This window comes from Rathayibacter sp. Leaf185 (assembly GCF_001423885.1).
Classification (GTDB): Bacteria; Actinomycetota; Actinomycetes; order Actinomycetales; family Microbacteriaceae; genus Rathayibacter.
Genome location: NZ_LMPP01000001.1, coordinates 444,227 through 499,526, shown reverse-complemented (window position 1 = coordinate 499,526; position 55,300 = coordinate 444,227). Strand labels below are relative to the sequence as shown.

The window sequence follows — 55,300 nt, the reverse complement described above, 5'->3', positions numbered from 1 at the left end:
GCGCGCACTCCCGCGCGCCGGACGTCTCCGCCGTGCCCTCGGGCACCCCGTCCACCGATCGCCGGTCGATCGTCCGCGCCGCACTCTGGAGTGCTCCCGTGATCGCGATCGCCTTCGCCACTCCGGCCGCTGCCGCCTCAGCGGCACCGACCTCGCCCGCGACCCGGGCGACGTCGACGATCGTCTTCGACACCTGGCAGAACAACGCCCACTGGGACGGATCGGGCCACCGCACCGGCCTCGACACCCGCATCCAGGTGCAGAACCGCTACTGGACGGGCTCGGACTTCGCGGCGGTGAGCGCGCCGGTGACGACGTTGTCGGTACGCGTGCGCTATCCGGCGTCGGCGCGCGTCGGCGCCCGCCCGGTCGCGCTGGCCGGAGACGGCTGGAGCTGGACCGCGGCGACGGCCGACCTCAAGGGCGCGGTGGAGTACGTCTTCACCTGGTCGGGAGGGGCGCTCGCGGCCTCGCGCTCGACCCCGGAGCTGACCTACACGCTGAACGCCGACGTCCCCGGCCAGGTGCAGCTGTCGGCGTCGGCGTCCGCTCCGAACGCCGACCCGGTCGCCGCGCCCTCCTGGGGCGACACCGCCTACTGATCCGCGTCGCGGGGAACCTCTCCCCGCACTCACGCAGCGCGCGTGCAGCGCTTGTCAGCCGGCTGTGCCGCTAGGCCGGGACGCGCACCGTGAGCCCGCCGGGCTCGATCCAGGTGCGGAACGCCGAGGTAGAGCCGAAGGGGTCGCCGTCGAGCTCGATCTCCTGCGCGCGCTCGAGGCGCACGACGAGGTCGCGGCCCTTCACGTAGCGCAGCGCCGCGACCTCCTTGGTGAGGCCCATCAGCTTCTGGCCGACGACTCCGGTGCGGCGCAGGACGCCGTTCTCCCAGACCACCTTGAAGATGATCTGCACCCAGCCGAAGAACCCCTCGGGGCGCAGCAGCACGATGTCGAACTCTCCGTCGTCGACCGCCGCATCGGGCAGCAGCAGGATGTTCGCCGGCAGCGACCCGCAGTTGCCGACGATGATCGTGTGCGCGCGCACCCTGCGGGTCTTCGCGCCGTCGAGCTTGTAGCGGAACTCGAGCTGGTTCTTGTCGAGCAGCGCCTTCCGCAGCGCGTCGACGTAGGCGAGCCAGCCGGCGCGCTTCTTGAGGTCGTCATCGGTGTTCGCGAGCATCTTCGCGTCGATGCCGAGTCCGGCCATCACGACGTAGGCGCGGCGATCGCGGCCCTTGTCGGTCTCGATGTCGATCATGCCGATGTCGATCGCGCGGTCCGTGCCGCTGAAGGCCACGGTCAGCGCGTTGTCGACGTCGTCGAGCGTGAGGTTGAGATTGCGGGCCAGCAGGTTGCCGGTGCCAGAGGGCAGCAGTGCCAGCGAGGCGTCGGAGCCGCGCAGGGCCTCGGCGACCACGCGGACCGTGCCGTCGCCTCCGGCCGCGATCACCATGTCGGCGCCGGCCTCGAGGGCCTCGCGCGTCTGCCCCGCTCCCGGGTCCTCGACGGAGGTCTCGAACCACAGCGTCTCGTCCCAGCCCGCGGCCTCCTCGGCGCGCGCGACCGCGGCCTTCACGGCCGCGAGGTCGACCTTGACGGGGTTGTAGACCATCGCGGCACGGCGGCGCTCAGACATCCGCGCCGTCCTCGTCCTCGCCGAGGCGGCCCGGGCGCACGGCGGCGTCGTCGCGGATCTCGATGTGCGTGTCGCCCGCATCGGTGGTCGAGACGTCGATGCGGGGAGCGGCATCGGCCTCGGTCGCCTTGGGCGCACTGGTCAACTGGTCTCGGCGATCGTCCGCCGTCTGGTCGCTCATGCCAGGACGGTAGCAGCGCGATCGCGCCGCGCGCTCGGGGTTGCGCCGGGCGCTCAGCGCCCCGTGGAGCGCGCCGCCTCGAGGCCCCAGAGCACCAGCGGGATCTGCAGGGGCAGGCGCAGCAGCGTGATCGCGCGGGTGCGCGGGCGGCGGGCGTCCCGGGCCATCTGCACGTTGGCGGGGAACACGGCGGCCATCAGCGCGGCGGAGGCGAGGCCGCCGGCCACGCGCGTCGGCGGCCAGAGCATCGCGGCCGCGCAGGCGATCTCGGCGACTCCGGAGGCGAGCACCCAGCCCCGCGCAGAACCCGGCATCCCCCTCGGCACGGCCGCGTCGAAGGTGCTCGGGTGCACGAGGTGCACGACGCCCGAGACCGCCATGGCCGAGGCGAGCGCGAGCGGTCCGGCGCCGAGCGGCCCGCGGGTCACCGGTCCTCCGCGCCGCGCTCCAGAGGAGCGACGTGGTCGAGGATCCGCCGCCACTCGCGCACCAGGGCGAGGCGGCCCGTGCCGTCGACGCTCGCGGTCCGCGCGTCGGCGAGCCGTCCGCGGTACCAGCGGCCGTCCTCCGCGCTCGCGACGGGGTCGGCGTCGCCGTGCACGATGAGGGCGGAGGCGGTGACCCGGTCGAGCTCGTCGGCCCACGACCCGTCGCGCAGCGCCGAGAGATCGGTCGCCGCACCGCCCGGACCCTGCCGCCAGCCCTCGCCGAGCATCCGCGTCAGGCGGTTGCGCAGCCCGCCGTGGCTCGTGAGCACGGGATCGTCGGCGTCGACGCCGAGGGCATCGAGGCCGGGGACGCCGTCGGGGAGGCCGCCCGCGATGGCCGCGGCGTCCTCTCCCTCGAGGATCTCGCGGCGCTCCCACGCCTCCGTCGGGCGGACCAGCACACCGGCCTGCGGCGGAGCCGGAGTGCCGACGATCGCGAGCCGGTCGACGAGATCGGGGTGCCGGGCTGCCAGCGAGAGGGCGAAGACGCCTCCCGAGCCCCAGCCCACCACGCCGACGCTGCCGAATCGCGCGCCCTCGACCATCCGCGCGGTGCGCTCCGAGCGGCGCAGGTACTCGGCGAGGTCGTCGGCCCGGTCCTGCACGCTCGCGTGAGCGGTGTCGACCGGATCGGATGCGCCGTAGCCGGGGCGGTCGAGGATCAGCAGGTGCAGACCCCACGGGCCGGTGATCAGCGGATCGGGGTCGAAGCCGCCCGCGCCGGGGGTGGGGTGGCAGAAGACGACGAGCCGGTCCGCGATCGGATCACCGGCCGCCGAGACGCCGATCCCGCGACCGGATCGCAGCTCGAAACGGTGGTTCGCCATGTCGCCTCCCTCGTCGCCGCCGCCGATCGGCGCGACAGCCCCCAGTCAAGCGGAACGCGGCCGCCCCCGAGAGGGCCTTGTGCGCTCGAGTCGCGGTACCCCTCCGACACCCCGGCGTATCGTGACGGCATGACTGATCAACGACCGATCGGATACTGGCTCACTCTCGTCGACCGGCTGATCGAGGAGCGCTTCGCGCGGACACTCGACGAGCACGGCGTCACCCGGATGCAGTGGCAGCTGCTCGAACTGCTCAGGCGCGGCCCCGCCGCGGTGGGCGCGCTCGACCGGGCACTCGCGCCGTTCCTGCCCGCAGCACCCGCGGAGGAGCCGTCGAGCGTCGCCGAGCACCTCGCCGAGCTCGTCGAGAGCGGCTGGGTCGCCGACGAGGGCGACGTCTTCGCCCTCACCGAGCAGGGCGGAGTCGCGACGGCCCGACTCGAAGAAGTGGTCGGCACGGCGCGCACCGCGGTCACCGAGGGCGTGAGCGACGAGGACCACGAGCGGACGGTCGCGACGCTCCGGCGCATCGCCGCGAATCTCGGCTGGGACGACGCGGTCTGACACGCCGCGCTCGCCTCCGCCACCCCCTGCCCCGAGCGGCGACTGCGGAGGAGAGTTGAACGGTCGGCAGGTCGCCGGCCGGAAGGAGAAGGCCACCATGGATCAGAACGAGCGCACCACCGGTGACGACGTCGAGAAGACCGAGGAGCTGCCGGACGGCACCGGGACCGACACCTCCCCGGGTGGCGGCGACACCGACACGGTCTCGGGCGGCGACGCCGACGAGTAGACGCGACGAGCAGACGTGCGGAAGGGCGGGACGCTCTCGTCCCGCCCTTCCGTCGTTCTCAGACCAGCGGTCCGTCGCTCTCGCTCGTGCGGCGCGTGACCTGCTCACCGCTGGCCGGGTCGACGGCCGAGCGGGTGGTCGACACCGCCTGGCGACGCCGGGTCATCAGCACGAGGCCGAGGATCAGGCCGACGACGCCCGCCGCCATCAGGATGTAGCCGATCGTCTTCAGGTCGATCCCGGCGACCTGCACATCGACGGCGAACGCGAGGATCGCGCCGACGACGAGGAGGAAGATTCCTGCTCCGATGCTCATGACGTGCTCCTTCTGCGTGCGCCGGTGTGCGCGCGGGAGGCGAGCATCCGCACCGGCGCTGCCACGGTAGACCCGCGCCCGCACCGCGCGGCAGGCCTTCCGGAGCCGGCCCGCCGCGGTGTAGGGCGGCTCAGCGGTCCGAGATCCGCAGCATCACCCGCGTGCGGTCGCCGCGCGTCACGATCCCCTCGATGAAGAGGAAGACGCGGTACTCGAGCCGGTACTTGCGGGCGAAGATACCGCCGAGGCGCTCGACCGTCTCCTCGTCCGAGACGATGCGGGCCGCGGCCTCGATCACGGGTGCGCCCTCCTTCACCCGGCCGCGGCGGTCGCAGGGCACGAGGGTCACGCGCGGGTCGTTCCTCAGACGCTTGACCTTGCCGCTCCTGCGCGGGGTGGTGACGATCAGCTCGGTGCCGTCGCGGGCGATCCAGACCGGGGTCGACACGCCCGCGCCCGTCCTGCGGAACGTGGTGAGCGAGACGAAGGACTCGTCGCTGAGGGCCTCGAGGGCGGAGGAGAGGGGCATGTCTCGAAGCGTAGGACCGCGCGCGCCCGCCACCGCAAGCCTCCTCGTGACTGGACGGCACCCGTTTAGGGTGGGAGCATGACCGTCCCGACGCCTCTGATCGGCCGGACCGAGGCGCCCGGGCTGCACGTGATGACGTACAACATCCGGCGGAGGATGCCGCGGCTCACCTCGCGCTCGGTCGACCTGTGGGATCGCCGCCGTCCACTGATCCGCCGCCTGCTCGAGGCCGAGCAGCCCTCGATCCTCGCCGTCCAGGAGGCGCTGCCCGACCAGGCCGCGTTCGTGCACGAGTCGCTCGGAGCGTCGTTCGAGGGGATGGGCTTCGGCCGCGACGCCGATCGGGGCGGCGAGCGCGTGATGCTGTACGTCGATCGCCGCCGGTTCGCCGTGCGCGACTGGTCGCAGATCGCCCTGTCCGACACGCCGGATGTCGCCGGCTCGCGCAGCTGGGGCAACCGCATCCCGCGCACGGCCGTGATCGCCGAGCTCACCGACTACGGCACCAACCGCGATCTGACCGTCGTCGCCACCCACTTCGACCACCTCTCGCGGCGCTCGCGGCTGCGCTCGGCCGAGCTGCTCGCCGAGCGGGTGCTCGCACTGGGCCGGCCCGCGATCGTGATGGGTGACGCGAACACCGACGCCGGGACGGCTCCGTACCGCGCGCTCCTCGACCGGGCCGGACTCGCCGACTCGTGGGTCGTCGCGGGCCGCCACCTCACCCCCTCCTGGGGCACCTACTCGAACTACCGCCCGCCGAAGCCGGGACGCCGCATCGACTGGCTCGTCCAGAGCGCGAGTGCGTTCGAGGTCGTCGCCACGGGGATCAACGCGGTCCGCTACGACGGAGCGGCCGCCTCCGATCACGAGCCGGTCCAGGCGCTGCTGCGCTTCACCTCATCGTGAGGGGCGTCGTCCTCGTTGAGACGTTCCTCGCTCCGCCGCGCACGCGGGGCGAGTGGTTCGCCGACGGGGTGCGGATGGCCGGCGTCGCGAGCATGGTGGCGGCCGGGATCGGCTGGGGCTTCGTCGACGTGATGGTCTTCGCCCTCGCGGCGATCGGGCTCGTGATCCCGCGCTTCCTCGGGATCCGCCCCGCGCTCGACGCGGCGTTCGGCGTCGCGCTGCTGGTCGCCTCCTGGAGCAGCGTGCTCGATCTGTACCAGGCGTGGGCGTCATGGGATCTCGTCGTGCACTTCGTGCTGAACGGGCTGGTCGCGGCGGTGGCGTACATCGTCGCGGCGCGCGCCGGGGTCGTGACCGCGGTCGTCGGCGACCGGGGCCCGCTCGCTCCGGCGATCGTGCTCTGCGCCTGCTTCGGGACGACGGCGGGCGTGCTGTGGGAGTGGGGCGAGTGGGCGGGGCACCGCTTCGTCGACGCGTCGATCTTCGTCGGCTACGAGGACACCCTCGGCGACCTCGCCGCGGGCGCAGCGGGCTCGCTGCTGGCCGGCGCGCTGATGCGCTTCTGGTCGGCGAAGTCCCGCGTCGCGGCGCGCGAGCACGCCTCTGCTTGACCCGCCGCCGTCCTATCGCGGCAAAGATATGAGCATTCGGAGACAGGGGCGGCTTTTGCGTGCGCTCGACGGCGATATAGGCTGATACGTAATATGAATCGGCCCGTCGAAGGAGACAGCGTGCGCACCGTCCAGTACAGGAGAGACCGCAGCTTCGCGGTGGCCGAGGAGCCCCGCTATGCTCCGGCGCCCGGATCCGTCGAGATCGAGGTCGGCTTCGTCGGCCTCTGCGGCACCGATCTGCACATCTTCCACGGCTCGATGGACGGCCGCGTCGCCCAGGACGCCGTCATCGGTCATGAGATGAGCGGCACGATCTCGGCCCTCGGCGAGGGCGTCGACGGCTGGGCGGTCGGCGACCGCGTCACCGTGATGCCGCTCGACTGGGACGGCACCTGCCCCGCCTGCCTCGCGGGCAACGAGCACATCTGCCAGAACCTCGACTTCATCGGGATCGACTCGCCCGGCGCGCTGCAGCAGTACTGGAGCGTGCCCGCCCGCACGCTCGTGCGCCTCCCCAAGGGGCTGCGCCTCGACCACGCCGCGCTCGTCGAGCCGGTCGCCGTCTCGGTCCACGATGTGCGCCGCTCGGGTCTCGTGCCCGGCGAGAAGGCCGTCGTCATCGGCGGAGGACCGATCGGCGTCCTCATCGCCACCACCGCCCGCGAGTTCGGCGGCGACGTGGTCGTCATCGAGCTCGACGCCACCCGCCGCGCCGCCGTCGCCGAGCTCGGCTTCGAGGTGCTCGACCCGCGGGCCGTCGACCAGGTCGAGTGGGTCGACAGCTGGACGGGCGGCGCCGGCGCCGACGTGGTGTTCGAGGTCTCGGGAGCGGCGGCCGCCGTCCTCGGCGCCACCTCGCTCGCCCGAGTCCGCGGCCGCGTCGTCGTGGTCGCCATCCACCCCGAGCCGCGCCCGATCGACCTGCAGCGCGTGTTCTGGCGCGAGCTCACCCTGATCGGCGCGCGCGTCTACGAGCGCCCGGACTTCGAGACCGCCGTCGAGCTCGTCGCGCGCGGCGTCGTGCCCGCCGAGCTCCTGATCACCCGCATCGAGCCTCTCGACGCGGTGCAGGAGGCGTTCACCGCCCTCGATGACGGCCAGGCGATGAAGATCCTGATCGACGTCTCCGGAACGAGCGCCTGATGAGCGGCCCGTTCGACCTCACCGGCCGCCTCGCCGTCGTCACCGGGGCGCGGAGGGGGATCGGCCTCGCGATGGCCGAGTCGCTCGCGCGCGCCGGAGCCGACGTCGTCGGGGTCAGCGCCGCGATGACGCCCGACGGGGGAGAGGTCGGCGAGCGGGTGCGCGCCGCGGGGCGGGAGTTCACCGGCCTCGCCTGCGACTTCGCCGACCGCGAGGCGACCCTCGCCCTCGGCGCCGCCCTGAACGGCCTCGACCGGCCGATCGACGTCCTCCTGAACAACGCCGGCACCATCGAGCGCGTGCCCGCCGCCGATCACCCGCTCGAGCTCTGGGACCGTGTGCTCGAGGTCAACCTCTCGGGCCCGTTCGCGCTCACCCAGGCGCTGGCGGGGCCGATGCTCGCCCGCGGCCGGGGCTCGATCGTGTTCACCGCGTCGCTGCTGAGCTTCCAGGGCGGCATCACCGTCCCGGGCTACACGGCCTCGAAGTCGGCGGTCGCGGGGCTGGTCAAGGCGCTCTCGAACGAGTGGTCGGCGCGCGGCGTGCGCGTGAACGCGATCGCTCCCGGGTACATCGCGACCGACAACACCGCGGCGCTGCAGGGCGACGCCGATCGCTCGCGGTCGATCCTCGAGCGCATCCCCGCCGGACGGTGGGGGGCTGCGGAGGATCTCGGCGGCGCGGCCGTGTTCCTCGCGAGCGACGCCTCCGCCTACGTCACGGGCATCACGCTGCCGGTCGACGGAGGGTGGCTCGGCCGGTGAGCGACGCGACGATCGACGCGCTGGCCCGCTCGGGCGTCGTGCCCGTCGTCGTGATCGACGACGCCGAGCGCGCCGACGCGCTGGGTGACGCCCTCGTGGCGGCGGGCGTCGTCGCCGTCGAGGTGACCCTCCGCACCGAGGCGGGGCTGGAGGCGCTGCGGCGCCTCGCCCTCCGCGGTGACCTCGTCGTCGGGGCCGGCACCGTCCTCACGCTCGAGCAGGTCGACCGGGTGGTCGAGGCGGGAGCGCGGTTCGTCGTCAGCCCCGGACTCGACGACGGCCTCGTCGAGCGCTGCCTCGCCCTCGGCGTGCTCCCGCTGCCCGGCATCGCGACGGCGAGCGAGCTCCAGCGCGCGGTGGGCCTCGGGCTCTCGGTGCTCAAGTTCTTCCCGTCCTCGGTGCTGGGCGGCCTGCCCGCACTGGAGGCGCTGGCCGGCCCATTCCCGGGCGTCCGCTTCTTCCCGAGCGGCGGGGTGGGTGTCGAGGAGGCGCGACTGCTGCTCGCGAGTCCGCTCGTGCTCGCGGTCGGCGCCAGCTGGCTCGCGTCGCGGGCCGACATCGCCGCGGGCGACGCCTCCGCGCTCGCGGAGACCGCCCGGGCCGCACTCGAGCGCGTGCGACGTCCCGAGGTCGAGAGCACCGCCGGAACGCCCGTCGAGCCGCGCGTGCCCGCCGGCCCCATCGTCACCCTCGGCGAGACCCTCGCCCTCTTCCACACCCACGGATCGCTCGCGCACGCCGGCAGCGTCGACGTCGGGATCGGCGGCGCGGAGTCGAACGTCGCGATCGCGCTCGTGCGGCTCGGAGCCGAGGCGACCTGGATCGGTGTGCTCGGTGCCGACAGCGCGGGCGAGCGGGTGCTCCGCGAGCTGCGGGGCGAGGGCGTCGACCTGGTCGTCCGCCGCGACGCCGAGGCGCCGACCGCGCTGATGATCAAGGAGCGGCCGACTCCGGCGACCGCCCGCGTCACCTACCACCGGCGCGCCAGCGCGGGCAGCACTCTCCGCCCCGCCGACGTCCCCGCCGATCTCGTCCGCCGCGCCTCCTGCCTGCACGTGACCGGGATCACGCTCGCGCTGTCGGAGTCGGCGCGCGAGGCCGCGCTCGAGGCCGTGCGCCTCGCCGTCGAGGCCGGAGTCCCGGTCTCGTTCGACGTCAACCACCGCCCCACGCTCTGGCGGGGGAGGGACGCCGCCGAGGCCTACCGCGAGGTCGCGCGCGCGGCGACCCTGGTGTTCGCGGGGGAGGACGAGGCGCGGCTGCTGGTCGGCGCCGAGAAGGATGCGCACCGCCTCGACCCGCTCGGTCTCGCCCACGCCCTCGCCGACCTCGGTCCGCGCCACGCCGTCGTGAAGCTCGGCCCGGCCGGCTGCGTCGCGGTGGTCGACGGGGCGGAGCTGCGCCGGGCCGCCCTGCCGATCACGGCGGTCGACACGGTCGGTGCGGGCGACGCCTTCGTCGCCGGGTACCTCGCCGAGTACGTGCAGGGCCTGCCGCCCGAGGACTGCCTCGGGACCGCGGTGACGGTGGGCGCGTTCCAGTGCCTCGCTCCGGGCGACTGGGAGGGCCTGCCGCGGCGCTCCGATCTGGCGCTGCTGACGGCGAGCGAGCCGGTGCAGCGATGACCGCCTCCTTCTGGGGCCGCTCGGGCGACGGCTTCCAGGCGTCGATCCGCGCTCAGGAGGATCTCGGGCTCGACGAGCACTGGATCGGGCTCCCCGAGCTCGAGCACGCCCTCTTCGAGACCGACGTCTGCGTCGACGGCAGCGCCGACCTGGTCCTCGTCCCCGCCGACTGGCTGCCCCGGCTGGCCGAGAGCGGAGCCGTGCGCCCCCTCGACGACCTGCTCGACGACGCACCGATCGACGGCTGGCCCGAGGCGTGGTCGCCCGCGTTCACCGACGTCGTCTCGTTCGACGTGCCGTCGCGCGGCGGCCGCTCGGTCTGGGGGATCCCCTTCCACGACGGCCCTCCGCTGCTGGTCTGGCGCACCGATCTCTACGGGGCGCCCCGCGAGCGCGAGGGCTACCGCTCGGCGACCGGGGACGATCTGGCGCCTCCGCGCAGCTGGGACGAGTTCGACGCCCAGGCGGCCTGGTTCACCCGACCCGACGAGGGGCTCTGGGGCACGGTGCTGGCCGGCGCCCCCGACGGGCACAACAACGTCTACGACTTCGTCACGCAGCTCCGGATACGCGGGGCCGATGTGCTCGACGAGCGCGGATCGGCCGGGTTCGGAGGCGCTCCGGGACTCGCGTCCCTCGCCTGGCTGCGCGATCTCGTGGTCGCCGGCCGCGTGCCTCCGGACGCTCACGGGCTCGACAGCGTCGGCAGCGGCGCGGCCTTCGCCGAGGGGCGGATCGCCGTGATGGTCAACTGGGCGGGCTACGCGCAGCGGGCCCAGGCTCCGGGCAGCGCGGTCGAGGGGAGGGTCGGCGTCGGCATCGCCCCCGCCAGGCCCGACGGCTCACCGCTGCCGGTGGTGAACGCGTTCTGGGCGCTCGCCGTGACGACGGGCGCGCCGGCCCTCGGCGACGCCTGGGCGGCGGTGCGCGAGCTCGCGACGGCCGAGGCCGATGTGCGCACGACGCTGGCGGGCTCCTCCGGAACGCGCCTCGACACCTGGCGCGACCCGCGGGTGCTGGCCGTCTCGGGCACGTCGGCGCTGTTCGAGGAGGCGCACCGCGCCTCCCGCCCGCTGCCGATGGTGCCCGAGCTGCCCGAGCTGGTGCAGGTGCTCAACCGGCTCGTCGACGACGTCGTCTGGAGCGGCGAGGACGCCCCGCCGAGGCTCGCGCGCGCGGTCGAGGAGGCCGATCGCCTCTTGTCTGCTGAATAGGCCTGAACTCGCCACTAGCTTGCGGAAAGTGTCGCTTTGCGTGTTCAATCATCATATCTCTCGCGATCATGGAGGATCCATGCACGGCATCACCACCGTCGGTGACGGCGTTCCCGTCACCGGCCTCGGCCTCGGTACGGCCCAGTTCGGCAACCTGTACCGGCCGACCAGCGACGACGAGGTCGCCGGAGCGTTCGAGGCGAGCTGGGAGGCCGGGGTCCGCTACTTCGACACCGCCCCGCACTACGGACTCGGGCTCAGCGAGCGCCGCCTCGGCGCCCTGCTGCGCGGCCGCCCCCGCAGCGAGTTCACGATCTCGACCAAGGTCGGGCGCCTCCTCGAACCGAACCCCGACCCGCGCGGCGCCGAGCAGCAGGACACCGAGGGCTTCGCCGTCCCCGCCGCGACCGTCCGCCGGCTCGACTACAGCGCCGACGGCGTGAAGCGCTCGCTCGAGGCCAGCCTCGAGCGCCTCGGCCTCGACCGGATCGACATCGTCTACGTCCACGATCCCGACGACTTCGGCGACCAGGTGATCGCGGAGGCGCTCCCCGCGCTGATCGCCCTGCGCGACGAGGGCGTGATCGGCGCGGTCGGCGCCGGCATGAACCAGTCGGCGCTGCCCGCCCGCTTCGTGGCCGAGTGCGACATCGACGTGATCATGCTCGCCGGGCGCTACTCGCTGCTCGAGCAGGACGCGCTCGACGACCTGATGCCCCTCGCCGAGGAGCGCGGGGTCGGGATCGTGATCGCCGGCGTCTACAACTCCGGCCTGCTCTCGCGCGACCGCCCGCCGGCCGACGCGAAGTACGACTACGACTCCGCCCCCGCGGCCCTGATCGCCCGCGCGAACGCGCTGGCCGACATCTGCGAGAGCCACGGGGTCACGCTCCCGGAGGCGGCGCTCGCGTTCCCCTGGCTCCACCCGGCCGTCGTCTCGGTCGTCGTCGGGCAGCGCGACCGCGCCCAGGCCGTCGAGAACGCCCGCCGCGCGTCGGTCGACGTGCCCGAGGCGCTCTGGACCGATCTCGCCCGCGCAGGGCTGCTGCGCCCGGAGGTGCACGGCACCCGGCCGCGCTCCGCGGCCACCACCGCCATCTCGAGAGGACTCACCTCATGACCACGATCACCGCCGTCGACGCCTACGACGTCAGGTTCCCCACCTCGCTCAGCGCCGACGGCAGTGATGCGATGAACAAGGACGGCGACTACTCGGCCGCCTACGTCGTCCTGCGCACCGACGACCCCGAGCTGTCGGGTTTCGGCTTCACCTTCACCATCGGGCGCGGGAACGACCTCTGCGTGGCGGCGGCCCTGCAGCGGGCCGCGCCCCTGATCGGGCGCGACGTCGGCGAGCTCGTCACCGACCTGGGCGGGGTCTACCGCACGCTGCAGAGCGACTCGCAGCTGCGCTGGCTCGGGCCCGACAAGGGCGTCATCCACCTCGCGCTGGCCGCCGTGATGAACGCGGTCTGGGATCTCGCGGCCCGCGTCGCCCGGAAGCCCCTCTGGCGCCTCCTGGTCGAGATGACCCCGGAGGAGCTCGTCGACGCGGCGGATCTGCGCTACCTCTCGGACGCCCTCACGCGCGACGAGGCGCTCGAGCTGCTCCGCGCCAAGGAGCCGACCCGCGCCGTGCGGATCGCCGAGCTCGAGCGCGACGGCTACCCCTGCTACACCACCTCTGCCGGCTGGCTCGGCTACAGCGACGACAAGCTGCGCCGCCTGTGCCAGGAGGCGGTCGACCAGGGCTACCGGCACATCAAGCTCAAGGTCGGCGCCGACCGCGCCGACGACCACCGCCGTCTCGGCATCGCGCGCGAGGTGATCGGCTGGGACGCCGACCTGATGATCGACGCCAACCAGGTCTGGGACGTGCCGGAGGCGATCGAGTGGGTGCAGTCTCTCGCCGAGTTCCGCCCGCTGTGGATCGAGGAGCCGACGAGCCCGGACGACGTGCTCGGGCATGCGGCCGTGCGCCGGGCCGTCGCGCCGATCGGCGTGGCCTCGGGCGAGCACGGGATGAACCGGGTGCTCTTCAAGCAGATGTTCCAGGCCGGCGCGCTCGACTTCTGCCAGCTCGACGCCGCGCGGCTCGGCAGCGTGAACGAGATCGTCGCGGTCTACCTGATGGCGGCGAAGTTCGGGGTCCCCGTCTGCCCGCACGCCGGCGGGGTCGGGCTGTGCGAGCTGGTGCAGCACCTCTCGGTCTTCGACTACGTGGCCGTCTCGGGCAGTCTCGAGGGGCGCGTCACCGAGTTCGTCGACCACCTGCACGAGCACTTCGTCGAGCCGTGCATCGTCGAGGACGGCGCCTACCGCCTGCCCGGAGCGCCGGGCTACAGCGCCGAGATGTTCGAGTCGACCCTCGACGAGTACACGTTCCCCGCCGGCAGCTACTGGGCGGGACGCGCGCATCCGATCGTCACGGCGGCCGTCGAGCCGCTCGAGGAGCACTCGGCCCACGCGACCCGCGTCGGAGTCGCGTGAGCCTCGTCGTCGACGCCCACCAGCACGTCTGGGACAGGACGAAGGCCCGCTACGACTGGCTGGGCCCCGACCTGCCCGAGATCGACCGCTCGATCTTCTTCGACGAGCTCCGCCCGCAGCTGCGGGCCGCGGGAGTCGATGCGACCGTGCTGGTGCAGTCGGCCGACGAGGCCGCCGACACCGACGAGATGCTGCGGGTGGCGGCGGCGAACCCCGAGATCGCGGGCGTCGTGGTGTACGTCCCGCTCGAGCGGCCCCAGGAGGCGCACGACCGCCTCGCCGAGCTGCGGCGCGACCTGCACGTGGTCGGCGTCCGGAACCTGATCCACGACCAGCCCGACCCCGACTGGATCCTCCGGCCCGACGTCGACGAGGGCCTCGGCGTGCTCGAGGCGGCCGGCGTCCCGTTCGACTACGTCGCGGTGCTGCCGCGGCACCTCGCGCACCTGCCGGTCCTGGCGGAGCGCCATCCGCAGCTCTCGATCGTCATCGACCACCTCTCGAAGCCGCCGATCGGGCTCGGCTCCGACGAGCCGTGGCGCTCCCTGATCGCCCGTGCCGCCGAGAATCCGCGCGTCGTCGCGAAGGTCTCCGGCCTCTACTCGGCGACGCGGGACGCCGCCTCGTGGACGACCGGGCAGCTCGTCCCCGTCGTCGAGCACGCCCTCGCGTGCTTCGGCGCCGAGCGGCTGATGTACGGCGGCGACTGGCCCGTGTCGCTCACGGCCGGCGGCTACGCCCGCGTCTGGGCGGCGCTGCACGAGGTGACCGCCGACTGGAGCGAGGCCGACTCGGCCCGCCTCTGGGGCGGCACGGCGCGCGAGTTCTACCGCCTCGACGAGTCGCTCGTCGCGGGGGCCCTCGCCGCCTCGGCGTGAGGCGCTGACGGAGCCGCGCGGGTCGACCCTCGCCGCCGGACGACGACCGCCGTTCCGAGTTGCTCGGAACGGCGGTTCTCGTCCACCGGCGAGGGATCCGCTCTAGTCGCCGAGCCCGAGGAGGTCGATCCGCCGCGGCCGGGTCGCCTCGACCCGCGGAGTCACGCGGAACGAGGCGAGAGTGCCCACGGCGCTCTCGGGCACCTCGATGACGAGGGCGCCCGCCTCCCGCCTCCAGACGACCGGCCCGGCGTGCCCGAGCAGGGCGACGTCGTCGAGCTCGCGGGGGAGCAGGCCGGAGGAGGAGCCGAGCGACGTGATCGACACCGTCGCGCCGACCGGGGCGAGCACCGTCGCGTAGACGTGCCCGCGCGACGCGGTGAAGCGGATGTCCTCCGCCGTGTACGGGGAGCGGTGCGTGTCGGTGAACGCCCCCTCCGTCACCTTCGTCGGGCCCTCGCCCGCGATCAGCCAGGGGCGGGAGCCGTAGATCGCCTCGCCGTTGCGCGACAGCCACGCGCCGATCGTCTCGAGCATCTCGACCTCGGCCGCCGGGATCGTGCCGTCGGCCTTCGGGCCGATGTTGAGCAGCAGGGCGCCGTTCTTGCTGACGATGTCGACCAGGTCGGCGATGAGGTCGTCGGTGCGCTTGTAGTCGTGACCCTCGACGTAGCTCCACGAGTTCTTCGAGACCGAGGTGTCGGTCTGCCAGAAGTCGGCTCGCGTCTCGGCGAGCTGGCCGCGCTCGACGTCGAACACACCGGTGCCGGCGGGGAGGGCGTCGTACTTGTAGTTGACCGCGACCGGGCGGTCCCACTCGAGCGCGCGCGTGTAGTAGTAGGCGAGGAAGGTCCGGAGGTACGGCTCGAAGGCGGGCTGCTCGATCCACCAGTCGAACCAGATCAGCTGCGGACGATAGGAGTCGACCAGCTCGGTCGTGCGCACCAGCCAGTCCTCGAGGAACTCCTTGCTCGGCTGCGACTCCTCGCGCTGGGCCGGCCCGTAGAGGTCGAGGCTCGCGGTCTGCAGGACGTCGCTGTCGAAGGCGGTGCCCCCGTCGAAGAAGAACCAGTGCTCGGCGCGGTGCGACGACGCCCCGAAGACCATCGACTGGGCGCGGACGGCGGAGGCGAGCTCGCCGACCACGTCGCGGCGCGGCCCCATCTCGGTCGCCTTCCAGCGGGTGAACGAGCACTCGTACATCGGGAAGCCGTCGTGGTGCTCGGCGACGGGGACGACGAACTGCGCGCCGGCCCGGCGGAACAGGCGCGCCCACTCCTCCGGATCGAAGCGGTCGGCCGTGAAGGAGGGGATGAAGTCCTTGTAGCCGAACTCCGCCTGGTCGCCGTAGGTCGCGCGGTGGTGCTCGAACTCGGGGGTGCCCTCGCGGTACATGTTCCGCGGGTACCACTCCGACCCGAAGGCCGGCACCGCGTACGGTCCCCAGTGCAGGAAGATCCCGAACTTGCCGTCGACGTACCAGTCGGGCGGAGTGGTCGCGAGCGCCTCCCACGAGGCCTCCAGCGGCCCCTCCTCGATCACTCGAGCGACCTCGGCGAGGCGGGTGCGGTGCAGCGGGCTGTCGAATGTGGTCATCATCGTCCTTCGATCGAGCGGTGGGCGGGCGTTTACTGAATAGATACTATCAATCGTGATGAAAAGGCGCTGAACAGGGCCCAGAATCGCTTGACAGGCGCGTGTGAGGCTCGCACACTGAAGAATCATCTGATCCATTTCGATCAATGACCATCGTTCGCAGGCCCCGCACCGGAGCCCCACGAACACCTCAATGAGGAGGAACAGTGACACGTAGGCATCTCCGGTTCGCGGCCATCGCCGCGGCCCTCGCGCTCTCGCTCTCGGGATGCAGCTCGGCAGGGTCCTCAGGAACCGACGCCGACGGCAACACCACCATCAACTGGTCGGTCTGGGCCGGATCCGAAGTCGAGACCGCGGCCTGGCAGAAGCTGGCCGACATGGTCCACGAGAAGGACCCGACGATCACCGTCAAGCTGACCACCGCGGCATGGCCCGACTACTGGACCAAGCTGCCCACCACCCTCGCGGGCAACGACGCCCCGTGCATCGCCGGCCTCCAGATGGCGCGGGTGCAGCAGTTCGCGAACTACTTCGTCCCGCTCGGCGACCAGCTCGACGCGGCGGGCATCGACACCGCCGACTTCGACCCCTCGATCATCTCCGCGCTGCAGGCCGGCGGCGAGCAGATGGCCATCCCCTACGACCTCGGCCCCTACGTCGTCTTCTACAACAAGGACGCGTTCGCCGCCGCCGGCCTCGAGAACCCGAAGGACGGCTGGACTCTCTCGGAGTTCGAGACGGCCGCGAAGGCGCTCACGAAGGACGGCAAGTACGGCTTCGCGACCACGAACCAGATCGACGCGATGAACCAGTGGGGTCCCACCATCGGCGGCGACCAGGCCGCGACCGAGGACGGCAAGCTCAACCTCACCAGCGCCGGCCAGGAGAAGACGATGGCGTGGTACTCCAGCCTCGTCAACGAGCAGGGCGTCGCCGCCCAGCTGGCCACGGACTCCAGTGACGGATCCCAGTTCCTCGCCGGCAACGCCGCGATGTACGTGACCGGCCCCTGGGACATGATCAACGCGAAGGACCAGGCCAAGTTCGACGTCGGCATCGTCACCGTCCCCACGGGCGATGAGGGCGCGGCCACCGCGATCGGCGGCTCCGGATTCGGCATCACCACCAAGTGCAGCACCCCCGAGGTCGCCGCCAAGGCGCTGGCGATCATCACCGGCACCGACGCCCAGGCCTACCTCGGCACCGAGGGCCGGGCGTTCCCCGCCCGGACCTCCGAGCAGTCGACCTGGTACTCGGCCGCCGTCGACGGAGCTCAGTCCACCCTGGAGGCGTCGCTGAAGACCGGCGTCCCCTACCTCTCCACCCCGACGTGGACGCAGGACGGGTTGAGCTTCTCGCAGGGCTCGATCTCGGTGATCAACGGGCAGACCGACCCGAAGTCGTTCCTCGAGAGCGTCGAGAGCGGCAGCGGCAGCGCAGGCTGACCACGCGGGGCGGGGCGTCGCCGACCGGCGCCCCGCCCCGTCTCGCTGCCCTGCAATCGACCCTCGAGCTACGACGCGAAGGAGCGCCATGACACTCGCCACCTCCCCACCCCGGGGTGCGACGATCCCCGAGCCGGCCCCCGCCCCGGTCCCCCGACGCCGACGACGCGGTGACGGCCCGGCTGCGGCGGCGTTCCTCGCCCCGAGCCTCGGCGGCTTCGCGATCTTCACCGCCCTGCCGATCCTCGCCTCGGTCGCGGTGGCCTTCACCGTCTGGCCGCTGGCGGGCTCGCCGACCTTCACCGGGATCGACAACTTCGTCCAGCTGCTCACCCGCGATCCCGCGTTCCTCACGACGATCGCGAACACGCTGCTGTTCGTCGTCGTCTACGTCCCGCTCAACCTCGCGCTGTCGATGGCGATCGCGGCGTGGATCTCGCCGCGGATCCGCGGCGGGAACGTCTACCGGGTGCTGCTCTTCATCCCCGTGGTGACGCCGATGGTCGCCAACGCCGCGGTCTGGCAGATCATGCTCATCCCGAGCGGACTGATCGACGGCCTGTGGCAGAGCGTCTTCGGCGTCTCGGCTCCCAACTTCCTCGGCTCCACCTCGACCGCGATGCTCTGCGTCGTGCTGATGTCGCTCTGGCAGGGCTTCGGCTACAACCTGCTGATCTTCTCGTCGTCGCTGCAGGCGGTGCCCGAGAGCCTGATGGACAGCGCGTCCATCGATGGAGCCGGCGCGTTCCGGCGGTTCTTCAGCATCAAGATGCCGCTGATGTCGCCCTCGATCTTCTTCGCCGCGACGATGACTCTGATCACCTCGTTCCAGGTCTTCGCCCAGCCCTTCGTCCTGACCAACGGAGGCCCGGGCAGCTCGACGACCACGATGGTGATGTACCTCTATCGAACGGGCTTCCAGTTCTTCAACCTCGGGCTCGCCTCGGCGGTCGGAGTGATCCTCTTCGTCATGATCCTGGCGATCACGGGCCTGATGTTCCTGGCCCAGAAGAAGCTGGTGCACTATGAGTGACCGCACGCTCTCGGTCGCCGCGGCCCCCCGCCGCCGCACCGTCACCCGCTCGGCGGGCGAGAAGGCCCGCTCGGAGGCGATGTCGCTGTCGGCGATCAACCGCCGGCGCCGCCGCACCGACATCGTCTCGCAGGTGCTGCTGACGGTCTTCGTGCTGCTGTTCATGGTGCCGCTGATCTGGATGGTGTCCACCTCGCTCAAGCCCGGCGCCGAGGTCTTCGCCTCGCCTCCGTCGCTGCTGGGCAGCGAGATCCGCTGGCAGAACTACGCCGACGTGTGGAGCTACGTGCCGTTCGGCACCTACATGCTCAACGGCGCGATCGTGTCGGTCCTCGGCACCCTGCTCGTCGTCGTGACGAGCGTCCTCTCGGCCTACGCGTTCTCGCGGCTGCGGTTCCGCGGCCGCGACGGGATCTTCTTCGTCTTCCTCGGCACCCTGATGGTGCCGCAGGAGGTCGTGGTCATCCCGATGTTCCTCTTCATGACGCAGCTGGGCTGGATCGACTCCTACCAGGCGCTCATCGTGCCGTGGGCGTTCACCGCGTTCGGCTCGTTCCTCCTGCGCCAGGCGATGCTCTCGGTGCCGATGGAGCTGGAGGAGGCGGGCAAGCTCGACGGCGCGTCGCACCTGCGCATCCTGCTCGGCATCATCGTGCCGGTCGTCAAGCCGACCATCGCCGTGCTCGTCGTCTTCACCTTCATCAACTACTGGAACAGCTTCCTGTGGCCCCTGATCGCGATCAACGACCCCTCCTACGCCACCGTGCCGCTGGGCCTCAACAGCTTCCTCGGCCAGGGCGGCAAGCAGTGGCAGCTGATCATGGCCGCCTCGACCATCTCGATGATCCCGACCGCCGGGCTCGCGATCCTGCTGCAGCGCTACCTCGTGAAGGGCATCGCGCTCTCGAGCGGCCTCGGCGGCAAGTGACCTCCGGCCGCCCCTCCTCCTGCCGCCCCTCCTTCCGAAAGGACCTCCGACGATGACGTCTGCCCCCGCCCCCTGGTTCACCCACGACCGCTTCGGGATGTTCGTGCACTGGGGCCTCTACGCCCTCCCCGCCCGGCACGAGTGGGTGATGAACTTCGAGAAGACCCCGACCGCCGAGTACGAGCGCTACGCCGCCTACTTCGATCCCGACCTCTACGACCCGAGGGCGTGGGCGCGCGCCGCCCGCGAGGCCGGCATGCGCTACGTGGTGCTCACCACCAAGCACCACGAGGGCTTCTGCCTCTGGGACTCGAAGCTCACCGACTACACCGCGGTGCACACGCCCGCCGCCCGCGACCTCGTGCGCGAGTTCGTCGACGCGGTGCGGGCCGAGGGCCTCCGGGTCGGCTTCTACCACTCGCTGCTCGACTGGCATCACCCCGACTTCACGATCGACGGCCGCCACCCTCGGCGCGACGACACCGCCGAGGAGATCGCCGCGCTCGACGAGGGGCGTGACATGGCGCGGTACCGCGAGTACCTGCACGGCCAGATCCGCGAGCTGCTCACCGACTACGGGCGGATCGACTACCTCTTCTACGACTTCTCCTACGCGAACGACCACCACCACCCCGTCTGGGGCGGCAAGGGCGCCGACGACTGGGGTTCGCAGGAGCTCATGAAGCTGACGCGCGAGCTGCAGCCCGAGATCGTCGTCAACGACCGACTCGAGATCCCCGGCGACATCGTCACCCCCGAGCAGTACCAGCCCGACAGGCCGATGGAGGTCGACGGCGTGCCGGTCGCCTGGGAGGCGTGCCAGACGATCAACGGCAGCTGGGGCTACTTCCGCGACAACCACAACCACAAGGCGCCCGAGCTGATGATCCGGATGCTGATCGACGGCGTCTCGAAGAACGGCAACATGCTGCTCAACGTCGGCCCGAACGGACGCGGCGAGCTCGACCCGGTGGCGCTGGGCACCCTCTCGGCGTTCGGCGAGTGGATGCACCTGCACGCGCGGTCGATCTACGGAGCCGGCGCATCGGAGTTCACGCCGCCGGTCGACTCCCGGTACACCCAGCGCGGCGATCGGCTCTACCTGCACCTGTTCGCCTGGCCGTTCGAGCACGTGCACCTGCCGGGGCTCGCCGGGCGGGTGGCCTACGCGCAGCTGCTGAACGACGCCTCCGAGATCCCGTTCCGCGAGATCGCGCCCGACGTCAAGCCGCTCACCACGGGTGTCGGCGGCCAGGCTCCCGGGACGCTCACGCTCACGCTGCCGGTGGTCCGACCGGATGTCGCGGTGCCGGTCATCGAGATCTTCCTCCAGTGACGCGGCCTGCAGTGAGCCGCCCTTCAGCGACCCGACCTGCAGTGCCTCCCGTCCCGTCCGCTCAGTTGGCCTCGGGGTGGGCGGCCATGAAGTCCTCGACCTCGATCAGGTGCACCGACATGGCCAGCCGGGCGCGATCAGGGTCCCCGGAGGCGAGGGCCCGCACGATGTCGTGGTGCTCGCGGTGGGTGCGCGGCACGACGCCCTGCTCGGTGAGGCTGCGCCAGGTGCGCGCCCGCACGGTGCGGCTCGCGAACGCCTCGATCAGGGCCTCGAGAGCGGAGTTGCCGGCCGCGCGGGCGACCAGGCGGTGGAACCGGATGTCGACGTCCATGATCTCGCCGTGGTGCCCCTCGACGGGGGCGTCGACGATGCCGGCGATCGACTCCAGCAGCTCCTCGGCCTCGGTGATCTGCTCGGGAGTGATGCGCAGGGTCGCGCGAGCGGCCGCCTCCACCTCGAGCAGCCGGCGCACCGAGGCGAGGTTCGCCGCCTCGTCGGGGGACTGCAGGTCGACCAGGAAGCCCAGCGGCGCCAGCAGCAGCGAGGCGTCGAGCGAGGTCACGTACGTGCCGTCACCCTGCCGGCTCTCGAGCACCCCCATCATCGCGAGTGCGCGCACGCCCTCGCGGAGGGGGCTGCGCGAGACGCCGAGCAGCACTGCGAGGTCCTTCTCGATCGGCAGCCGCGACCCGGGCTTCAGCTCGCCGCTGATGATCCTCGCCTTGATCTCCTCCACCACGACGTCGGTCTGCGAGCGCGGCGACGGCGCCCGGGTGTCGCCGCGCCGCGGAGTGCTCGCGCGGCCGGCCCCGGCCGGTCCCTGCCCCGTCGTGTCGTCGTCGCCCGTCGCGCCACTGTCGTTCATCCCGCCACTGTAACGGCGCATCCGCGCCCCGCCACCGATCGAGGAGTCCTCGTGAACCACCCCCACACCCCGCCGGCGCACGCCGTCGTCCAGAGACTCGGGCCGCGCGGCTCCGAGGTGCCGGTGCTGTCCGTCGGAGGCGTCGCCTTCGACCTGCGGCCGATCCTCCCGGACGTCTCACCCGCCGCACTGCGCGAGACCACCCTCGACGACGTGTTCGCCGCCCACGCCGCGGGGCGGCTGTCCCCGCTCGAGGGGGCGGCAGGGCTCCGGGTCGGCGCCCCGCTGGCGGCGCCCGGCAAGATCGTCTGCATCGGACTCAACTACCGCGATCACGCGGCCGAGACGGGCGCCGAGCTGCCGGCCGAGCCGGTCGTCTTCATGAAGGACCCCTCGACGATCGGCGGCCCGTTCGATCCGGTGCTCATCCCCGTCGACTCGACGAAGACCGACTGGGAGGTCGAGCTCGGCGTCGTGATCGGCCGGACGGCGCGCTACCTCGACTCGCCCGATGATGCGCTCGCGCACGTCGCCGGCTACGTCCTCTCGCACGACGTCTCCGAGCGCGAGTTCCAGCTCGAGCGCGGCGGCCAGTGGGACAAGGGCAAGAGCTGCGAGACGTTCAATCCGCTGGGCCCGTGGATCCTCCCCGCCGCCTCCGTGGCCGACCCCCAGGACCTGGGGCTGCGCCTCTCGGTCGACGGAGTCGAGCGCCAGAACGGCACGACGGCATCGATGGTGTTCCCGGTCGCGCACCTGATCTGGTACCTCAGCCGGTTCATGGTGCTGCACCCCGGCGACCTCATCAACACGGGCACCCCGGCCGGAGTCGCGCTCGGGCTCCCCGGGACGCCGTACCTGCGGGCGGGAGCCGTGGTCGAGCTGTCGATCGACGGCCTCGGAGTCGCGCGCCACGAGTTCGAGCAGGCGACGGCATGAGCGCCGGCGAGTTCGCCGGTCTCGTCGCGGCGGTGACGGGCGGCGCCTCCGGCATCGGGCTGGCCACCGCCCTCGAGCTCTCCCGCCGCGGAGCGAGCGTGATCGTGCTCGATCGCGCCGTCGACGACCTCCCCGCCGGGCTCACCGGGATCCGCTGCGACGTCGCCGACGACTCCGCCGTGACCGCCGCCTTCGACGAGATCGCCCGCACCGCCGGCGCGCTCGACGTGCTCGTCAACAACGCAGGCATCAGCGCCGTCGGCACGGTCGAGCAGAACGACTCGGCCGAGTGGCTGCGCGTGCTCGACGTGAACGTGGTCGGCATCGCGCGGGTCAGCGCCGCGGCCCTCCCTCTGCTGCGCCGCTCCTCCGCCGCCTCGATCGTCAACCTCTGCTCGATCGCGGCGTTCAACGGCCTCCCGCAGCGCGCCCTCTACTCCGCCAGCAAGGGCGCGGTCTGGGGTCTGACGCTCGCGATGGCGACCGATCACGTCCGCGAGGGAATCCGCGTCAACTGCGTCAGCCCCGGCACTGTCGACACCCCGTTCGTCGCGCGCATGCTCGAGGGCTTCGACGACCCGGCCGCCGAGCGCCGAGCCCTCGACGCCCGCCAGGCGACGGGCCGGATGGTGTCGCCCGACGAGGTCGCGCTCGCCGTCGCCTACCTCTCCAGCCCCACCTCCGGATCCACGACCGGCACCTCGCTGTCGGTCGACGGCGGAGTCACGACCCTGCGCGTCCGTCCGCGGTGACCCCGCGACGGCCCCCGACCACCCTCGATCTCGAAGGACCAGCAATGACCTCCACCACTGCGCTCGACGCGTTCCCGCACCGCACGGTGCACCTCGACTTCCACACCGGCCCCGACGTCGAGGGCGTCGGAGCCGCCTTCGACCCGGACGCCTTCGCGCGCACCTTCGTCGAGGCGGGGGTCGACAGCGTGACGGTGTTCGCCAAGTGCCACCACGGACGGCTCTACTTCGGCACCGCCGACGGCTCCGAGACCGACACGGGGCGCCCCGAGCGGCACCCGGGTCTCGCCGGCGACCTCGACCTGCTCGCGCAGCAGGTCGACGCGCTGCACGCGGTCGGCATCCGCGCGCCGATCTACCTCAGCGTGCAGTGCGACGAGTACGCCGCCGATCTGCACCCGGACTGGATCGCGCTCGACGCGACCGGCCGTCAGGTGAAGTTCGGCGCCGGTCTGCCCTACGAGGCGGGCTGGCAGATCCTCGACATGTCGAGCCCCTACCAGGACTTCCTCGTCGAGCAGGTGCAGGCCGTGATCGACCGGTTCGCGCCGCTCGACGGCCTCTTCCTCGACATGTGCTGGGACCAGCCGAGCTCCTCCGTGTGGGCGAAGGCGGGCATGACCGCGGCCGGTCTCGATCCGGCCGACGCCGACGACCGTGCGGAGTACGCGCGCCGGGTCGCCCACGCCTACATGGGCCGCTTCCGCGACCTGGTCGAGCCGCATCTCGCCGCCGACGTCGCCTCCGGGGTCTGGTTCAACAGCCGTCCCAAGACCGCCCTGGCCGAGGAGTCGGGCTTCGTCCGGCACATCGAGATCGAGGCACTGCCCTCCGGTGGCTGGGGCTACAGCTACTTCCCCTACGTCTCGCGCTTCGTGCGGCCGCTCGACAAGCCGACGCTCAGCCACACCGGCCGCTTCTACAAGAGCTGGGGCGACAACGGCGGCCTCAAGCCCCGCGCCGCGCTGCTGTACGAGTGCTCGCAGATCCTCGCCCAGGGCATGACCGGCGGTGTCGGCGACCTGCTGCACCCCTCCGGCGCCCTCAACCCGGTGACCTACGAGCTGATCGGCTCGGTGTACTCGCACATCGCCGCCTCCGAGCCGTTCGTGCGAGGAGGCGTCCCGCAGGCCGACATCGCGGTGATCGTCGATCCCGCGCTGGGCGACGACCCGGGAGCCGCCGGATTCGGCGTCGTCCGCGCGCTGCAGCAGCTGCGCCAGCAGTTCGTGCTCGTGCCGCCCGGAGCCGACCTCAGTGCCGCCGCGCTCGTCGTCGTCCCCGAGACCACGGTGATCGACGAGGCCCTCGCCTCCGTGCTGCGCGAGCGCATCGCCGCCGGAGGAGCGGTGTTCGTCAGCCGCGGAGCCCGCTCCGGCACCGCGGGGCTCGAATCGCTCGACGTCCCGGGGCTGAGCCTCGAGGGGGCGTCGCCGTTCAGCCACGTGTTCCTCCGCCCGCGCGACGGGGTGGCCGGCACGCACGGCTTCGATCACGTGCAGTACGAGCCGTCGCTGCGGATGCGCGCCGAGGCGCCGGCGGAGTCGCTGGTCGATGTCGTCGAGCCGCTCTTCGAGCGCACCTGGGACCACTTCAGCGGCCACGAGTACACCCCGCCGCGCCGCGAGGTGTCGCCCTGGTCCGCGCTCGCGGTGAGCGGATCCGTCGCCGTGTCCTCGACCGCGGCCTTCGAGACCTTCGGTGCTCACGGGGCGCCGGCGTTCCGCGACCTCGTGCGCGCGGTGCTCGACCGCCTGCTGCCCGAGCCGCTCGTGCGTGCGGGCGGGCCGGTGCACCTCGAGAGCACGGTGGTCGAGACGGAGGAGGCGGTCGTCGTGCACCTGCTGAGCTTCGTCGCCGCCCGGGTGGCCACCGCGACCGCGGCGCACGGCCCCGGCCAGCTCGGCCTCGACGTCGTCGAGGACGCCTTCCCGCTGGTCGACGTGCCGGTGTCGCTGCGCCTCCCGGCCCGCCCGAGCGCGGTGCACCTGCAGCCCGAGGGCCGCGAGCTCGAGGTCGACTGGTCCGACGGCTACGCCACCGTCCGCGTCTCGACGACCGACGGCCACGCGATGCTGGTGGCCACCCGCTGACGCCTCCCGCGAGTCTCTGCTCGGGCACGCCTCGCCCGGGGCGCCGCCCGCCCCGGGCGGAGACTCGCGGCGGAGGTCAGGTCGGCGGCCGCAGCGCGTCGAGCACGAGGGTCAGCGCCGGGTTCGCGTGGCTCGAGCGGCGCCACGCTGCGCTGACGACCCGCCGCGACACCGGGTCGACGGCCGGGACGGCGACCACGTCCTCCGGGAGCGGCTCGCGGCCCAGCCGCGGCACCAGCGCGACCGCCGCTCCCGCCTCGACGAGCGAGATGTGCGTGCTGAAGTCCTCGTCGTAGAAGGCGATGTCGGGCTGGCGACCCGTCCCGGCGAACGTGCGCAGCAGCCACGCGTGGCAGATGGCGCCCGCGGGGATGCTCACCCATGTCTCGTCCGCGAGGCGGCTCGGTGCGATATCGGCGAGGCCGGCCAGCGGATGCGAGCGGTGCAGCAGCACGTCGGCGCGATCCTCCAGGAGGGTCTCGGTCTCGATCGACGGAGGAAGGTCGAGGGAAAGCCCCGGCCAGTCGTGCAGGATCGCGAGATCGGCGGCGCCCCGCTCGAGCCGGCCCGACGCCTCCCACGGGTCCAGCTCGTCGAGCGTCAGCCGCAACCGGGGCGCGCGCTGCCGGATCCCGGCCAGCGCCGGTACCAGCAGCCCCCGCATCGCGGTCGAGAACGCGACGATCCGGAGCGTCCCGGTGATCTCCTCCGCGGGCGCGACTCCGAGGTGCTCGAGCGCCTCGAGCTCGGCGAGCAGCCGCTCGCCCCGTTCGGCCAGCGAGCGCCCGTGCTCGGTGAGGAACACGGTGCGCCCCGAGCGCTCGGCGACCGGAGCGCCCGACTGCCGCTCGAGCCGCTTCAGCTGCTGCGAGACGGCGGAGGGAGTGAAGCCCAGCGCCTCCGAGGCCGCCGCGATAGTGCCGCAGTCGCGGACCGCGATCAGGGCCCGCAGCGCCGACGGCTCGATCATGCAGCAACGCTACCGGGTCGGCGGTAGGAGCCCGCGCTGGTGCTGTCGGGTCACCGACTGCGAGGCTCGGGGCATGACCCGCCGGCACAGCCTCCTCGCCCTCCTCGTCGTCCTGCTCTGGGGGCTGAACTTCGTCGTCATCGACGTCGGCCTCGCGGATGTGCCGCCGCTGCTGTTCCTCGCGCTGCGGTTCGCCGCGGTCGCGGTCCCCGCGGTGTTCTTCGTCAAGCGCCCCGAGGCACCGTGGCGCACCGTCGCGATGATCGGCGCCTTCATGAGCTTCGGCCAGTTCGCGCTGCTCTACCTCGCGCTCGCCCTCGGGATGCCCGCCGGCCTCGCCTCGCTCGTGGTGCAGGCGCAGATCGTGTTCACGGTGCTGATCGCCGCCGTCGTGCTCCGCGAGCGGCCCTCGCCCCGTCAGCTCGCGGGCGTCGGAGTCGGAGTGGCCGGTCTCGTCGTCGTCGCCCTCTCGCACGGGGCGGTCGCGCCGTGGCTGCCGTTCGTCGTCTGCCTCGGCGGAGCGCTCTCGTGGGCGATCGGCAACGTGCTGACCCGGCGCGCGAAGGGCGCCTCCGGACTCTCGCTCGTGGTCTGGTCGGCACTCGTCGTCCCCGTGCCGGCCCTGCTGCTCTCGCTCGTGGTCGACGGCGGACCGGCGATCGCGTCCGCCCTGCAGGGTCTCTCGCTGATGGCGGTGCTGAGCACGCTCTACACCGCGGTGTTCGCCTCCCTGATCGGCTACGGCATCTGGAACTCGCTGCTCGCCCGGTACCCGGCCGCCTCGGTCGTGCCGTTCACCCTGCTGGTGCCGGTGGTCGGTGTGCTCTCGGCGTGGCTGCTCCTCGGCGAGGCGCCGTCGCTCGGCGAGCTGATCGGAGGCGCGGTGATGGTCGCCGGCCTCGCCGTCGCCACCGTGCGCCGCCGCGGGGCTGTCCGCGAGGCCGCTCCGGCGTAGGGTGTGCCGCATGTGCGGACGCTTCGCGATGGACTCCGAGACCGACGAGCTGATCCGCGAGTTCGTCGCGGCGGGCGGCCGGGCGGCCGACTGGGCACCCGACTTCAGCGTCGCCCCCACCGACTCCGCACCGATCGTGCGCGAGCGCCTGCACGACGGAGCCCTCGAGCGCGAGATCGAGCTCGCCTCGTGGGGCTTCACGCCCTCGTGGTCGAAGGGCAAGGGGCCGTCGCCCATCAACGCGCGACTCGAGTCGGTCGCGTCCAACGGCCTCTTCCGCGGCGCCTTCGCCAAGCAGCGGGCGATCGTGCCGATGCGCGGCTACTACGAGTGGGAGGCGCGGGACGACGGCAAGCAGCCGTTCTTCCTGCACGGCGACGAGCCGATCCTCGCGGCGGCAGGCCTCTACACGGCGCGCAAGGTGGCGGAGGAGTGGCGGGTCTCGTTCACGATCATCACCCGCGAGGCGCGCGACGCCTCGGGGGACGTCCACGACCGGATGCCGGTGTTCCTGACGCCCGACGTTCGCGACGAGTGGCTGGACCCCGCCCCGCTCGCCTCGACGGAGGAGATGCTCGCCACCCTCGACCGCGCGTCGGTCGCCGTCGCCGCCACGATCACCGCCTACCCGGTCGACCGCCGGGTCAACAACTCCCGCACGGTCGACCGCCACGACCCGGGGCTGCTGACCCCGCTCGCGTCGTAGCGGCGGAACTACTTGGTGCCGGCGTGACCCGGGAAGGGCTTGCCGTTGAGCGACACCTCGTCGGGGTCCACCTCGACGGTCCCCACGTCGTCCGGGCCGCCCGTCCCGGGCACCGTCGTCACGTCGGCCGAGCCCGAGGTCTGCGTCCGGCTGGTCGTCGGGTCCTGGTCCTGCTTCGCCTCGGTCTCGCGCTCGCTGCCCGGCGACTCCGCGCGGTCCTTCTGCACCTGCTCGCTGCTCGTCGAGGTGGCGGGAGCCGCCCCGTCGGGAGCACCGATCGTCGAACCCTGGTCTGCGTCGTCCATAGTCGTCACCCTTCGTCTGATGCTCTCCACGCTACGGGCGCCCACGCACCCCGGCACCCGCTTGACAGCTCCGCCAGCCCCCGGTCGAGCACTGCGCCCCGAACGGAGGACGTACTACCCTGGTGCGGAGGTCGCACGCGGGGGCGCGCCAGCTGTCCGCACCCGCGCGAGGAGGAACCGTGGCATCCCATCGAACGGGCGAGACGCGCGTGGTCGGCACGACCGTCGGCGATCGCTACACGATCGAGGAGCTGATCGGCAAGGGCGGCATGGCGACCGTCTACCGGGCTCGCGACGAGATCCTCGGCCGCTCCGTGGCTCTGAAGATGTTCGCGCCGGGCATCGACGATGCGCAGGATCTGCAGCGCAAGTCGTCCGAGATCCGGCTGCTGGCGGCCCTCAACCACCCGGCCCTGGTCACCCTCTACGACGCCGACGACGGCGGCGACGACACCGGCGGCCAGGCCTACATGGTGATGGAGCTCGCCGAGGGTCCGAGCCTGGCCGAGCGCCTCGCCTCCGGACCGGTCGCGCCGAACGACGTCGCATCGATGGCCGCCGATCTCGGCGAGGCCCTGCACACGGTCCACGCGGCCGGAGTCGTCCACCGCGACGTCAAGCCGTCGAACGTCCTCCTCGTGCCGAGTCCGCTCACGAGCCGCGAGTTCCGGCCCAAGCTCGCCGACTTCGGCATCGCGTACCTGATCGACGCCACCCGCATCACCTCGCCCGGCACCCTGATCGGCACCGCCGCCTACCTCAGTCCCGAGCAGGCGCACGGCGATCCGCTCACCTCTGCGAGCGACATCTACTCGCTCGGTCTGGTGCTGCTCGAGTCGCTGACCGGTCGCCGTCCCTTCACCGGGTCGGCGATCGAGGTGACGATGGCGCGCCTGCTCCGCGATCCCGAGGTGTCGGAGTCGCTCGGCGGCGGCTGGACCTCGCTCCTGAACTCGATGACCCATCGCGAGCCGGAGGAGCGTCCGACCGCGATCGAGGTCGCCGAGTCGGCCCGCAGGCTGATCGACCCGCGTCGTGACGGCCCTCCGACGGCGATCATCGTCCCGGACGTGCCCCGCCCGGCCGAGCCCGCGACCGAGGCGACGCCGATGACGGGCGCCGCGACCGAGCTGCTCCCGGAGGCGACCCGCGCCACGGAGGCGATCCCCGCGACCCGGCTGCTCCCCGCCGCGACCGGTGTGCAGCCGACGGCCGAGCTGCGCCCGCTCCGCTCGGACTCCGCCCCGACCCGGTCGGCCCCGCCCGCGCCGCGGCGCCGCGGACCGAACCCGTGGCTCCTCGTCCTGCTGCTCGCACTGGTCGCGATCGCGATCGGGCTCGCGGTCATCCTGCTCGGAGGCGACCAGCAGACCCCGCTGCCCGCGGTCGACGGCGAGCTCGGCGACCACCTGCAGCGCCTGCGCGAGAGCATCCGATCGTGAGGCGCCTCCGCGCCGGGATCGTGCTGGCCGCCGCACTGGCGCTGGCCGGCTGCTCCGCCTCCGACCCTGCGATCGACGACTCGACCGCGCAGACCCTCGACGACGCGGTCGTCGCGGTCGCCGAGCGCGCCTCCGCCGACGACTACGCCGGTGCGCTCACCGAGCTCGACGCGCTGCAGGCGGCACTCGACGCGGCCCTCGCGGGTGACGGAGTGACCGATGAGCGCGGTGCCGCGATCCAGGCCGAGGTCGATGTCGTGCGCGCCGACCTCACGGCCCTGGTCGCCGAGGTGCCCGCTCCCGTCGAGACTCCGGCCGAGGAGCCCTCGCCCGAGGAGGAGACGCCCGTCGAGGAGACTCCGGTCGAGGAGGCGCCCGTCGAGGAGGAGCCGGAGGAGGAGACCCCCGAGCCCGTCGAGACTCCCGAGGAGGAGCCGGCACCGGGTCCGGAGGAGACCGCTCCCGTCGAGGAGGAGCCGGCCCCCGCCGAGTCGGAGCCCGCGGGGGAGGCCCCCGGCAACGGCAACGGCAACGGCAACGGCAACGGCAATGGCAACGGCAACGGCAACGGCAACGGCAACGGCGGAGGCAGGGGCTGAGCCCCGCCGCTCGCGCCCGCGTCAGTCCCGCGTGGCGATGACCGCGAAGGAGGCGTCGAGGTCGACGTCCACGTCGGTCCCGTCGGCGCGAGTCACCTCGACGTCGAAGGCGTGGTCGGCGTCGTCGCTGCGCTCCGCCTCCGTCACCGTGCCGTCGCCGACCGCCGCGAGCGCGGCCTCGCTCGCGCGGGCCAACTCGTCGCCGGTGAGGTCGTCGGGGTCGACCGCCGCCGCTCCGGAGGGTGCAGGGGCTGCCGCCGGAGCATCGCGGTCGTCGTCCGCGTCGACGACGATCACGCCGAAGGAGTCGTCGAGCCGCACGTCGTACTCGAGGCCGTCGTCGCCGAGCAGCTCCAGCTCGTAGCCGGTGGCGCCCTCGTCGTCGCGCTCGGCCGAGGTCACGGTCCCGCCGCCGATCTCGGCGATCGCGGCCTCGCTCGCGCGGTCGAGGTCGGAGCCGGTCAGGCGGTCCGAGCCCTCGAAGCCGTCCGTGGCGGCGTAGGCGATCCCCGTGCCGGCGCCGACCAGCACGATCACTCCGGCGATCCCCGCGATGATCTTCGTCTTCTTCTGCATGATGAGCTCCGTCTCCGGCGCCGCTCGTCGACGCCGCGCCCACTCTCGCCCGCGGCCGCTGAAGCCCCCCTGAAGCGCCGCGCGCCCAGGTCCCCCCGCCCGCTTCAGCGCTCGAGCGGCACCCGCAGCGTCACCCGCGCGCCCCCGAGCGGCGACGCGCCGACCTCGACCGAGCCGCCGTGGGCCGCCGCGATCTCGGCCACGATCGCGAGCCCCAGCCCCGACCCTCCGGCGTCGCGCGCCCGCCCCTCGTCGAGCCGCACGAACCGCTCCAGCACCCGCGAGCGCTCCTCGACCGGGATCCCCGGCCCGTCGTCGTCGACCGCGAGCACCGCCCAGGCGCCGTCGGCGTGCGTCGCCACCGCCAGCCGTGCGTGCCGGTGGCGCACGGCGTTGTCGACCAGGTTTCGCAGCGCCCGCCCGAGCAGCGCGCCGTCGGCCACGGTCTGCACCGGCGAGACGCCGCCCGCGTCGATCGCGACTCCGGAGTCGCGCAGCCGCCGCACCTCGCCGAGCGCCAGGTCGTCGAGGTCGACCGGCGCGGCGAGCACCGCCAGCCGCGCCTCGTCGGCGCGTGCGAGCAGCAGCAGCCCCTCGATCAGCCCGCCCATCCGCACCGACTCCTCGGCGACCGTCGTGGCGAGCCGAGCGGAGTCGAGCCGGTCCGGGTGCGCGAGCGCCACCTCCGCGGTCTGGCGCAGTGCCGCCACCGGCGACCGCAGCTCGTGCGACGCGTCCGACACGAACCTCCGCTGCCGCGACTGCGCGCTCTCGAGCCGCTCCAGCATCCGGTTGAGGGTCTGCGCCAGCCGGTCGATCTCGTCGCCCGAACCGGGCTCCGCCACGCGACGGTCGAGGGCGGAGGCGGTGACCGCATCGGCCTCGGCCCGCATCAGGTCCACGGGACGCAGGGCCCGCCCGACGACCACCGCGCAGACGACGGCGACGAAGAGCACGAGCAGCGGCACGGCCACCGCGAGCAGCGTGCTCGTCGTCGCGACCGCCTCCGCCCGGCCCTCGTCGGGGACGCCGACGACCACGAGCGAGCCGTCGTCGAGCTCCTGCGTCGCCACGACGACGGGATCCTCGTCCTCGGGGGTCGCGGTGAACGGCTCGTCCACCTCGTCGGTCGCGAGCGGAGGGAGGTCCTCGGCGTCCTCGCCCGCCGCCACCACGCGCCCGCCGACGACCAGCTGCACCACGCCCTCCGAGGCGCGCACCGCGTCGGCGCCGCCGCTCTCGACGAGTGCGCCGATCCGCTCCGCCTCCGCCTCGGCCGACGTCGCCGCGTTCGCCGCGAGCACCGACGAGAGCACGAGCACGAACGCCACCCCGCCGAGCACCGCCGCGAGGGCGACCACGGCCGTGGCCGCGAGCACGATCCTGGCGCGCAGCGAGCGCCTCCTCACGGCGCCACCAGTGAGTAGCCCGCCCCGCGCTGCGTGCGGATGGTGTCGACGCCGAACGGCCGGTCGATCTTGTTGCGGAGGGTGCGGATGTAGACCTCGACGATGTTGGGGTCGCCGTCGAAGTCGAAGTCCCAGACGGCACCGAGCACGTCGCGCTTCGAGACGACGTCGCCGGCCCGCGACACCAGGTACTCGAGCACGCTGAACTCGCGCGCGGTGAGCGCGATCGCCACCCCGCCGCGCTCGACGCGCCGCGCCGCAGGATCGAGGACGAGGTCGCCCACCACCTGCACCGTCGGGCGCTCGGCGGCGCCGCGGCGGATCAGCGCGCGCAGCCGTGCCACCAGCACCGGGAACGAGAACGGCTTGGTGAGGTAGTCGTCGGCGCCGGTGTCCAGCGCCTCGACCTGGTCGAGGTCGCCGTCCTTCGCGGTCAGCATCAGGATCGGCGTCCAGTCCTCCGCGGCGCGCAGCCGCTCGCAGACCCGGAACCCGCTGATGTCGGGCAGCATCAGGTCGAGCACGATCGCGGCGTAGTCGGCCTCGCTCGCGAGCCAGAGCGCGTCGGTGCCGGTCGTCGCGGTGTCGACGGCGAAGCCCTCGGCCTCGAGCCCGGTCTCGAGCGCGCGCAGCAGGTTGATCTCGTCGTCGACGACCAGGATGCGGATGGCGCCCTCCCGAGGCTCGGCGCGCGCGCCCCGCGCGGCTCGGTCCAGGCTAGCCGCGACCCCGCTGAAGCCCGCCTGAAGCCTCGACGCCTGCTGTTCGCCTGCGTGCGCTAGACACGGCGGATGACCGATCTGCAGCGCCGACTCGGCACCGGCGACGCTGTGTTCATCGGGCTCGGCTCGATGCTCGGCGCCGGGCTCTTCTCCGCCTTCGCCCCGGCCGCCGCTGCGGCCGGGTCGTGGCTCCTGGTCGGCCTCGCACTCGCAGCCCTCGTCGCCGGAGCCAACGCCTCCTCCTCGGCGCAGCTCGCCGCGCAGCACCCCCGCTCGGGCGGCACCTACCTCTACGGCCGCGAGCATCTGGGCGAGTGGCCCGGCTTCCTCGCGGGCTGGGGCTTCGTCGTCGGAAAGACCGCGAGCTGCGCGGCGATGGCGCTGACCTTCGCGGCCTACGCGGCGCCTCCCGGGTGGGAGAAGCCGGTCGCGGCGCTCGCCGTCGCGGCGCTGGTCGCGGTGAACGCTCTCGGAGTGACCCGCACCGCGCGCGCGACGCGGATCATCGTGTCGGTCGTGCTGGTGGTGCTCGCGCTGGCGGTCGCCGCCTCCCTCGTCGGCGGTCCGCCTCCGGTGCTCACGGCTCCCGGACCGTTCGATGCGTACGGCGTGCTGCAGTCGGCCGGTCTGCTCTTCTTCGCGTTCGCCGGTTACGCGCGCCTGGCGACGATGGGGGAGGAGGTGCGCGATCCCTCCCGCACGATCCCGCGGGCGATCCTCGGCGCCCTCGCGCTCGCGATGCTGGTCTACGCCGTGGTCGGCGCGGCGCTGCTCGCCTCGCTCGACCCCGAGGGGCTGGCAGAGTCGACCGAGCCGCTGGTCGAGGCGTCGGCGGCCTGGCCGTGGGTCGGGCCGGTCGTCCGCGCGGGCGCGGCGGCGGCGAGCCTCGGCGCGCTGCTCGCCCTGATCGCCGGCATCGGCCGCACGGCACTCGCCATGGCGCGGGAGGGCGACCTGCCGCGCGCCCTCGCCCACATCGACCCGGTGAGGAGCGTGCCGCGCCGTGCCGAGATCGCCCTGGGCGTCGTCGTGATCGCGCTGGTGCTCACCGTCGACCTGCGCGGGGCGATCGGCTTCTCGTCGTTCGGCGTCCTGCTCTACTACCTGGTCGCGAATCTGTCCGCGCTCCGGCAGGAGCCGCCGTTCCGCCGGTATCCCCGCGCCGTGGCGGTCGGAGGGGCGATCGGCTGCGTGGTCCTCGTCGTCACGCTGCCGATCGAGTCGATCGTCCCGGGCGCCGCCGTGTTCGCGATCGGAGCGGCCTACCGCCTCCTGCGCCTCCGCGCCTAGCGGCTCACTCGTCGCGGTCGGTGTACTCGCCCTCGATGTCGGAGTCGGCACCGGCCGTGTCGGTGTCGACGTAGCTGCCCTTCTCGGAGCTCTCCTCCTCGTGCACCGAGGTGTCGACGTAGCTGCCCTGCTCGTCGCTCGCCGTGTGCGAGACACCGTCGGTCGCGGTGTACTCGCCGTCCGGAGACTCGGTGGTGTCGGTGTGCACGGTGTCGGTGTGCGCGCTCTCGTCCGCGAGGTGGCGACCGCGTCGGGCGGCGCTGTCGGTCTCGGGGGTCTCGTCGTCGTGTGCCATGCGGGGTCCTCGCTTCGTTGCGGAGCGGCGCGCTCGGGCGCGCCCCTTTCAGGGGTTCTGCCTGACTGACGATTCTGCATCCGGGCGGGCGGTGCAAGGTGTTGCGGCTGCACATCCGTGCCGGTCGGCCCTCACAGGTCCTGGCGGGCGCGGTCTCCGCAACTCCTGGCGACGATCCGCCCCGCCGCCTAGCGTGACCCGGATGAGCGCACCGACCCGAACCCGCTGGAGTGTCATCGGACAGCTCGGCCCCCTCTTCGACGACGGCGGGCCGATGCTGCTCGTCGAGGCCCGCTCGGCGTTCGCGCGGCGCCCGATGCACCGGGCGAAGGCGCAGCTGCTGCTCTCGGCCCTGCGGCACCGCGGCCGCGAGCTCGGCGACCGCGTCGAGTACGTCCGTGCCGAGACCTTCGCCGAGGGGCTCGCGGGGCGCGACGACCTCGAGGTCATCGATCCGCCGACCCGCGGTGGCCGCCGTCTGGCCCGCAGGCTGGGCATGAGCGTGCTGCCCAGTCGCGGTTTCGTGACGGAGGAGGAGGACTTCCGCGAGTGGGCCCTCTCGCGGGCCGGCTCCCGCCTCCTGCTCGAGGACTTCTACCGCTGGAGCCGCGAGCGCACGGGCGTCCTGATGCGCGGCGATCAGCCGGAGGGCGGCAAGTGGAACTACGACCACGACAACCGCAACCCGCCGCCCAAGGGCGCGTCGCGGCTCGGCCTGCCCGATCCGTGGTGGCCCGAGGAGGACGACATCGACGAGGAGGTGCGCGCCGACCTCGCGAGATGGGAGCGCGAAGGCGCTATCCGGCTGGTCGGCGAGGACGGCCCGCGCCGCTTCGCCGCGACTCCGGCCGAGGCGGAGGCGGCGCTCGCCGACTTCGTGTCGTCGCGCCTGGGCGACTTCGGCACCTACGAGGACGCGATGCTCTCGGGCGACTGGACCATGGCGCACTCGCTGCTGAGCGCCCCGCTCAACCTCGGGCTCCTCGACCCGCGCACCGTCGTCGACGCGGCCGAGGCCGAGTACGCCTCCGGAGGCGCTCCGCTCTCGGGCGTCGAGGGCTTCGTCCGGCAGGTGATGGGCTGGCGCGACTACGTCTGGCATCTCTACTGGCACCTCGGCCCCGACTACCGCGAGCGCAGCAACGCGCTGGGCGCGAAGACCCCGCTCCCGGAGGCGCTGCTCACCCTCGACCCGGGGGGAATCGAGGCGAACTGCCTCCACGAGACCCTCGACGACGTCAACCGGCACGGCTGGGCCCACCACATCCAGAGGCTGATGGTGCTCGGCAACTGGGGGCTGCAGCGCGGCTGGGACCCGCGGGAGCTCAACGACTGGTTCGTCGACGTCTTCGTCGACGGCACCGAGTGGGTGATGCCGGCGAACGTGATCGGCATGTCGCAGCACGCCGACGGAGGCATCGTCGCGACCAAGCCCTACGCCTCGGGCGGCGCGTACATCAACAAGATGTCCGACTACTGCGGCGGCTGCCGCTTCAACCCGAAGGTGCGGCTCGGGGAGGACGCCTGCCCGGTCACCGCCGGCTACTGGGCGTTCCTCGACCGCGTCGAGCCGGTCCTCCGCGGCAACCACCGGATGGCGCAGCCCCTCGCCGGCCTCCGCCGCCTCGCCGACCGCGACGCGGTCGTCGCCCAGGAGCGCCACCGCGAGAGCTACTGACGAGGCCCCTATTTCGTGAACACCGACACGGTCACCGCCACCGTCACCCCGGTCACGTCCGCCTGCCCCGTCAGCGCCGCCTCGAGCGACGCCGCATCGACGTGGTGCGCACTCGGCCCCATCAGCACCTCCGCGCGCAGCTCGTCCCGCGTCATCGACACCGTGTAGTCGAGCTCGCGGCGATCGGCGAGCGTGAAGCCCGCCAGCTGCTCGTCGAGCCGCTCCGCCTTGCCCGCGTCGATCCCGAGCATCCTCAGTCCGGCGCGGATCTCGTGCAGGTGCCGCTCTCGCGGCGTGACGACGACCGCGACGCCGCCCGGCCGCAGCACGCGCAGCATCTCGGGGGCGTTGCGCGGTGCGAAGACGGTGAGGAGCGCGTCGGCACTCGCGTCGGCGAGGGGGAGCGGCTGCCACAGGTCCGCCGTCGCGATCGCGGCGCGCGGATGCGCCCGTGCCGCCCGCCGAGCGGCGGGCGCCGACAGATCGAGCCCGAGCCCGCACGCCCCGGGCCGCGCGTCGAGCACCGCCGCGAGGTACGCCCCCGTGCCGCAGCCCAGATCGACGACGAGCCGCGCGCGGTCGGGCACCGCCTCCGCGACCGCCGCCTGGATGGGCCCGTAGTGCCCGGAGCCGAGCAGGTCGGACCGCGCCTGCACCATCGCCGCCGTGTCGCCCGAGGTCGCGTGACGCCCCCGCAGGAGCGACGCGTAGCCCTGCCGAGCGATGTCGGCGCTGTGCCCGAGGGCGCAGCGGAGCATCGAGGGGCGTGGCAGCGCATCCGGTGCGAGGGCACCGCCGCAGACCGGGCAAGCGAGTGCCGGCAGCACCACCGATCCCGGCAGCGCCTCCGGATCGAACGCGCTCACGGCGCCCGCATCGCGGTGATCGCCGAGTTCAGCGTCGCGATCACCGGCACGGCGAAGAGCGCCCCGGCCAGGCCGCCCACCTCGAGGCCGGTCGCCACGCCGAGCACGACGGCGAGCGGATGCACCTTCACCGCGGTCCCGAGGATCAGCGGCTGCAGCACGTGCCCCTCGAGCAGGTGCACCAGGACGACCACGCCGATCATCACGAGCGCGGCGACCGGCCCGCTGAACACGAGCGCGACGAGGGCCGCGAGCGCGCCCGTCACGATCGCCCCGAGGATCGGCACGAACGACCCGAGGAACACCACGATCGCGATCGGCACGACCAGCGGCAGCTGCAGCGCCAGAGCGCCGATGCCGATCCCGATCGCGTTGATCGCCGCGACTCCGAGCTGGGCCCGCACGAACTGGCTCAGCGTGCGCCAGCCGGCTGCGCCGCCCCGTTCGAGCGCGGGGCGGGCGCGCCGGGGCAGCAGGCGGAGGATCCACTCCCAGATCCGCCGCCCGTCGAGCAGCAGGAAGATCAGGGAGAACAGGGTGAGCAGAGCGCCGGCGACGAGCTCGGCGACCTGCGAGCCGACCGCGAGCGCCCCGGAGGCGATGGTCGCCGCCTTCGTGTCGACCCACGACACCGCCTGCTGAGCCCAGTCGCCGAGCTGCACGTCCGAGAACGAGAGCGGCGGGCCCTGCAGCCACGCCTCCACGTCGTCCACCGAGTCGAGGAGCCGCTGCCCGAACCCGCTGAAGCCGGCGCGCGACTGCACGACGACGAGCCCGATCAGGCCGAGCAGCGCCAGCAGCATCGCGAGGAGCGACACGACGACCGAGAGCCAGCGCGGCCAGCGCAGTCGTTCGAGGCGATCGCGGAGCGGAGTGAGCAGTGCGGTCAGCAGCAGGGCGATCAGCACGGGGACGACGACCACGGGGATCAGCGAGACCAGCCGCACGACGAGGTAGAGGACCGCGGCGACGGCGAGGAACCGCCAGCTCCAGGCCGCGGCGATGCGGATCCCGGGCGTCACCTCCGGCTCGGGCGCCACGGGGACCGGTGCCACCGGGGCCGTGGCCCGGTCGCGCGCCGCGCGTCGTCTCATGACCCCTCCGATCCCCTCCGCAGTGTAGAGCGGAGGGGCGACACGGGCCTGGAGCTCCCGCGACCCCTCCCGACCGGGCGAGGCATTTCGACGGATCCGGTTGCCTATCGCCTCAATCGATGACCTAATAGAGGCACCATGCCGCTCAGCACAACGGTTTTCGAACGTCGCGCCCCCTCGCCCTCTCTCGTCACCGACTCGCTCGCCGGCTCGCGGCGCGGAGTCTTCTGGCTCGACGACGCCCCCGCGCCCCGCGCCCCGCTCTCGGGCCCTGCGACCGCCGATCTCGTGATCGTCGGCGGCGGCTACTCCGGTCTCTGGAGCGCCCTGCGCGCCAAGGAGCGCGACCCGAGCCGCCGCGTGATCCTGCTCGAGGCGCGCTCGATCGGATGGGCCGCCTCCGGCCGCAACGGCGGCTTCGTCGAGTCGAGCCTCACCCACGGCCGCGAGAACGGACTCGCCCGCTGGCCCGCTGAGTTCGAGGACCTCGAGCGCCTCGGCGTCGAGAACCTCGACGGCATCCAGGAGACGATCGCCCGCTACGGGATGGACTGCGACTTCGAGCGCACCGGGTCGCTCGCAGTCGCGGTCGAGGAGCACCAGGTCGAGTGGCTCGCCGAGGGCGACGGTGTCGCGGGCGGCCGGTTCCTCGACGAGACGGAGGTGCGCGGGGTCGTCGACTCGCCCACCTTCCTCGCGGGCCTCGCCGCCCCCGCCGAGCAGTGCGCTCTCGTGCACCCCGGCAAGCTGGCCCGCGAGCTCGCGCGGATCGCGGAGGAGCTGGGCGTCGAGATCCACGAGAACAGCCGGGTCCTCGGCCTCGAGAGCACCGGCGCCCGCGTCACGGTGCGCACCGACGGAGGCAGTGCCACGGCTGCGCAGGTGATCCTCGGCACCAGCGCCTTCCCGTCGCTCCTCGCGCGGACACGCCTGATGACGGTCCCCGTCTACGACTACGTGCTGATGACCGAGCCGCTCGACGCGGCGCAGCTCGCCGCGATCGGCTGGGAGGGCCGCGAGGGGCTGAGCGACGTCGCCAACCAGTTCCACTACTACCGGCGCACCGCCGACGACCGCATCCTGTGGGGCGGCTACGACGCCGTCTACCACCCCGGCGGGCGGATCCGCTCGGCGTACGAGGAGCGACCGGAGACCCACCGCGCGCTCGCCTCGCACTTCCTCACCACCTTCCCGCAGCTCGAGGGCGTGCGCTTCAGCCATCGCTGGGCGGGAGTGATCGACACCAGCACGCAGTTCGCCGCGTTCTACGGCACCGCCCTCGGCGGCCGGGTCGCCTACGCCGCGGGCTACACGGGACTCGGAGTCGGCACCACGGCCTTCGCCGCCGACGTGATGCTCGACCTGCTCGCCGGCGAGCGCACCGAGCGCACCGAGCTCGAGATGGTGCGGAACAGGCCCCTGCCCTTCCCGCCCGAGCCGTTCGCGTCGATCGGCATCCAGGCGACCCGCTGGTCGCTCGACCGCGCCGATCACGACGGAGGCCGGCGCAACCTCCTCCTGAAGTCGCTCGACGCCCTCGGGCTCGGCTTCGACTCCTGACCCGCTGAGAAGGATCCGCCGTGCCGCTCCTCGCCCACCACACCGCCGTCCGCATCGCCGACGTCGCCCTCGAACCGCTGGATGCGGGGGAGGCCGCGCCCGCGACCGCTCTGCAGCCCCTCGGAACCCTCGGCGGCCTCGAGATCGGCGTCTGGGAGATGGCGCCGGGCGAGGCGCGCGACACCGAGGCGGAGGAGGTGTTCGTCGTGGTCTCGGGACGCGGGCGCATCGAGATCGCCGATGTCGTCGTCGAGCTCGAGCCGGGAGTGATCGTGCGGCTCGCCGAGGGCGCCCGGACCCGCTGGATCGTCACCGAGACGCTCCGCAAGGTGTACCTCACCACCGCCTGAGCGCCCGCCCGCCGTCGTTTGCCGCCGCCCGGACGAGGGCTCGTCGAGCCTGGGATACCGTGCTCGAGGACAGGCAGAACGGGAGACCCATGCTCGAGGTGGTGACGGCGCTCGCCGGCTGGTTCGCCGGCGCGGTCCTCGTGGTCAGCGGGGCGCTCAAGCTCGGTCGGGGGGCGGCGTTCCGCGACAGCCTCACCGCCCTCGGCCTCCCGGCGCTGCTCGCCCGGGGTCCGCTGTTCGCCCGGGTCTTCCCGTTCGGCGAGATCCTCCTCGGCACGGCGGTCGTGCTGGCCCCCTTTCCGCTCCACCGCGCAGGGCTCGCGGCCGCGGCTCTCGTCTACGCCGTGTTCCTCGTCGTCGCGGTCCGCGCCTCGCGGGCGCCGGAGCCGGTCGACTGCGAGTGCTTCGGCGGTCTCGGCGAGACGCGGATGACGGGCCGGACCGTCGCGCGCAACGCGCTCCTCCTGGCCCTCGCCCTCGCGGGGCTCGCGGGTCCCGCCCCCGCCGCCCTGCTCGGCCCGGTCCTCGCGTCGACCGTCGCCTCCGGTCTCGCCGCCGCGCTCGTCGCGGTCGTGCTCGTGCTGGTCCGCGACCGCCGGGCCGCGCCCTCCACCCCTGCCGACCACACCGACGGCCTCGCGTTCAGCACCTTCCCCGGCCAGCGCATCCTGCTGGCCGAGTTCGCCGAGCCGCCGACCCACCTCGTCTTCTTCTCGCCGGACTGCAACTCGTGCCACGAGCTCGTCGCGCGGTTCCGCTGGTGGCCGAACGGGCTGCGCGAGGGGCAGGAGCTGGTCCCCGTCTTCCTCGGAACGCCCGAGGCGTTCGCCGTGCACGAGGTCTTCGCGCCCCTGATCGAGCACGCGCTCTACGACTCCGACCGCACGATCGCGGCCGCGCTCGGACGCGGGTCCACTCCGGGGCACGTCCTCCTCGATCCGCAGAACCCGCTCGGCGACGGCTGGACCTCGGGCTGGTACGACATCGAGCGCCTCGTCCTCCGTCCCGACTTCTTCGACGACGTCCACGCCGGGCGTCTCGGTCCCGCCTCGGTCGCGCACACCTCCTGAGACGTCCCCGAGTGCGCGACGATGGGAGCCGCCCCCCACCCCGGACTGACGGAGACCGCATGACCCTCGGCTCGCTGACCACCGTGCCCGCGTCGGAGCACCTCGACCTGCTCGCCGACCCCGTCCGCGCCGGAGCCGAGCGCGACGGCCTGCTCGGGGAGCTGGAGGTCGTCGAGATCGACGCCGCCGACTCCGACACGGCGGTCACGAAGCAGCGCTACGGACTCGACGACGGCGACCTGGCCAACTGCGTGGTCGTCGCCGGATCCCGTGCGGGCGAGGAGCGGATCGCGGCGTGCGTCGTGCTGGCCGACTCCCGCGCCGACGTGAACGGAGCCGTCCGGAGGCTGCTCGACGTCCGCAAGGCGTCGTTCCTCCCGATGGAGCGGGCGGTCGCCGAGTCGGGGATGGAGTTCGGCGGCATCACGCCGATCGGCCTGCCCAGTGGCTGGCGCCTCCTGATCGACGCGCGCGTGCTCGAGCGGCCCGCCGTCGTGATCGGCAGCGGCGTCCGCCGGTCCAAGATCGTGCTCCCGGGGGCGGTGCTCGCCCGGCTCGCCGGCGCCGAGGTGATCGCCGGGCTCGGCCTCGTCTCGTGACCCAGTTCCTCGTCGTGATCGTGACGGCGCTCGTCGTGATCGCGGCCGCGACGCTGGTCGGCCCCCGCCTCGGCATCGCCTCGCCGCTCGTGCTCGTGGCGATCGGAGTCGGTGCCGGCCTCCTTCCCGGCGTCGAGGCGGTCGAGATCGAGCCCGAGTGGATCCTGCAGGGGGTGCTGCCGCCGCTGCTGTACTCGAGCGCGGTGGCGATGCCCGCGATGAACTTCCGACGCGAGTTCGGCGCGATCAGCGGGCTGTCGGTGCTGCTCGTGGTCGGCACCTCGCTCGCGCTGGGCGTGTTCTTCCTCCTCGCCGTCCCCGATCTCGGCTTCGCCTGGGGAGTCGCGCTCGGCGCGATCGTCAGCCCGACCGACGCCGTCGCCACCTCGATCGTCAAGGGCACGACCGTCTCGCGGAGGGTCGTGGCGATGCTCGACGGCGAGAGCCTGCTCAACGACGCGACCGCCCTGGTGCTGCTGCGCACCGCGATCGTCGCCGCCGCGGCCGGATTCTCGTTCTGGGGAGCCGTCGGCTCGTTCGCCTACTCGGTGGCCGTCGCGGTCGCGATCGGCGCCCTCGTCGGCTGGCTGAACCTGGTCGTGCGGCAGCGCATCGGCGATCCGACGGTCAACACGATCCTGTCGTTCACCGTGCCGTTCCTCGCCTCGGTGCCGGCCGAGCTGCTGGGCGCCTCCGGTCTGGTGGCGGCTGTCGTCGCCGGAATCGTCACCGGCATCCGCGCCCCGCGCGAGCTCTCGCCGCAGAACCGCCTCTCGGACTCGCAGAACTGGCGCACGGTCGAGCTGGTGCTCGAGGGCGCCGTGTTCCTGACCATGGGGCTGCAGATCCGGGCGATCGTCACGAGCGTCGAGGAGGATCATGCGGGCGTCTGGCCGGCGGTCCTCGTCGCGGTCGGCGCGCTGCTGCTCACGATCCTCGTCCGCGCGATCTACGTGGCGCCGCTGCTCGGCGTCCTGTCGAGCAGATCCCGGCTCCGGGAGCGGATGCGGCCGCGCGTGGAGGATCTGCACGAGAAGCTGGCCACACCGGAGGGCCGGCAGGAGACGCTCGACTCGCAGCGCGGCCGGAAGCGCTCCGAGCGCGACCTCGACCGCTTCTCCGTGCGGCTCAGGCGGATCCTCGCCGACATGGAGTACTTCGTCCACGCACCGCTGGGCTGGCGGGAGGGCACTGCGGTGGTCTGGGCCGGGATGCGCGGAGCCGTCACTGTCGCGGCCGCGCAGACACTGCCCGAGGACACTCCGCAGCGCTCCGTCCTCGTCCTGATCGCCTTCGCGGTGGCGACCCTCTCGCTCGTGCTGCAGGGCGGCACCATCGGGCCGCTGCTCCGCACGATCGCCCCGAAGGTCGACCAGGAGGCGGTCGACAGGGCCCGGGCGGACGAGCGCACGCGCATCTTCGCCCTCCTGAGGACCAGCGCCGACGCGATCGACGCCCCGCCTCCCGCGCCGGAGGAGAGGAGCACCGAGTCGTTCGAGAGCGCCAAGCGGCACCGCCTCTCGGTCATCGACGCGCAGCGCTCGGCCCTGCTCGATGCGCGCGACGACGGCACCTTCGACGCCGACGTGCTCGAGTCGGTGCTCGCCGCCCTCGACTCCTCGCAGATCGACATCGAGCTGCGCGGCCGCACGGCCCGCTGACCGCATCCACGCGGTCAGGGAGCGGGCAACCCCGTAGCTGCCCGAAACATGGGCGTCGTACGGTAACCCCATGCGCGCAGAACTCACACTCGGCGCGGAGGAAGAGCTCCACCTGATCGACCTCGAGACGAAGCAGCTCTCCGCGCACGCCCCCCAGGTGCTCGCGCGGTTGCCGAGAGAGAACTTCTCGGCAGAGCTGCAGCGCACGACGGTCGAGACGAACACCCCGGTCGTCGACTCGCTCGACGGCCTGCGGGAGCAGCTCATCACCCTCCGCAAGGCGGTCATCGATGCGGCGGCTCCCGACGGCATCGGCATCGCCGCCGTCGGCACCGCCCCGCGCTCGGAGCACAAGGACTTCGAGCTCACCAGCACGGGCCGGTACGGGCGGATGCAGGAGCAGTACCGGATGCTCGTGGACGAGCAGCTGATCTGCGGCACCCAGATCCACGTCGGCGTCTCGGATCGCGAGCTCGCCGTCCAGATCTCGCAGCGGATCGCGCGCGACCTGCCGGTGCTGCTCTCGGCGAGCGCGAGCAGCCCGTACTGGAACGGCCAGGACACGGGCTACGCGAGCATCCGCACGATCATCTGGCAGCGCTGGCCGAGCGCGGGTGCGACCGGGCCGCTGGCCTCCGCGGCGGAGTACGACCGCCTCCTCGACGACCTCATCGCGACCGGTGTCATCGCCGACTCCAAGATGGCCTACTTCGACGTGCGGCCCTCCTCGCACGCCCCCACCCTCGAGCTGCGGGTCTGCGACGCGATGCCGATCGTCGACGACGCGGTGCTCGTCGCCGGTCTCTTCCGCGGACTGGTCCGATCGGCCGAGCTCGACATCGAGGCGGGCCGCCCGTTCCGGCACACGCCGCCGCCGATCCAGCGCGCCGCCACCTGGCAGGCTGCGCGCGGCGGGCTCGCCGGGCAGCTCCTCGACCACACCGAGCACCCCCGGCCCGTCCCCGCGGCGGAGGCGCTGCGCAGCATGATCGCGCGCCTCCAGCCCGCCCTCGACGAGCTCGGCGACCTCGAGCAGGTCCGCGATCTGGCCGAGGCGCTCATCGCGCGGGGCAACTCCGCCGATCGCCAGCGGGCGGTCTACGCCGAGCGCGGCACCCTCGACGCCGTCGTCGACTCCGTGATCGCCGAGACCCACGGGCCGGCGAGCGGACCTATCCTGCCCGCGCCGAGCCTCCGCACCTACCGGGTGCGCGCGGGAGACGAGGCCGTCGCGACCGGAGGCCGTCCGCGCAGCGCCTACCAGCCGATCCTCGAGCACTTCCGCGGGCTCGGTCCCGAGCGTCTCGGCGAGCTGCACGAGTCGCGCGACCGCCTGGTCGAGGCGGCCGGCATCACCTTCCGCCTGGAGGACGAGGACCGGCCCTTCCCGGTCGATCTCGTGCCGCGGATCCTGCAGGCGCACGAGTGGACCGAGCTGGCCGCCGGCCTCGAGCAGCGGGCGCGTGCGCTCGAGTGCTTCCTCCAGGACGCGTACGGCGACAAGCGGGCCGAGCGCGACGGCGTCGTCAGGACGCTCCGCGGTTCGGCGGGCTGGCGGGACGAGGGGACCCGGCTCCCACCGGGCACCGTCCGCGGAGCCGTGATGGGCTTCGATCTCGTCCGGAACGAATTCGGCGGATGGCGCGTGCTCGAGGACAACCTCCGGAACCCCAGCGGGCTCGCCTATGCGATGGGCATCCGCTCCCTCGTCGACGACCTCCTGCCCGAGCTGCCCCGGCCGGAGGGTCTGCTCGACCCGTCGAGTGCGTTCGCCGAGCTGCGGCGCACGCTGCTGCACGGCGTCGATCCGGCCGTTTCCGAGCCGGTTGCGGCTCTGCTCTCGAGCGGCGCATCGAGCTCGGCCTGGTTCGAGCACAAGCGCCTCGCCGAGGGCGCGGGTCTCCCCCTGCTCGAGGCCGGGGATCTCGTCGTCGAGGGAGGTCGCGTGCGTGCAGACGGCGTCGTCGTCGACGCCCTCTACCTCCGACTCGACGTCGAGCTGGCCGACCTGGTCGCCGACGACAACGCGATCGGTCAGCGGGTGCTCGAGGTCGCCGCGGCCGGCCACGTGTTCCTCGCCAACGCTCCCGGCAACGGCGTCGCCGACGACAAGGCGCTCTACTGCGCCGTGCCCGAGCTGATCGGCTACTACCTCGACGAGCGCCCGCTGCTCGAGTCGGTGCCGACCTACCGCCCCGAGGACGAGGCCGAGCGCCGCATCGTGCTCGAGCGCGTCGGCGAGCTGGTGACCAAGCCCGTCGACGGCTACGGCGGTCGAGGAGTCATGATCGGCCCCTCCGCCGCCGCCGTGCGCGTCGCCGAGAGGCGCGCCGAGATCGCGGCCGAACCGGAGGCGTGGGTCGCACAGGAGGTCGTCCGCCTGTCGTCCCTGCCCTCCTTCTCGGGCACCGAGCTGCAGCCCCGGCACGTCGACCTCCGCGCCTTCGTCTTCGTGACGGGGACGGGGCCGTCCGACGTCCGCCTCGCCGATCTCGCGCTGACCCGCGTGGCGGCCGAGGGCAGCATGATCGTCAACTCCTCCCGCGGCGGCGGCGCCAAGGACACCTGGATCGTGGGGCGCTGACGCATGTGCGGGCTGGGCGGCGAGATCAGGTTCGACGGGCGGCGCGCCGATGCGGGCGCCGTCGAGCGGATGACCGGGTGCATGGCGCACCGCGGTCCCGACGGGGACGGGCTGTGGGCCCGCGGCCCGGTCGCGCTCGGACACCGGCGGCTCTCGATCATCGACCTCTCGGCCGCCGGCTCCCAGCCGATGATCGATCCGGCGCTGGGCCTCTCGATCGTGTTCAACGGCTGCATCTACAACTACGAGAAGCTGCGCGCCGAGCTCGAGGGCAAGGGGCACCGCTTCTTCTCGCACTCCGACACCGAGGTGATCGGCAAGGCGTACGCCGAGTGGGGCGTCGACTGCGTCGACCGGTTCCTCGGGATGTTCGCGTTCGTCATCGTCGAGCACGTCTCGGGCCGCGTCGTGATGGCGCGCGACCGCCTCGGCATCAAGCCGCTCTACCTCGACGAGACGCCCGAGCGCCTCCGTTTCGCCTCGACCGTGCAGGCGCTGCTCGCGGGCGGAGTCGCCGACACCTCGATCGACCGCACAGCGCTGATGTTCTACCTGAGCTTCCACTCGGTCGTGCCGGCACCGCGCACCATCCTCACCGGCGTCACGAAGCTGCCGCCCGCGACGGTGCGCGTGATCGAGCCGGACGGCACGAGCCGTGACCACGTCTACTGGGAGCCGGTGTTCGCGCGCGATCCCTCCCGCGCCGACTGGTCCGAGAGGGACTGGCAGGAGGCGCTCATCGCGTCGTTCCGGACGGCTGTCGAGCGCCGCATGGTCGCCGATGTGCCCGTCGGGGTGCTGCTCTCGGGCGGCATCGACTCGAGCCTCGTCGTCGCGCTGCTCGCCGAGGCCGGTCAGACGGGCCTGCAGACCTTCTCGATCGGCTTCGACTCGGCGGGCGGGGAGTCGGGGAACGAGTTCGAGTACTCGGGTCTCGTGGCCGAGCGGTTCGGCACCGACCACCACCGCATCGCGATCGACTCCGCGCGCCTGCTGCCCGGGATCGACTGCGCGATCGCCGCGATGAGCGAGCCGATGGTGTCCCACGACGCGGTCGCCTTCTACCTGCTGAGTGAGGACGTCTCTCAGCACGTGAAGGTGGTGCAGTCGGGGCAGGGCGCCGACGAGGTGCTCGGCGGCTACGACTGGTACCCGCCGCTCGCCGGGGTCCCCCGTGAGGGGGCGGCGGAGGCGTACGCGTCGGTCTTCTTCGACCGGCGCTTCCCCGAGCTGCAGGCGCTCCTGACGCCGGAGTGGCGCGGCGAGGATGCGGCGACGGCGTTCATCGCCGAGCGCTTCGGCCGCCCCGGCGCCGACACCTCGGTCGATGCGGCGCTGCGGAACGACACGACCGTGATGCTCGTCGACGACCCGGTGAAGCGCGTCGACAACATGACGATGGCGTGGGGGCTCGAGGCCCGTGTGCCGTTCCTCGACCACGAGTTCGTCGAGCTCGTCGGCCGGATCCCGCCCGAGCTCAAGCTCGCCGACGGCGGCAAGGGCGTGCTCAAGCGCGCCGTGCGCGGCATCGTCCCGGATGAGGTGATCGACCGCACGAAGGGCTACTTCCCGGTACCCGCGATCCGCCAGCTCGAGGGGCCGTACCTCGAGCGCGTCCGCGCGGCGCTCACGGATCCGTCGGCCCGCGACCGCGCGATCTTCGACCCGGCCACCGTCGACTCCCTCCTCGCCGACCCGAACGCCACCCGCACCCGCCTCGGCTCGAACGAGCTCTGGCAGCTCGCCCTGCTCGAGATGTGGCTCCAGGAGCACGGCGTCGGCTGAGCCGTCGCCCGGTGCCGAACCGTCGCGTCCCGTTCGCCCGCCGCGCAACACGCGTGCGGGCCGGTGCAGAAGGATGGTCGCATGACCCTCCTCGCACCCGACCGGCTGGCCGCCGCCGAGCGGCTCGGCCTCGAGCTCGCCCACGCCTGGGGCAGCTGGGGCCCCACCATGACTCCGGATGCCGCCCGCACCGCCTTCATCAGCGATCGTGGTGGCTCGCCCGAGGTGTGGGTGCAGGATGTCGCCTCCGAGGGCGAGCCGCCCGCCGCGCACTGCATCCGCTTCACCGAGGATCCGGTCCTCTCCGTCTCGTGGTCCGCCGACTCCGCCTGGCTCGCCTGCCTGGTCGCGACCGACGGCGGCGTCCGCACCCAGGTCTGGGTCGTGCGCCCCGACGGCTCGGACGCGCGGCGCATCGCGGGCTCCCGCGACGCCCACGCCGAGCTCGGCCCGTGGACGCGCAGCGGGCACCACGTCGTGGTGACCGTGCCCTCGGCAGAGCCCGAGCAGCCGACCCGCTCGTTCCTCGTCGATCCGGTGTCGGGCGAGCGTCGTCCGCTCGTCGACGGCGACCTGATCTCGGTGCTCGACCTCTCGGTCGAGGAGCGCCTCGTGGTCGTGCGCGACGGCCAGCGCGGTCACCAGTACTGCGTCGTCGTCGACCGCCTCACCAACGAGAACCACGCCCTGCTGCCCGACTCGGGCACCGGATCCACCGATGTCGCGCTGCTGCGCCCCTCCGCGCTCAACGACAACGAGAGCCCGATCGTCGCGTACCTCGCGACCGACGTCGACCTCCCTCGGCGCCAGCTGGTCGCCATGCCGCTGGGCCCCGACGGCTGGCGCGGACGCATCCGCCGGCTCGCTGCGCGCGACGACGCCGAGCTCGAGGGCCTCGACGCCGATGACGCCGGCCGCCTGCTCCTGCTCGTCTGGAACGTCGCAGGCTCGAGCGAGATCGAGCTCTTCGACACCACCACCGGCGAGCGGGTCCCCGTGAAGGGTCTGCCGGGGCTCGTGGCGACGACTCCCGTGCTCTCCCGCGACGGCGGGAGCGTGGTCCTCGGCGTCGAGGGTCCGGAGCGCCCCCGTGAGCTGTGGCGGATGGACACCGCGACCCACGAGTGGTCGCGCCTCACCCACGTCCCGGCCCTGCCCACCGGGCCGCTGGTCGTCCCCACCCTCGAGCGCTTCGCCGGCCGCGACGGGCTCGCCCTCTCGGGCTGGCTCTACCGCGCTCCCGGGGTGCCCGAGGGCGGCCCGGCGATGCTGAGCCTGCACGGGGGCCCGGAGTCGCAGGAGCGTCCGACGTTCGCGGCGCAGCACCAGGCCGTCGCGGCCTCGGGAATCACCGTCTTCGCGCCGAACGCCCGCGGCTCCTCGGGCTTCGGCCGCGACTTCGTGCACGCCGACGACGTCGAGAAGCGCACCGGAGCGTTCGACGACGTGCTCGCGGCCGCCGACTTCCTGGTCGATGCCGGCATCGCCGACCGGGCCCGGATCGCGGTGACCGGCCGCTCCTACGGCGGCTACCTGACCCTCGCCTCGCTCGCCTTCTCGCCCGGGGTGTTCGCCGCCGGGGTCGACATCTGCGGCATGTCCGACCTGCTGACCTTCTACCGCGACACCGAGCCGTGGATCGCCTCGGCCGCCGTCACCAAGTACGGGCACCCCGAGCACGACGCCGAGCTGCTCGAGCGCCTCTCGCCGCTCGGGAGCGCCTCGGCCATCGACGTGCCGCTCCTCGTCGTCCACGGCGAGCTCGACACGAACGTGCCGATCGGCGAAGCGGAGCAGATCGTCGCGGCGCTGGAGGGTCTCGGCCGGCCGGTCGAGTACCTGCGGCTCGAGGGAGAGGGTCACGAGTACCGACGGTCGGAGTCGAAGGAGCTGCTGCTGCTCAGGCTGCTGCGCTTCCTCGGGCAGGCCTTGTCGGCGGGCGACGACTCCGCCGGAGTGGACCCGAGAGCGGTCTGATCCGGAGGGATCGGGGTCAGCGCGCCTCGAACTCCTGCGCGAACGAGCCGTGGATCGGATGGTCCGGGTCGTCTCCGACAGCGCGTGCGGGGTCGTCGATCTCGACGGCCCGGAGGTCGATCGGCGCGGCGTCGCCTGCAGGAGCGTCGGACGCCGGTGCTCCGTAGAGCTCCGCGCCGAACTCCTCGGCACCGGATCCCTCGGCACCGAAGTCGCCCGTGCCGCTGAGGATGTCCTCGGCGATGCGGCTCGAGAGCCCGCTGCGCTCGCCCGGCCCGGGGTCGCCCGCCGGGTCCGCGGGAGCGGCGAGCGCCTCGCCCAGCCCGGTCGCCCCGTCCTGCCGCTTCGCCGACATGTCCACTCCTGACTGCATGTCCGCAGGCACCCCGCCGGGGGAAGCGGGCGTGGCGCGGATCGCCTGCCCCGAGCGTAGGGGACCGCCCGCCGTCCCGTCAGTCGAGGAGAACCCACTCGTGCGGGCCGACGGTGACACCGCCGACCGTCGCCTGCTCGTCGCCGAGGTTCAGCGCGAGCCTCGCCGTCTCGCCGTCCGGTCCGTCCGCGACCAGAAGGGCGGCGGTGTTCGAGAGGTCGACCGTTCGCGTCCGCGACTCGGCGAGCCACGGGTGCCGCCGCCGGAACGCGATGACCTCCTGGTAGGTGCGGTAGGAGTCGCCGCGCGGCCACTCGCCCGGGTCGGACGGGAACTCGGGACGGATCGCGTCGTCGCCTCCCGCACGCTCCTCCTTCACACCCTCGAGCCCGCGCTCGTCGCCGGAGTACACGCTCGGCACTCCGCCGACGAAGCCGAGGATCGCCGTCGCGTGCCCGTGGTGCCGGCTGTCGGTGATCGCGCTCGCGAGACGCGTGACATCGTGGTTGCCGATGAAGGTGAGTGGCAGGAACTCGTCGAGGAATCCGCCGTGGCGCTGCAGTGTCCAGTCGAGCTCGAAGAGGTTGCCCTGCTCGATCGAGGACCGCACCGACTTCCACAGCTCGTACTGGGTCACGGAGTCGAGTCCCGACTCGCGGACGTACGCCGAGTAGTCGCCGTGGATGACCTCGCCGACGAACCACGCGCCGGGGAAGCGCTCGCGCAGCGGATCGATCGCCGCGCGCCAGGCGCCCGGATCGACCGCGTACGCCGCGTCGAGCCGCCACCCGTCGATCCCGCGCTCGAGCCAGTGGGCCATCACCGACGAGATGTAGGCGGCGACCTCGGGGTTCGCGGTGTCGAGCTCGACGAGCGCCTCGTGCCCCTCGAACACGTCCACGAGCAGGCCGTCCACCTCCCGCGCCGACGACCCTCGCGAGAACCGCGCCGCAGCGGCCGATCCGGATCCCGCGGCGACCGCCTCGCGCCACCACGGGTGGTCGCGGCCGACGTGGTTGAAGACTCCGTCGAACAGCACGCGGATCCCGCGCTGCCGGCACGCGGCGATCAGCTCGTCGAGGTCGTGCTCGTCGCCCAGGCGCGGATCGACCGTGAAGTGGTCGATCGTGTCGTAGCCGTGCGTCATCGACGAGAAGACCGGGCCGAGGAGCAGCCCGTTGCAGCCGAGCGCCAGCAGGTCGTCGAGCCAGGGGAGGAGCGAGGGGAGGCGGTGCCGCGGTTCGCCGGTCGGCCCCGGGCCCTCGGACGCCGTGGCCTCCGCGCCGGTGAAGCCGAGCGGATACACCTGCCACCAGATGGCGGTCGAGATCCAGTCGTTCGTCGTCTGCGTCATGGTGGCCGTCCCTCCGGCGGGCTCGGGCGCACGCCGCCGAGAGTGTAGCGACGCCGACTGACCCCTCGCCGCGCAGCACCCCAGCGCGGGTCGTCACAGCACGCATCGTCACGCCGCCTCCGGCCGCAGCGCCGCCAGCCACGTGAGCACCTCGGCCGCGCCTCCGATCGCGGCGGGCACCGTGACCGAGGCGATCGCGAGCCCGAGCAGCGCGCAGAGGAGCCCGACCGCGCCCCGACGGCGCTCGCCGCGGTGCAGCAGGGCCACGATTCCGAGGATCGCGCCCGCGACGCCGAAGCCCACGGACGGGAGGGCCCAGAGCGGGTGCACCGCCGAGACCAGGGCGAGCAGCCCGAGGGTGAGTGCCGCGAGTCCCGGCTCCTGCGGCATCCGGCCCGTGGCCGGTGACGCGGTGCTGCGCGGGGGTGGGAGGAGGGGGTCCGGGGCGAGGGAGAGGATCGACATGGCCCGATCCTCGCGAGGCGTCGCGTCCCGCGGGCCGGTCTGCGCGCGTTCGGTGGATGGGCCCGCGAACGGCCCCCTTGTGGAGGAGGACCTGGTCCGATCGGGCGCGCATCGCCGTGTTTCCGGGCTTCGTGGGGCGTGATTCGCGAGGATTCGGGGATCGGGCTGGTAGGTTACGGACGGTCCGACCGGTCGAGGGAGTCTGTCCCCGGCCGAGGACGATCCACCACAACCAGCTGTTCTCAACAGCGCGAACGTCCTGGGAGGACACTCCAATGGCTGACAAGTCGCTCAACCGCACCGAGCTCGTCGCGAAGATCGCCGCGGACTCCGGCCAGAGCCAGGCCGCCGTCAACGGCGTCCTCGACTCGCTCTTCACCACCCTCGCCGACTCCGTCTCCAACGACGTGAAGGTCACCATCCCCGGCTGGATCGCCGTCGAGCGCACGTCCCGCGCCGCGCGCACCGGCCGCAACCCGCAGACCGGTGAGACCATCCAGATCGCCGCCGGCCACTCGGTCAAGGTCTCGGCGGGCACCAAGCTCAAGGCCGCCGCGAAGTAGTCGCGCCCCCGGCCGCGCATCGCGACCGACGAACGACGGCCCCGGCACTCGCCGGGGCCGTCGTCGTTCCGCCGTCGCGGCTCCCGGTCAGGCGCGAGAACGTAGGCTTGCCGGGTGAATCGAACCGTCCGGATGCTCGGCCCGGCGCTGCTCCTCGTCGGCGCCGCCCTCGTCGCGCTCCTCGCGGCACTGGCGTTCGGACGCGGTGCCGACGCGCAGGCGATCAGCGATCCGGGCCCCGTCGTGCGCTACGGGCTGCCGCTCGCGAAGCTCGCCGTCAACCTCGGCGCCGCCGGGATGATCGGCGCTCTCGTCCTGAGCCTCTTCGCGCTCAGCCCGCGGGTCGTCACCGGCACGAAGGCGCGCGCACTGGTGGGAGCGGGTGCTCCGGTCCGCGAGCCCGAGCCCGCCACGGCCACCGAGCAGCGGACCGAGTTCACCGTCGCCCTCGACGTCGCCGCCGCGAGCGCCGCCTTCTTCGCCGCCGCGGCCGCCGTCACCGGCTTCTTCACCTTCCTCAACGTCACGCAGACCCCGCTGAGCCTCGACCGCGACTTCGGCACCAAGCTCAGCTACTTCATCGGCAGCATCCCCGTCGGCCAGGCCTGGCTCATCACCACTCTCCTCGCCGCCGTCGTCACCGTGCTCTGCTTCGCCGTGCGCAACCGCACCGCGCTCGTCTTCGTCACCGCCGTCGCGCTGCTCACGCTGCTGCCGATGGCGCAGCAGGGCCACGCGGCCGGGGCGAGCGGGCACGACGCCGCCGTCACCGCGCTCGGCCTGCACCTCGTCTTCGCGGCGGTCTGGCTCGGCGGTCTCGTCACGATCATCGTGCTGCGACCGCTGCTCGCCGGCGCGCGCCTCCTGCCCGTGATCGAGCGCTACTCGAGTCTCGCGCTGGTCAGCTTCGTCGTGGTCGCCGCGTCCGGCTACATCAGCGCCGAGCTCCGCCTCGCCACGCTCGACAACCTGTTGACCGGCTACGGCGTCCTCGTGCTCGTGAAGGTCGCGGTCCTCATCGCGCTGGGCCTGTTCGGTGTGCTGCAGCGGCGCGTCCTGATCGCGCGGATGCGCACCGCGGGAGGAGCCGGGGGCCGCAGCTTCTGGTGGCTGGTCGCCGCCGAGCTCGCCTTCATGGGCATCGCCTCCGGAGTCGCCGCGGCCCTCGCCCGCACCGCGACCCCCGTCGACCAGATCGCCGCGACGCAGCTCACGGATCCGACTCCCGCCGAGCTGCTGACCGGCGAGAAGCTGCCGCCGCCCGCGAGCGCCCTGAACTTCGTCACCCTCTGGAACGTCGACCTCGTCTGGCTGCTCGTCTGCGCCTTCGGCATCGCCTTCTACGTCGCCGGTGTCGTCCGCCTGCACCGCCGCGGCGACCGCTGGCCGCTGCACCGCACGGTCCTGTGGATCGCCGGCATGCTCCTGCTCGCGTACATCACCAACGGCGGGGTCAACGCCTACGAGAAGTACCTCTTCAGCGCGCACATGCTCTCGCACATGGTCCTGACGATGGCCGTACCGCTCCTGCTCGTGCCCGCCGCCCCCGTGACGCTCATCGCCCGGGCCGTCCATCGCCGCACCGACGGCTCCCGCGGCCCGCGCGAGTGGGTCCTGCTCGCCGTGCACTCGCGCTTCGCGACCGTGATCTCGCACCCCATCGTCGCCGCGCTGCTGTTCGTCGGCTCGCTCTGGGGCTTCTACTACTCGCCGCTGTTCCGCTGGGCGACGACCGATCACATCGGTCACGAGTGGATGATCGTGCACTTCCTGATCACCGGCTACCTCTTCGTGAGCGTGCTCATCGGAGTGGACCCGAGCGTCCACCGCGTGCCCTACCCGATGCGCCTGCTCCTGCTGCTGGGCACGATGGCGTTCCACGCCTTCTTCGGCCTCGCCCTGATGACGGGCACGGGCCTCCTCCTCGCCGACTGGTACGGAGCCATGGGCTGGGGCACGAACGCGCTGGCCGACCAGCAGGCGGCCGGGGGGATCGCGTGGAGCATCGGAGAGATCCCCACCCTCGCCCTCGCGATCGTCGTCGCCATGATGTGGAGCCGCTCCGACGAGCGCGAGACCAAGCGCCGCGATCGTCAGGCCGACCGCACCGGCGAGGCCGAGCTCTCGGCCTACAACGACCGCCTGGCGTCGCTCCAGAAGCGCGGCTGACGCCGCACCGCTCGCGGAGCGGGGGTTATCCCCCATTCCTCCCCGAGAGCACCCCCGGGTCTTCTCCGGAACCTCTCAGTCGTTCCTAAGCTGGCCGCGCCGTACGACGGGCCCCGCGAGTGACGCGAGCGGCCGCGACGGCGTGATGAAGGGGGAGCGCATGATCGAGGCGCGCAGTCTGACCAAGACGTTCGGGAGGAAGACCGCGGTCGACGGGATCGACTTCACGGTCGAGCCGGGGAGGGTCACCGGGTTCCTCGGACCCAACGGTGCCGGCAAGTCGACCACGATGCGGATGATCGTCGGGCTGGACCGGCCGACGGCCGGCTCGGTTCGCGTGAACGGCCGTCCCTACGCCGAGCACGCGGCGCCGCTGCGCGAGGTGGGTGCGCTGCTCGACGCGAAGGCCGCGCACCGGGGCCGCTCGCTCCGCGACCACCTGCGCGTCATCGCCGCGACCCACCGCATCCCGCGCTCGCGG

At 72.9% G+C, this 55,300-nt stretch carries 55 protein-coding genes (2 of these 55 cut by a window edge); 36 read left to right on the top strand and 19 right to left on the bottom strand.

Annotated elements, in window-relative coordinates:
* Nucleotides 1–602: the 3' portion of a hypothetical protein gene (locus tag ASG06_RS02520; RefSeq protein ID WP_056038025.1), read on the top strand. It extends 31 nt beyond the left edge of the window; 602 of the gene's 633 nt are visible here — the last part of the coding sequence; its start codon lies off the left edge, out of view; it ends in the stop codon at nt 600–602.
* Nucleotides 603–672: 70 nt separating this feature from the next.
* On the opposite strand, the gene ASG06_RS02515 is transcribed toward ASG06_RS02520, so the two are convergent.
* The 4 genes from ASG06_RS02515 to ASG06_RS02500 are packed head-to-tail and all read right to left on the bottom strand — an operon-like array spanning nt 673 to nt 3,134.
* Nucleotides 673–1,638, bottom strand: coding sequence for a diacylglycerol/lipid kinase family protein (locus ASG06_RS02515; protein ID WP_056038022.1), 966 nt, complete (start codon nt 1,636–1,638; stop codon nt 673–675).
* Nucleotides 1,631–1,819 (bottom strand): hypothetical protein, encoded by a 189-nt coding sequence (locus tag ASG06_RS02510; RefSeq protein WP_056038020.1) that lies wholly within the window; start codon nt 1,817–1,819, stop codon nt 1,631–1,633. The genes ASG06_RS02515 and ASG06_RS02510 overlap by 8 nt, the downstream gene beginning before the upstream one ends.
* A 53-nt stretch (nt 1,820–1,872) precedes the next feature.
* Entirely contained in the window at nt 1,873–2,247 is a 375-nt protein-coding gene (locus tag ASG06_RS02505; RefSeq protein ID WP_231727590.1) for a DoxX family protein, read from the bottom strand.
* Nucleotides 2,244–3,134, bottom strand: coding sequence for an alpha/beta fold hydrolase (locus tag ASG06_RS02500; protein ID WP_056038016.1), 891 nt, complete (start codon nt 3,132–3,134; stop codon nt 2,244–2,246). The genes ASG06_RS02505 and ASG06_RS02500 overlap by 4 nt, the downstream gene beginning before the upstream one ends.
* A gap of 129 nt (nt 3,135–3,263) precedes the next feature.
* Here ASG06_RS02500 and ASG06_RS02495 point away from each other — a divergent pair, with 129 nt between their 5' ends.
* Nucleotides 3,264–3,698, top strand: a complete 435-nt coding sequence (locus ASG06_RS02495; protein ID WP_056038012.1) for a MarR family winged helix-turn-helix transcriptional regulator — start codon at nt 3,264–3,266, stop codon at nt 3,696–3,698.
* A gap of 97 nt (nt 3,699–3,795) precedes the next feature.
* Nucleotides 3,796–3,927, top strand: coding sequence for a hypothetical protein (locus tag ASG06_RS20570; RefSeq protein WP_268788306.1), 132 nt, complete (start codon nt 3,796–3,798; stop codon nt 3,925–3,927).
* Nucleotides 3,928–3,985: 58 nt separating this feature from the next.
* Here the strand turns inward: ASG06_RS20570 and ASG06_RS02490 are convergent, their stop codons facing one another.
* Both ASG06_RS02490 and ASG06_RS02485 read right to left on the bottom strand, forming a co-directional pair.
* Complete coding sequence (locus tag ASG06_RS02490) at nt 3,986–4,243, bottom strand: DUF6458 family protein (RefSeq protein WP_056038009.1); 258 nt, start codon at nt 4,241–4,243, stop codon at nt 3,986–3,988.
* Nucleotides 4,244–4,373: 130 nt separating this feature from the next.
* Complete coding sequence (locus ASG06_RS02485; protein ID WP_056038007.1) at nt 4,374–4,772, bottom strand: PPOX class F420-dependent oxidoreductase; 399 nt, start codon at nt 4,770–4,772, stop codon at nt 4,374–4,376.
* Nucleotides 4,773–4,850: 78 nt separating this feature from the next.
* On the opposite strand from ASG06_RS02485, the gene ASG06_RS02480 reads away from it, so the two are divergent.
* The 9 genes from ASG06_RS02480 (at nt 4,851) to ASG06_RS02440 (ending at nt 14,409) form a co-directional block, all read left to right on the top strand.
* A complete protein-coding gene (locus ASG06_RS02480) occupies nt 4,851–5,681 on the top strand; it encodes an endonuclease/exonuclease/phosphatase family protein (RefSeq protein WP_056038004.1) in 831 nt (276 codons plus the stop codon).
* Nucleotides 5,678–6,292, top strand: a complete 615-nt coding sequence (locus ASG06_RS02475) for a hypothetical protein (RefSeq protein WP_056038001.1) — start codon at nt 5,678–5,680, stop codon at nt 6,290–6,292. The genes ASG06_RS02480 and ASG06_RS02475 overlap by 4 nt, the downstream gene beginning before the upstream one ends.
* Nucleotides 6,293–6,412: 120 nt before the next feature.
* Complete coding sequence (locus ASG06_RS02470; protein ID WP_231727589.1) at nt 6,413–7,438, top strand: zinc-dependent alcohol dehydrogenase; 1,026 nt, start codon at nt 6,413–6,415, stop codon at nt 7,436–7,438.
* A complete protein-coding gene (locus tag ASG06_RS02465) occupies nt 7,438–8,202 on the top strand; it encodes an SDR family oxidoreductase (protein WP_056037998.1) in 765 nt (254 codons plus the stop codon). The genes ASG06_RS02470 and ASG06_RS02465 overlap by 1 nt, the downstream gene beginning before the upstream one ends.
* Nucleotides 8,199–9,827 (top strand): bifunctional 4-hydroxy-2-oxoglutarate aldolase/2-dehydro-3-deoxy-phosphogluconate aldolase, encoded by a 1,629-nt coding sequence (gene eda / locus ASG06_RS20415; protein ID WP_162238990.1) that lies wholly within the window; start codon nt 8,199–8,201, stop codon nt 9,825–9,827. Before ASG06_RS02465 ends, eda begins: the two co-directional genes overlap by 4 nt.
* Nucleotides 9,824–11,041 (top strand): extracellular solute-binding protein, encoded by a 1,218-nt coding sequence (locus tag ASG06_RS02455; protein WP_056037994.1) that lies wholly within the window; start codon nt 9,824–9,826, stop codon nt 11,039–11,041. Before eda ends, ASG06_RS02455 begins: the two co-directional genes overlap by 4 nt.
* A gap of 79 nt (nt 11,042–11,120) precedes the next feature.
* Nucleotides 11,121–12,161 (top strand): aldo/keto reductase, encoded by a 1,041-nt coding sequence (locus tag ASG06_RS02450; RefSeq protein ID WP_056037991.1) that lies wholly within the window; start codon nt 11,121–11,123, stop codon nt 12,159–12,161.
* Entirely contained in the window at nt 12,158–13,531 is a 1,374-nt protein-coding gene (locus tag ASG06_RS02445) for an L-fuconate dehydratase (RefSeq protein WP_056037987.1), read from the top strand. The genes ASG06_RS02450 and ASG06_RS02445 overlap by 4 nt, the downstream gene beginning before the upstream one ends.
* Nucleotides 13,528–14,409, top strand: a complete 882-nt coding sequence (locus ASG06_RS02440; protein ID WP_056037984.1) for an amidohydrolase family protein — start codon at nt 13,528–13,530, stop codon at nt 14,407–14,409. Before ASG06_RS02445 ends, ASG06_RS02440 begins: the two co-directional genes overlap by 4 nt.
* A 102-nt stretch (nt 14,410–14,511) precedes the next feature.
* Here ASG06_RS02440 and ASG06_RS02435 read toward each other — a convergent pair whose 3' ends face one another.
* Nucleotides 14,512–16,005, bottom strand: coding sequence for an alpha-L-fucosidase (locus tag ASG06_RS02435; protein ID WP_156465828.1), 1,494 nt, complete (start codon nt 16,003–16,005; stop codon nt 14,512–14,514).
* Between the two features lie 206 nt (nt 16,006–16,211).
* Here ASG06_RS02435 and ASG06_RS02430 point away from each other — a divergent pair, with 206 nt between their 5' ends.
* From ASG06_RS02430 to ASG06_RS02415, 4 genes are all read left to right on the top strand, one after another.
* Nucleotides 16,212–17,453, top strand: a complete 1,242-nt coding sequence (locus ASG06_RS02430) for an ABC transporter substrate-binding protein (protein WP_056037981.1) — start codon at nt 16,212–16,214, stop codon at nt 17,451–17,453.
* An 88-nt stretch (nt 17,454–17,541) separates the two neighbouring features.
* Nucleotides 17,542–18,486, top strand: coding sequence for a carbohydrate ABC transporter permease (locus ASG06_RS02425; RefSeq protein WP_056037978.1), 945 nt, complete (start codon nt 17,542–17,544; stop codon nt 18,484–18,486).
* Nucleotides 18,479–19,414 (top strand): carbohydrate ABC transporter permease, encoded by a 936-nt coding sequence (locus tag ASG06_RS02420; protein WP_056037974.1) that lies wholly within the window; start codon nt 18,479–18,481, stop codon nt 19,412–19,414. Before ASG06_RS02425 ends, ASG06_RS02420 begins: the two co-directional genes overlap by 8 nt.
* A gap of 52 nt (nt 19,415–19,466) precedes the next feature.
* Nucleotides 19,467–20,750 (top strand): alpha-L-fucosidase, encoded by a 1,284-nt coding sequence (locus ASG06_RS02415; protein ID WP_056037972.1) that lies wholly within the window; start codon nt 19,467–19,469, stop codon nt 20,748–20,750.
* A gap of 61 nt (nt 20,751–20,811) precedes the next feature.
* Here the strand turns inward: ASG06_RS02415 and ASG06_RS02410 are convergent, their stop codons facing one another.
* Complete coding sequence (locus ASG06_RS02410; RefSeq protein ID WP_082498881.1) at nt 20,812–21,618, bottom strand: FadR/GntR family transcriptional regulator; 807 nt, start codon at nt 21,616–21,618, stop codon at nt 20,812–20,814.
* A 51-nt stretch (nt 21,619–21,669) separates the two neighbouring features.
* Between ASG06_RS02410 and ASG06_RS02405 the strand changes: the two genes are divergently transcribed.
* From ASG06_RS02405 to ASG06_RS02395, 3 genes are read left to right on the top strand one after another with little or no spacing between them, the layout of a single operon-like run.
* Nucleotides 21,670–22,557, top strand: coding sequence for a fumarylacetoacetate hydrolase family protein (locus tag ASG06_RS02405; protein WP_056037969.1), 888 nt, complete (start codon nt 21,670–21,672; stop codon nt 22,555–22,557).
* Nucleotides 22,554–23,309, top strand: coding sequence for an SDR family NAD(P)-dependent oxidoreductase (locus tag ASG06_RS02400; protein ID WP_056037967.1), 756 nt, complete (start codon nt 22,554–22,556; stop codon nt 23,307–23,309). Before ASG06_RS02405 ends, ASG06_RS02400 begins: the two co-directional genes overlap by 4 nt.
* A 44-nt stretch (nt 23,310–23,353) precedes the next feature.
* A complete protein-coding gene (locus ASG06_RS02395; RefSeq protein WP_056037964.1) occupies nt 23,354–25,402 on the top strand; it encodes an alpha-L-fucosidase in 2,049 nt (682 codons plus the stop codon).
* A gap of 76 nt (nt 25,403–25,478) precedes the next feature.
* On the opposite strand, the gene ASG06_RS02390 is transcribed toward ASG06_RS02395, so the two are convergent.
* The gene (locus ASG06_RS02390) at nt 25,479–26,372 is read right to left on the bottom strand and encodes a LysR family transcriptional regulator (RefSeq protein WP_056037961.1); all 894 of its coding nucleotides are present in this window, start codon (nt 26,370–26,372) and stop codon (nt 25,479–25,481) included.
* Between the two features lie 73 nt (nt 26,373–26,445).
* Between ASG06_RS02390 and ASG06_RS02385 the strand changes: the two genes are divergently transcribed.
* Both ASG06_RS02385 and ASG06_RS02380 read left to right on the top strand, forming a co-directional pair.
* Complete coding sequence (locus ASG06_RS02385; protein ID WP_082498880.1) at nt 26,446–27,327, top strand: EamA family transporter; 882 nt, start codon at nt 26,446–26,448, stop codon at nt 27,325–27,327.
* A 10-nt stretch (nt 27,328–27,337) separates the two neighbouring features.
* Nucleotides 27,338–28,033 carry an SOS response-associated peptidase gene (locus ASG06_RS02380; RefSeq protein ID WP_082498879.1) on the top strand — a complete coding sequence of 232 codons (696 nt, stop codon included), beginning with the start codon at nt 27,338–27,340 and terminating at the stop codon, nt 28,031–28,033.
* A gap of 8 nt (nt 28,034–28,041) precedes the next feature.
* Here ASG06_RS02380 and ASG06_RS02375 read toward each other — a convergent pair whose 3' ends face one another.
* A complete protein-coding gene (locus tag ASG06_RS02375) occupies nt 28,042–28,338 on the bottom strand; it encodes a hypothetical protein (protein WP_056037958.1) in 297 nt (98 codons plus the stop codon).
* Nucleotides 28,339–28,517: 179 nt separating this feature from the next.
* On the opposite strand from ASG06_RS02375, the gene ASG06_RS02370 reads away from it, so the two are divergent.
* Together ASG06_RS02370 and ASG06_RS02365 are read left to right on the top strand one after the other, a co-directional pair.
* Complete coding sequence (locus ASG06_RS02370) at nt 28,518–29,780, top strand: serine/threonine-protein kinase (RefSeq protein ID WP_156465827.1); 1,263 nt, start codon at nt 28,518–28,520, stop codon at nt 29,778–29,780.
* Nucleotides 29,777–30,379, top strand: coding sequence for a hypothetical protein (locus ASG06_RS02365; protein ID WP_056037953.1), 603 nt, complete (start codon nt 29,777–29,779; stop codon nt 30,377–30,379). The genes ASG06_RS02370 and ASG06_RS02365 overlap by 4 nt, the downstream gene beginning before the upstream one ends.
* Nucleotides 30,380–30,400: 21 nt before the next feature.
* On the opposite strand, the gene ASG06_RS02360 is transcribed toward ASG06_RS02365, so the two are convergent.
* The 3 genes from ASG06_RS02360 to ASG06_RS02350 form a co-directional block, all read right to left on the bottom strand.
* Entirely contained in the window at nt 30,401–30,955 is a 555-nt protein-coding gene (locus ASG06_RS02360) for a PepSY domain-containing protein (protein WP_056037951.1), read from the bottom strand.
* A 104-nt stretch (nt 30,956–31,059) separates the two neighbouring features.
* Complete coding sequence (locus tag ASG06_RS02355) at nt 31,060–32,364, bottom strand: sensor histidine kinase (protein ID WP_056037949.1); 1,305 nt, start codon at nt 32,362–32,364, stop codon at nt 31,060–31,062.
* The gene (locus ASG06_RS02350) at nt 32,361–33,032 is read right to left on the bottom strand and encodes a response regulator transcription factor (RefSeq protein WP_056040381.1); all 672 of its coding nucleotides are present in this window, start codon (nt 33,030–33,032) and stop codon (nt 32,361–32,363) included. Before ASG06_RS02350 ends, ASG06_RS02355 begins: the two co-directional genes overlap by 4 nt.
* Nucleotides 33,033–33,155: 123 nt before the next feature.
* Here ASG06_RS02350 and ASG06_RS02345 point away from each other — a divergent pair, with 123 nt between their 5' ends.
* Nucleotides 33,156–34,376 carry an APC family permease gene (locus ASG06_RS02345; RefSeq protein ID WP_056037946.1) on the top strand — a complete coding sequence of 407 codons (1,221 nt, stop codon included), beginning with the start codon at nt 33,156–33,158 and terminating at the stop codon, nt 34,374–34,376.
* Nucleotides 34,377–34,380: 4 nt separating this feature from the next.
* Here ASG06_RS02345 and ASG06_RS02340 read toward each other — a convergent pair whose 3' ends face one another.
* The gene (locus ASG06_RS02340) at nt 34,381–34,671 is read right to left on the bottom strand and encodes a hypothetical protein (protein WP_056037944.1); all 291 of its coding nucleotides are present in this window, start codon (nt 34,669–34,671) and stop codon (nt 34,381–34,383) included.
* 202 nt (nt 34,672–34,873) lie between these two features.
* On the opposite strand from ASG06_RS02340, the gene ASG06_RS02335 reads away from it, so the two are divergent.
* Nucleotides 34,874–36,349 (top strand): cryptochrome/photolyase family protein, encoded by a 1,476-nt coding sequence (locus tag ASG06_RS02335; protein ID WP_056037941.1) that lies wholly within the window; start codon nt 34,874–34,876, stop codon nt 36,347–36,349.
* Nucleotides 36,350–36,357: 8 nt separating this feature from the next.
* Here the strand turns inward: ASG06_RS02335 and ASG06_RS02330 are convergent, their stop codons facing one another.
* Nucleotides 36,358–37,215: a methyltransferase domain-containing protein gene (locus ASG06_RS02330; protein WP_197409347.1), complete on the bottom strand. Its 858-nt coding sequence runs from the start codon at nt 37,213–37,215 to the stop codon at nt 36,358–36,360.
* The gene (locus ASG06_RS02325; protein ID WP_082498878.1) at nt 37,212–38,309 is read right to left on the bottom strand and encodes an AI-2E family transporter; all 1,098 of its coding nucleotides are present in this window, start codon (nt 38,307–38,309) and stop codon (nt 37,212–37,214) included. Before ASG06_RS02325 ends, ASG06_RS02330 begins: the two co-directional genes overlap by 4 nt.
* A gap of 138 nt (nt 38,310–38,447) precedes the next feature.
* Here ASG06_RS02325 and ASG06_RS02320 point away from each other — a divergent pair, with 138 nt between their 5' ends.
* From ASG06_RS02320 to ASG06_RS02285, 8 genes are all read left to right on the top strand, one after another.
* Nucleotides 38,448–39,869: an NAD(P)/FAD-dependent oxidoreductase gene (locus tag ASG06_RS02320; RefSeq protein ID WP_056037934.1), complete on the top strand. Its 1,422-nt coding sequence runs from the start codon at nt 38,448–38,450 to the stop codon at nt 39,867–39,869.
* Between the two features lie 20 nt (nt 39,870–39,889).
* Nucleotides 39,890–40,219: a cupin domain-containing protein gene (locus ASG06_RS20410; RefSeq protein ID WP_082498877.1), complete on the top strand. Its 330-nt coding sequence runs from the start codon at nt 39,890–39,892 to the stop codon at nt 40,217–40,219.
* An 89-nt stretch (nt 40,220–40,308) separates the two neighbouring features.
* Nucleotides 40,309–41,289, top strand: a complete 981-nt coding sequence (locus tag ASG06_RS02310) for a MauE/DoxX family redox-associated membrane protein (protein ID WP_056037931.1) — start codon at nt 40,309–40,311, stop codon at nt 41,287–41,289.
* A 59-nt stretch (nt 41,290–41,348) separates the two neighbouring features.
* Nucleotides 41,349–41,888, top strand: a complete 540-nt coding sequence (locus tag ASG06_RS02305) for a YbaK/EbsC family protein (RefSeq protein WP_056037928.1) — start codon at nt 41,349–41,351, stop codon at nt 41,886–41,888.
* Nucleotides 41,885–43,549 carry a cation:proton antiporter gene (locus ASG06_RS02300; protein ID WP_056037925.1) on the top strand — a complete coding sequence of 555 codons (1,665 nt, stop codon included), beginning with the start codon at nt 41,885–41,887 and terminating at the stop codon, nt 43,547–43,549. The genes ASG06_RS02305 and ASG06_RS02300 overlap by 4 nt, the downstream gene beginning before the upstream one ends.
* Nucleotides 43,550–43,619: 70 nt before the next feature.
* Nucleotides 43,620–46,133 (top strand): glutamate--cysteine ligase, encoded by a 2,514-nt coding sequence (locus ASG06_RS02295; protein ID WP_056037922.1) that lies wholly within the window; start codon nt 43,620–43,622, stop codon nt 46,131–46,133.
* Nucleotides 46,134–46,136: 3 nt separating this feature from the next.
* The gene (locus tag ASG06_RS02290) at nt 46,137–47,918 is read left to right on the top strand and encodes an N-acetylglutaminylglutamine amidotransferase (RefSeq protein WP_056037919.1); all 1,782 of its coding nucleotides are present in this window, start codon (nt 46,137–46,139) and stop codon (nt 47,916–47,918) included.
* Between the two features lie 81 nt (nt 47,919–47,999).
* On the top strand, nt 48,000–49,895 hold the full coding sequence (locus ASG06_RS02285) for a S9 family peptidase (protein WP_056037916.1): 1,896 nt from the start codon (nt 48,000–48,002) through the stop codon (nt 49,893–49,895).
* 16 nt (nt 49,896–49,911) lie between these two features.
* Here the strand turns inward: ASG06_RS02285 and ASG06_RS02280 are convergent, their stop codons facing one another.
* The 3 genes from ASG06_RS02280 to ASG06_RS02270 form a co-directional block, all read right to left on the bottom strand.
* Nucleotides 49,912–50,268 carry a hypothetical protein gene (locus ASG06_RS02280; protein WP_156465826.1) on the bottom strand — a complete coding sequence of 119 codons (357 nt, stop codon included), beginning with the start codon at nt 50,266–50,268 and terminating at the stop codon, nt 49,912–49,914.
* 79 nt (nt 50,269–50,347) lie between these two features.
* Entirely contained in the window at nt 50,348–51,622 is a 1,275-nt protein-coding gene (locus ASG06_RS02275; protein ID WP_056037909.1) for an alpha-amylase family glycosyl hydrolase, read from the bottom strand.
* 108 nt (nt 51,623–51,730) lie between these two features.
* Nucleotides 51,731–52,087, bottom strand: a complete 357-nt coding sequence (locus tag ASG06_RS02270; RefSeq protein WP_056037906.1) for a hypothetical protein — start codon at nt 52,085–52,087, stop codon at nt 51,731–51,733.
* A 275-nt stretch (nt 52,088–52,362) separates the two neighbouring features.
* Between ASG06_RS02270 and ASG06_RS02265 the strand changes: the two genes are divergently transcribed.
* From ASG06_RS02265 to ASG06_RS02255, 3 genes are all read left to right on the top strand, one after another.
* The gene (locus tag ASG06_RS02265; RefSeq protein ID WP_056037903.1) at nt 52,363–52,650 is read left to right on the top strand and encodes an HU family DNA-binding protein; all 288 of its coding nucleotides are present in this window, start codon (nt 52,363–52,365) and stop codon (nt 52,648–52,650) included.
* A 132-nt stretch (nt 52,651–52,782) separates the two neighbouring features.
* Nucleotides 52,783–54,819 (top strand): cytochrome c oxidase assembly protein, encoded by a 2,037-nt coding sequence (locus ASG06_RS02260; RefSeq protein ID WP_056037900.1) that lies wholly within the window; start codon nt 52,783–52,785, stop codon nt 54,817–54,819.
* A 160-nt stretch (nt 54,820–54,979) separates the two neighbouring features.
* Nucleotides 54,980–55,300 carry the beginning of an ABC transporter ATP-binding protein gene (locus tag ASG06_RS02255; RefSeq protein ID WP_056037897.1) on the top strand. 606 nt of this gene lie beyond the right edge of the window, so 321 of the gene's 927 nt are visible here — the first part of the coding sequence; it begins with the start codon at nt 54,980–54,982; its stop codon lies beyond the right edge, outside the window.

What these genes read in the sequence shown, in the direction of transcription:
- ASG06_RS02515 (WP_056038022.1), bottom strand. Translation starts at nt 1,638, where the DNA reads ATGTCTGAGCGCCGCCGTGCCGCGATGGTCTACAACCCCGTCAAGGTC.
- ASG06_RS02510 (WP_056038020.1), bottom strand. Translation starts at nt 1,819, where the DNA reads ATGAGCGACCAGACGGCGGACGATCGCCGAGACCAGTTGACCAGTGCG.
- ASG06_RS02500 (WP_056038016.1), bottom strand. Translation starts at nt 3,134, where the DNA reads ATGGCGAACCACCGTTTCGAGCTGCGATCCGGTCGCGGGATCGGCGTC.
- ASG06_RS02495 (WP_056038012.1), top strand. Translation starts at nt 3,264, where the DNA reads ATGACTGATCAACGACCGATCGGATACTGGCTCACTCTCGTCGACCGG.
- ASG06_RS20570 (WP_268788306.1), top strand. Translation starts at nt 3,796, where the DNA reads ATGGATCAGAACGAGCGCACCACCGGTGACGACGTCGAGAAGACCGAG.
- ASG06_RS02490 (WP_056038009.1), bottom strand. Translation starts at nt 4,243, where the DNA reads ATGAGCATCGGAGCAGGAATCTTCCTCCTCGTCGTCGGCGCGATCCTC.
- ASG06_RS02485 (WP_056038007.1), bottom strand. Translation starts at nt 4,772, where the DNA reads ATGCCCCTCTCCTCCGCCCTCGAGGCCCTCAGCGACGAGTCCTTCGTC.
- ASG06_RS02480 (WP_056038004.1), top strand. Translation starts at nt 4,851, where the DNA reads ATGACCGTCCCGACGCCTCTGATCGGCCGGACCGAGGCGCCCGGGCTG.
- ASG06_RS02465 (WP_056037998.1), top strand. Translation starts at nt 7,438, where the DNA reads ATGAGCGGCCCGTTCGACCTCACCGGCCGCCTCGCCGTCGTCACCGGG.
- ASG06_RS02455 (WP_056037994.1), top strand. Translation starts at nt 9,824, where the DNA reads ATGACCGCCTCCTTCTGGGGCCGCTCGGGCGACGGCTTCCAGGCGTCG.
- ASG06_RS02450 (WP_056037991.1), top strand. Translation starts at nt 11,121, where the DNA reads ATGCACGGCATCACCACCGTCGGTGACGGCGTTCCCGTCACCGGCCTC.
- ASG06_RS02445 (WP_056037987.1), top strand. Translation starts at nt 12,158, where the DNA reads ATGACCACGATCACCGCCGTCGACGCCTACGACGTCAGGTTCCCCACC.
- ASG06_RS02435 (WP_156465828.1), bottom strand. Translation starts at nt 16,005, where the DNA reads ATGACCACATTCGACAGCCCGCTGCACCGCACCCGCCTCGCCGAGGTC.
- ASG06_RS02425 (WP_056037978.1), top strand. Translation starts at nt 17,542, where the DNA reads ATGACACTCGCCACCTCCCCACCCCGGGGTGCGACGATCCCCGAGCCG.
- ASG06_RS02420 (WP_056037974.1), top strand. Translation starts at nt 18,479, where the DNA reads ATGAGTGACCGCACGCTCTCGGTCGCCGCGGCCCCCCGCCGCCGCACC.
- ASG06_RS02415 (WP_056037972.1), top strand. Translation starts at nt 19,467, where the DNA reads ATGACGTCTGCCCCCGCCCCCTGGTTCACCCACGACCGCTTCGGGATG.
- ASG06_RS02410 (WP_082498881.1), bottom strand. Translation starts at nt 21,618, where the DNA reads ATGAACGACAGTGGCGCGACGGGCGACGACGACACGACGGGGCAGGGA.
- ASG06_RS02400 (WP_056037967.1), top strand. Translation starts at nt 22,554, where the DNA reads ATGAGCGCCGGCGAGTTCGCCGGTCTCGTCGCGGCGGTGACGGGCGGC.
- ASG06_RS02395 (WP_056037964.1), top strand. Translation starts at nt 23,354, where the DNA reads ATGACCTCCACCACTGCGCTCGACGCGTTCCCGCACCGCACGGTGCAC.
- ASG06_RS02390 (WP_056037961.1), bottom strand. Translation starts at nt 26,372, where the DNA reads ATGATCGAGCCGTCGGCGCTGCGGGCCCTGATCGCGGTCCGCGACTGC.
- ASG06_RS02385 (WP_082498880.1), top strand. Translation starts at nt 26,446, where the DNA reads ATGACCCGCCGGCACAGCCTCCTCGCCCTCCTCGTCGTCCTGCTCTGG.
- ASG06_RS02380 (WP_082498879.1), top strand. Translation starts at nt 27,338, where the DNA reads ATGTGCGGACGCTTCGCGATGGACTCCGAGACCGACGAGCTGATCCGC.
- ASG06_RS02375 (WP_056037958.1), bottom strand. Translation starts at nt 28,338, where the DNA reads ATGGACGACGCAGACCAGGGTTCGACGATCGGTGCTCCCGACGGGGCG.
- ASG06_RS02360 (WP_056037951.1), bottom strand. Translation starts at nt 30,955, where the DNA reads ATGCAGAAGAAGACGAAGATCATCGCGGGGATCGCCGGAGTGATCGTG.
- ASG06_RS02345 (WP_056037946.1), top strand. Translation starts at nt 33,156, where the DNA reads ATGACCGATCTGCAGCGCCGACTCGGCACCGGCGACGCTGTGTTCATC.
- ASG06_RS02340 (WP_056037944.1), bottom strand. Translation starts at nt 34,671, where the DNA reads ATGGCACACGACGACGAGACCCCCGAGACCGACAGCGCCGCCCGACGC.
- ASG06_RS02335 (WP_056037941.1), top strand. Translation starts at nt 34,874, where the DNA reads ATGAGCGCACCGACCCGAACCCGCTGGAGTGTCATCGGACAGCTCGGC.
- ASG06_RS02325 (WP_082498878.1), bottom strand. Translation starts at nt 38,309, where the DNA reads ATGAGACGACGCGCGGCGCGCGACCGGGCCACGGCCCCGGTGGCACCG.
- ASG06_RS02320 (WP_056037934.1), top strand. Translation starts at nt 38,448, where the DNA reads ATGCCGCTCAGCACAACGGTTTTCGAACGTCGCGCCCCCTCGCCCTCT.
- ASG06_RS02310 (WP_056037931.1), top strand. Translation starts at nt 40,309, where the DNA reads ATGCTCGAGGTGGTGACGGCGCTCGCCGGCTGGTTCGCCGGCGCGGTC.
- ASG06_RS02305 (WP_056037928.1), top strand. Translation starts at nt 41,349, where the DNA reads ATGACCCTCGGCTCGCTGACCACCGTGCCCGCGTCGGAGCACCTCGAC.
- ASG06_RS02295 (WP_056037922.1), top strand. Translation starts at nt 43,620, where the DNA reads ATGCGCGCAGAACTCACACTCGGCGCGGAGGAAGAGCTCCACCTGATC.
- ASG06_RS02290 (WP_056037919.1), top strand. Translation starts at nt 46,137, where the DNA reads ATGTGCGGGCTGGGCGGCGAGATCAGGTTCGACGGGCGGCGCGCCGAT.
- ASG06_RS02285 (WP_056037916.1), top strand. Translation starts at nt 48,000, where the DNA reads ATGACCCTCCTCGCACCCGACCGGCTGGCCGCCGCCGAGCGGCTCGGC.
- ASG06_RS02280 (WP_156465826.1), bottom strand. Translation starts at nt 50,268, where the DNA reads ATGCAGTCAGGAGTGGACATGTCGGCGAAGCGGCAGGACGGGGCGACC.
- ASG06_RS02275 (WP_056037909.1), bottom strand. Translation starts at nt 51,622, where the DNA reads ATGACGCAGACGACGAACGACTGGATCTCGACCGCCATCTGGTGGCAG.
- ASG06_RS02270 (WP_056037906.1), bottom strand. Translation starts at nt 52,087, where the DNA reads ATGTCGATCCTCTCCCTCGCCCCGGACCCCCTCCTCCCACCCCCGCGC.
- ASG06_RS02265 (WP_056037903.1), top strand. Translation starts at nt 52,363, where the DNA reads ATGGCTGACAAGTCGCTCAACCGCACCGAGCTCGTCGCGAAGATCGCC.
- ASG06_RS02260 (WP_056037900.1), top strand. Translation starts at nt 52,783, where the DNA reads ATGCTCGGCCCGGCGCTGCTCCTCGTCGGCGCCGCCCTCGTCGCGCTC.